Source organism: Chlorogloeopsis sp. ULAP01 (assembly GCF_030381805.1).
In the GTDB taxonomy this organism is placed as follows: domain Bacteria; phylum Cyanobacteriota; class Cyanobacteriia; order Cyanobacteriales; family Nostocaceae; genus Chlorogloeopsis.
In genome coordinates this window covers 230685-288355 of sequence record NZ_JAUDRH010000008.1, presented here as the reverse complement: position 1 = coordinate 288355, position 57671 = coordinate 230685, and the positions used below count along the sequence as shown (strand labels likewise).

The following is a 57671-nucleotide window of genomic DNA, read 5'->3' as shown; positions in this document are numbered from 1 at the left end:
CTTGGCCTTGCTGAACAGCTTTAAGTGTTTTCCAAAGGGGCTTTTGTTGTAGTTCTTCAATAGCTTTCCTATCATTATTATTGCCAGTGAATAATATGAATAGAATATCACCATCCGCATCTTTTAGGTTCTCCTCGGAAATTACATAACTACCACCAGGCACAACAACACTTTGTGTTTTCGGACGTGGCAGCCCAATATCATTCAGAATTGAACCAACGAATGAGTTTTTGGTAATTATATTTATTGGTGAACCGCTATAAACAGAAATAACAGAGATTGTTTTACTTGTATATTGATTATTTAAGGCTATTTTCAATTCTTTTATTCGTCGATAGTAGTGATTCCAAGCTTGTTGTTCAGCTTCTTCTTTTCCCAATACTTCAGCTACAAAATGAAAATATTCTCTCCACAACGGCTCACCTTGCCACTTACCCAATACCGTAGGACTAATTTGAGAAATAATAGGATAAGTTCTTTGCACTATTTCCCAACCTAAAATTAGATCGGGTTTAACTAGTAATAGCATCTCTATATTAGGCTCATATTGACTGCCTAATTGTTTTATTCCTACTATTTTATCTTTCAAATATGTAGCAAAATCTTCTTTTTGCGAGCTATTTAAACCTGTAGCGCTACCGATCGGTTTGATACCAAGTACAAGCGCATTACCTAAAGTAACATGAAAGATAGTAACAAGACGCTCAGGACTTTTGGGAACACAAGTTTTCCCCATAACGTGTTGTACGACTCGGCACTCTTCTAATGGCTGCCTCAGCCTTGTAGCATTTTGACTCATGTTCATATTACAAGCTGAAATAAAAAAGCAAGTTAATATACTTAGAAACAGCCAATAGATGAGACGGCGTAAACACATTTTGGGGTGTTCCTGACTTATCAAAACTCACACAAATTTGTACCTTTTACAGTAAATAGGTCATTTTAGTATATAGCCTCTCTGAACTAAGCAGATGAAAAACATTCCACATCAAACATATCCTTAAAATTGAGTGTAACTCGGTAAAATATTGTTATATTTTTAGAGGATAACCAATTTAAAAGCTTAGTTTAGGGAGTCTTGACCAGATATTTATATAAGTCATCAAGTATTGCCTTGACTGCCATGATGTCACCATCATGCCAATGTGAACCGTCTACAATATATGTCTTATTTTGTTGAACCGCTTTCAGTTGTCGCCACAACGGTTTTTTTTGGAGCTTTTCTAAAGCTTCTTTAGCACTCCTGCTTCCCCATGATAAAAAGAAGAGAACATCACCATCAATATCAGATAAGCGCTCTTCAGAAATATTTTCTACATAGTAAAAATCTCCCTTTTGTGATGGCGGACGTTGTAGTCCAATATCATTTATAACTGTGCCAACAGGACTTTTTTCTCCATAAGACCAAATTCCAGATAATGCATTTGTTGAGGCAACTGATACTTGCATTTGGTAACAGTGATTATTATTTTGAGACGCTGTGCCAATGTTCAAAGCTTTTTTTAGTATTTCAATATACTGCCAATATTCCTTCATTAATTTATTGAAAGTTTCTTCTTGATGTAAGATTTTGGCAATGTCTACCAAATCTTGATCCCAACGACGAGTGCCTACATCAGAATGTCCGATTATAACCGTAGGTGCAATTTTAGAGAGATGCTTGTAGTAAATATTTGGAACATAAGGATGAGCCAAAATTAGATCGGGCTTCAGGAGCAAAATCTTCTCAAGGTTTGGTTCATTTACGCTTCCAATCAATTCAATTTTATCTACTTTGTCTTGAAGATATTCTGGAAAAGGCAAACCTAAATCGTATGCTGTTGCAATTGGTTTAATCCCTAAAGCTAGTGTATTAGCCAAAAAACTTGACCATAGTGTAATAACTCTTTGCGGATTGAGAGGGACACAAGTTTCTCCCATCAAATGTTGCACATTAAGACAGTTTTCCATTGGCTGTTTTAAGTTTGTAGCACTGTCATTCAGATTTCTGCTACAAGTCAAAATAAATCCAAACGTCAAAACTCCCAATAACAGCAGGCAGGTAAAGCGACGTAAAAACATAGTACCAAGGTGTTTAGCCGAAGCCAACAAGGGAGCCAGTTAAAACTCCCAACTGATTGAGCCGATTATTGTAAAGGGATCGCCCAATTGGTTATAGAATCTTCCGAAAGAATAATTATAGTAGGTTACATCAAATAAATTACGGACATTAATAGCTGCTTTCAGGCCATCTCTACGATAATAAATTGCTGCATCTGTGCGGAAGTAGCTTGGCAATACAAACGAATTATCCAAATCACCTTGCCGATCGCCAACATAGAACAGCCCCAAACCAAACCCTAAGCCCTGCAAATTGCCTTTCTGAATTTCATAAGTTGTCCAGAGACTGGCTTGATTCTCTGGCACGTTGTTTAATCGATTACCTACTGGGGTAGCATTATCTTCAGTGACTTCTGCATCGGTATAGGCATAAGAAGCAATCACCTTCCATCCAGGCAAAATCTCACCGGCAATATCTAACTCAATCCCTCGACTCCGTTGTTCACCTACTTGTATAGAGAAAGTAGGGTTGTTGGGATCGGGGGTTGTTACATTCGACTTAGTGATTTGATAAGCGGCTAATGTTGTCGAAAGCCTTCCCTCTAGAAAATCAGCTTTAATACCAGCTTCATACTGTTTTCCTTTGGTCGGTTTGAATGCTCTACCATCTGGGTTGGCTCCAAAGGTAGGAATAAATGATTGGCTATAGCTGGCATAGAGAGAAATAGTATCACTAGGCTGATAAACCAACCCAATTCGGGGGCTAAAGGCGTTATCATTCTGCTCAACAGCAGGTTCACCCTCAACATCAAATGTTCGTTCAACCCAATCAAAGCGTCCACCAATCAGGAGCTTTAGGTTGTCTAGAAGTGTGATTTGGTCTTGCAGGTAGACCCCATAAGATTGAATAGGCTCATAGAAAGCGAAGCGAGAGTTGGGTACAAACTGGTAATCTGAAGTATCGTAGTTCGGGTTCTGAAGATCCAAATCACCTGGGCCTTCGCCAGTAATGCTCTTAAAGTTTTCAACATTGCGATTGGCATCAAAACCTACCAAAAGCTGGTGTTCAATTGCTCCTGTCTTGAACTTGCCCAGTAAATCGATTTGTCCAAAATAGTTATTGATTGGATATTCACGTTTATAAACAGTACTTTCTTGTAGGATGCGATCTTCAACCAGGTCAGAGAAAATGGTAAAGGTATCTCTAGCTGAATTAAGAACAACTGAAATATTATTGCGAAGTTGCCAATCGTCATTAAATTGATGGTTTAGGATGTAACCAAATTTGTGGACATCTTTAGTAGCGAAGTCAATATCGGGATAGCCGGCATAGAAATTTCGAGGTAAGCCAAACGTATTGTCACTGAAAACGGGAACATCTGCCTTAAAAGGCCTCAGATCAGAGTGAATGTACTCATAGTAAAGGTTTAAATTCGTGCGATCGCTTAATTTCCAAGCAATAGAGGGAGCAATTGTAATCAGTTCTGAATTAGCAAAATCGACAAAACTATCCGAAGCTCGATAACTGGCGATGAAGCGATAGAGCATATTTTGATCTGTACTCAACGGCCCAGATAAATCAATGCTGGGCTGATAAAGTCCATAATTTCCTGCCTCAAATGCAAGTTCATAATAAGGTTTACTTAGGGGTTGCTTGGTAGTAACATTGACAATTCCACCTGGTTCTACAGCCCCAAACAAAACTGAGGCTGGCCCTTTTAGCACTTCCACTTGCTCGACTGTCCCCAGTGCTGTGGGGGTGAAGGCATCTGTATCTCGAAAACCGTTGCGGAAATTTCCGTCGCTAACAAACCCTCGAATTACTCTACTTGTTACACCTACACCAAAATTTTCTCCTCCACTACTTACACCACTAACGGTTTCTACTGCTTCAGTTAAATTTGCTGGTTTGCGGTCTTCTATGACCTGTTGTGGTACAACTTGAATCGACTGGGGGATATCACGCAAGGGTGTATCTGTCCGTGTCGCCGTGCTTGCATTCGGTACGGTATAGCTATCCTGTTCCCCCGTAACAACCAATTCAATCGGCTCATCCTGCTGCGCTGCTGGTTTCTCTGGTGGTGTTTCACTCGCTGGCTTTTCTTCAGGTTGCGACCCCTCCCTCTGTCCCTCCCCTTGGTAAGGGGAGGGAAGGGTGGGGTTTTGTATCACCGTTGCCGTAGATGCTACACCAAAAACCAGCCCTGCATCATCATCAAATAACTCAACCATCGGTAAAGCTTTCTCTCCAACCACTGTTACTCGCACAGTATTCGCGTTAACATTTGTAACTGTTATCTCTGTAATTCCCTCAATGGGCTTCTCCGACTTAAACGTGAAAGCATTGCCATCAGGTAAACGCAACTGCCCACCAGTGATATCTGCAATAAAATTATTACCCGTACTGCGATTTGTAACTAGCAGTTGTTCTCCTTGGGTTGTCTCTAAAATCACTTCGACACCTTTATCTGTGGGATTTGCTTTCACACCCGTAATGGTTACAACATCCTCTTGGGAAATAGGGGAATTAGTTGATGACTGTACCAACATTCGAGCGCTAGTTGCAGGAAGTTCGATTTCGCTCAACTGGGGAATCTCTGCATCATTTTCTGGTTTTGTATCAGCCCAAACTGGTTGCGATGTAACTAATACCAAAGCTACAATCCATAACTGCCAATTTAACCGTCCAAAAGCCACTAAAAATTTTTGCATAACTCCTACACCTGTAGACAAAGATTCTCAAATACCCTAGTAGAGTTAGATTACGAGGTTTGATCTAGTTCCGTCTATCTGTAGAAGTGCTTTTTTCTATCACTTAAGTGGCTTTTTAGCAAAAATATAAAATACTGTCTTGAAAATAAGGCAGAAGGCAGACGCTAGGAGGTGAGGTAGCCCCCGTCTTGGCAGTTTCCGGCGTAGACACAAAGCGGTGAGCCAGTCTGGTGGACGGCTTCCCCGGCATAAAGGAGCCAGCGCGCCCTTGCGGCGTATCCGTTGGTAGCGACTGGCGTGAACTGGCGAACTCGGAGGGCTTCCCGTAAGGGTTGGGGGCTGCCGTAGACGCGAAGCGGCTTCTCATAGAGTACCCGTTCGGCGTTGGGCGTAGACGCAAAGCGGCTTCTCGCAGAGTAGCCCTTCCCGCAGGGTAGGGTAGGGCAGAAGGAAAGATAGTTTTCATTCTCTCTTTGTGTGATTTATGGCATGATTGTATGACTTGTGTTCTAATCATGTTGGACGAAGGTTACTTGCGTAAAAAGCGGTATAATTTTAAGAGAGTTTGCTATCCACCACAAATGACTAATCAGCAGCTTGAAGAATATTCTCAACAACTAGAAATGCGAGTTGCAATTTTAGAAAAAGAACTAGCAAAGATTAAACAAACATTAGCTGAATCCCTCAAGAGAAAAGAAACCTGGTGGTTAAAAGTTGCGGGTAGATTTGAAAACGACCCTACTTTTGATGAAACAGTTTGTCTTGGACAAGAATGGCGTAAATCAGCTAAGTAAATTTACCAAGATGAATCTAAGCTTTAAGCTTTTTGTGAGCGTGAAATTAAAGACAAAAGTAACTTCTCTCGACGACGAGGTTTAAATATGGAACATACAATAGATAAACAAGCATTACTCAAGGCAATTTATGCTGAGTTAGAAAATGCTTATGATGACACTTTACAAGAAATTTTAGAACTACTCAAAATTCGTAATCAAGAAGATAAAGAGGATGAAAGAGAATTTGAAGAAGGATTAAAAGATATAGCAGAAAACGGTACTATTCCTTGGGAAGAGATTAAACGGAATATGAAAAGAAATATTGCATGATTTATAAAGTTGAATTTTCTAAGGGTGCATTGAAGCAATTTAATAAACTTTCTCTAGAACTCTCTAGAACTGCAAGAACGCATCCAAAGGAAAATTGATAAACTTGCAAACGACCCACGTCCTAGTGGCGTTGGAAAACTTAAGAACGGCGAAAACCGCTATCGAGTTAGAGTAGGTAATTATCGTATTTTATACAATATTTGTGATGATATTTTATTAATAACTGTAGTCAGAATAGGTCATCGTAGAGAAGTTTATCGTGAAGAATAGTAAAGTAACACAATCTGCTTAAATCCTCTCATGATATTATTTAAGCGGCTTGTTACCCAATTGGAATTCTTTTGGTGAAACTCCAAATTTTTCTTTAAAAGCCTTGGCAAAATAACCCAAATGTGAATAGCCAACAGCATTCGCTACTTCTGCAACTTGCATTTTACTTTCAGCTAACATCATTTTTGCTTGCTCCATGCGATAATCGTGCAAATATCCGAATACCGTAGTTCCAAACACCTCTTGAAAACAGTAACGCAGTTTGCGAACGCCAAAACCGACTAATTTTGCTAAATCAATTAGTGAGGGTGGATTCTCGATTCGACGAATTAAAATATCTCTAGCATAATAGGTTTTTTCAATATCTACAGGTCTTAAATTTCCAACTGCTCGAATAGCTTGTTCTTGATGCAAAAACTGATTTAATTGCAGTGCCAATAATTCTAAAACTCTACTTTCTAGATACATCCGCTTCATCATTCCCTGAAAAGGGGGTTTAAGAATTTGCTGCAAAACCACAAACATTGCTGATGTAATTTTTCCAACAGTATAATGAAACCTGGGTGGAGAATTTTTCTTGATTAACGCTTGTAAGGAAGTTGGTAAATATTCAAAGCCTTGACTGAAAGTTTTAAATACATCAATATCTATATGAATAACTATCACTGATTCATACTCTCCATCTGAAAAATTATGAATTTCATCTACATTAGGTAAATAAAATAAATAGTTTCTTCCTACTGATTCAATATAATCATCAGGAATTTCTTTTATTCCCGGTGTAATTGTTCGTAAATCCCCAGAAATATGAAACTTAGAAATTAATGGATAGGATTGTTCGTGGTGAGACCAAAATTTTAACTCTTGATGATGTATTACATCTGCAATTATCAGTCTTAGTCCGGGACGTAGTTCAACTTCGTAAAATAATCCTGTAGCAAATTGATTTTCCCATTGACAAATCTCATCAAAACCATCATGATTTAGTAATCGTTTACCATTTGTTTTGATACTTTCTTCACACAACTGGTCATATTCTTCTTCTGTTAGTATATGCATTTTTAAGTTTTATCTTGATATATTTGAAGCAGCTATATGGGAGTTTTATCGCAGTGGATTTTCTGAGAATGTATTATGCCAATTCAGTTTTTGAGTGATATATGTTTAACCCCTCCAAACCTCCCCTTATCAAGGAGAGGCAGACGCTTGTGGGGGTTCCCCCCGTTGTGCAGACTAGCGTGAGGTGCCGTAGGCGATCGGGTTGTGTTACTTCCCCGATTTTTCTACAGCAACAAAGTGGTTGAGCAAATAATAATTATTTTCAATAATTATACATAATATTCTCTTGAGTCTCAATGGGTAGGTATTGGGACTTACGCACTCATATCCCCCAACCCCTTAGAAAGGGGAGCCACTATGCCCTTGCGGGTTTCCCGACTTGGGACATTGCCTTGTCAAAACCTTAGGTGAAGTCTACCTAGAACACCATCCTTACCCTGAAGATATTTTTTGGGTGATTGAATTCTCCAATGCCACTCTCAGCAAAGATTTAGGTGAGAAAAAAGAAATTTACGCTGAGGCAGACATTACTGAATATTGGGTTGTCAACCTGAAAACACCGCAACTAAAAGTATTTCGTGAACTCAAAAATGGGCAATACACAACTGAACTGACACTCACCACAGGCACTATTTTAGCCCTAGCCTTTCCTGATGTATCGATACAAGTTGAGCTCCTCATCGGTGTAGCGAAAAAATCTAAGGAACTATAATTTGAGGATATATTTTCTCATCATACCGTGATTCATAATCACAAACTTGTCAATTTTTTACTTCAATTTTTCTCAGCAAATAATCCTCGTTCTTAACCTTTTGCTAGCTAATTCTTAATATTTTTGGGGTATTTTCTTTTACTGAATACAAATTTATACCAAAAAGCATACAGCGCTCTCTGGTTAACTTCCAGCTACGGTAGTTAATTCAACTTGTCACATTCCTACGGAAGAAAAAGAGAAGCGTAACTTTGCAATTTTCGCTTTCATCCCAGCTATTTATTAGCGCTCATCAACTCATAATCAAGATGGAAACTTCTAGCACAATCCGTTTTGCTCAGTTTAATGCTTCCCTCAATCGCAATACTGAAGGTCAGTTAGTAACCGATTTATCTACGCCCGATAATGCTCAGGCAAAAGCTGTTGCCGAAATTATCCAACGTACCAACCCGGATATCTTACTGATCAACGAGTTTGACTACATCCAAGAAAATCCTTTGCAACCAGTCCAACTTTTCTTGGAAAATTATCTTGGTGTTAGTCAAAATGGTGCAACTCCCGTGAGCTACCCCTATGTTTACATTGCTCCCTCCAATACTGGTATTGCTTCGGGATTTGATTTAAACAACAACGGTGTAGTAGTAACTACTCCAGAAACACCAGGATACGGCGATGATGCCTTAGGTTTTGGCAATTTCCCCGGACAATTTGGCATGGTGCTGCTCTCCAAACATCCTATCGATACTGCCAATGTCCGCACCTTCCAAAATTTCCTCTGGAAGGATATGCCTGGATCTTTGCTATCTACCATTGCCACTCCTGGCTCTTCTGAACCTTGGTACTCGCCAGAGGAACAAAATATTTTGCGGCTTTCCTCAAAGAGTCACTGGGATGTACCCATACAGGTGAATGGAGAGACAATTCACGTCCTTGTTAGCCATCCTACACCACCAGTGTTTGATGGTCAGGAAGACCGCAACGGCAAGCGCAACCACGATGAAATTCGCTTTTGGGCAGATTACATCACTCCTGGTAAAGGAGATTACATTTATGATGATGGTGGCAAACAAGGTGGACTAGCTGCTGGCTCGCGTTTTGTGATTATGGGCGACCAAAATGCCGATCCATTTGATGGTGACAGTTATAACAACGCTATTCTGCAACTTTTGCAGAACCCCAATATCAATACTAATTTCATCCCCACCAGTCCCGGCGCTCCTCAACAGACAATTTTACAGGGTGGTGCAAACCTCAATCAAAAGGGTAATCCCAGCTTTGACACCGCAGATTTTGTTGATTCGACTCCTGGGAACCTGCGAACAGATTACGTGTTACCTTCTGTTGACTTGACAATTGCTGATTCAGGAGTATTTTGGCCCCTCAATACCGATCCTTTATTTCCCTTAGTAGGCACTTTCGATCCTAATCTTCCCGGTGGTTTTCCCAGTTCAGATCACCGTCTGGTGCGGGTAGATGTGCAGTTAGGAGCAACGGAACCAGGTAAGACTATTCCCAGCGCCGAATTTCAGGGACAAACTACTTTCCCTACAGGCTTTATTCCCCCTGGTGTCGCAGGAAGTGTAAATGGAACACCGACTGCTTTGGGTGGACTATCGGGTATTACCTACGATGCTGCTAACAACCAGTTCTATGCTATCTCAGACGATCGCTCTCAATTTGCCCCTGCCCGCTTCTATACTTTCACTGTCGATTTAGCTAACATAGCCACTGCGGGAGTAACTTTTACCAATGTTACGCCCCTCAAAGATAGTAATGGCAACTTCTTTGCACTCAACAGCCTCGATCCTGAAGGTATTGCCCTCACCAACAACGGCACGGTTTTCGTCTCTTCTGAGGGTGAAGTTAATCCTAGTGCAGGACGAGTTAGCGATCCTTTTATCAAAGAGTTTTCCGTGGTTACCGGAGAGGAAGTACGTTCTCTGCCCATACCCAAAAAGTTTTTACCAGTAGTAGAGGATACCAACGGCAATGGTGCTGTTGATGCAGGCGATACGCAGACATCTGGTGTTCGCAACAACTTAGCCTTTGAAAGCCTCACCATCACACCCAACCAGAAAACTCTATTTACAGCTACCGAAAACGCCCTCTTCCAAGACGGGGCAGTTGCCTCTACTACCACTGGCACCCGCTCTCGCATTCTGCAATACAACTTAGTTACCGGACAGCCAGAAAAGGAATACCTCTACATCACCGATCCGGTAGCTGTACCGCCAAACCCGGCAGATGGATTTAATACTAATGGGTTAGTAGATTTACTGGCAATTGACAATCGTGGGACTTTACTGGCACTGGAGCGTTCTTTCTCCTCTGGAGTTCCCGGCACAGGCAATACGAGCAAAATCTATGAAATTTCGCTTCAAGGTGCAACCGACATCAGCACCATCGACTCTCTCGATAATCTCAGCGAAACTCAACTAGCGGCAATTCAACCTGCCCAAAAGCGACTGTTATTGAATCTCGATTCCCTCAACTTGCCCACAGGTACAGATAATATCGAGGGTATAGCCTTCGGCCCCAAATTACCAGATGGCAGACAATCGATAGTTTTGGTGAGTGACAATAACTTCAGCCAAACCCAATTTACCCAAATCCTAGCTTTGGATGCAGATGTAGTTCCCACCGCTGCTCCCAGAGTTGAAACCCGTCCCGATCTACTGGACGATGAAACACTGCCCACAAGTCAACGTGCTGATGCTGACGATCCTGCTATCTATGTAAATGCGACTGATTCCGCTAAAAGCCTCGTACTAACAGCAGTTAAAAATGCCGGATTGCGGGTTTATAGCTTGTCTGGAAATCTGTTGCAGGAAATAAATCCTGGTGGTATTCGCTACAACAACATTGATTTGCAATATGGTTTTAGATTGGATGGTCAATCAATAGATATTGCCGTTGCTAGCGATCGCCAAAACGACAAACTAGCAATTTTCAAAATTAACCCGAATCCTACCACCCCCGGTCAATATTTAGAAGACATTACCGACAGCAGTATCAGCACTCTCTTCCAAGCCGCACCCTTTAGTCCTCCCTATGAGCCATCATCGCGGAGTGCTTACGGAGTTGCCATGTACCGCAGCCCCATCACCAATGATTACTACGTCTTTGCCAATCGTCGCGAAACTGGAGACATAGCACAGTTCAAACTCATAGACAAAGGTAATGGCAAAATTGGGGCTGAACGAGTGCGGGAATTTACCATACCCACAGCTGATGGAGTCGATCCGCAAACTGAAGGAATGGTTGCCGATCAAGAAACCGGCTTCCTTTATATTGGGCAGGAAAATGTGGGTATCTGGAAGTTCCAAGCAGAACCCGATGGTGGCACAACAGGTAAACTAATCGATAAAGTCAAAGCCTTGGGCGGCAATTACCTCAGCGACGATGTTGAAGGATTAACCATCTACTACGGCAAAAACGGCACAGGTTATTTACTAGCATCCAGTCAAGGAGATAACACCTTTGTAGCTTATACCCGTGAAGGCAACAACGAATACATCGGGCGCTTTGGTGTAGGTAACAACGGTGCAATTGACAGCGTGCAAGAGTCAGATGGCGCAGATGTCATAAATGTACCGCTTGGCTCCAAATTTCCATTTGGCTTATTTGTCACCCAGGATGGCTCCAATGAACCTGCCGTAACAGTTGATGATGAAAATATCAACACTAACTTTAAGCTCGTACCTTGGGAAAACATTGCCAAAACCTTCCCCGAACAACTAAATATTGACACCACTAGTTATAATCCCCGTACTCCTGTGGCACAACCAAAACTAAGTATTTACGAATTTAACAACCTGCCCAAGTTGGGAACCACCTCTTCTGGACAAGATATTTTCCTGGGCGGTTTCTCCGGGCTGTATTTCCAAGGACTTGCTGCAAATGGCAATCTCAAGTTTGTCACCCACACCGATCGCGGGCCAAATGGAGAAAGCATCGGTGCCAACAGACCATTTCCTCTGCCAGACTTTCAGCCAGAAGTAGTTAGTTTTGAACTTAACCGCACCACTGGTGAGATTACCATTACCAAGAGAACAGGATTATTTCGACAAGATGGCACAACCCCGCTCACAGGACTACCCAACCTGCAAGCTTCCACAAGCGGTACGGCTTACACTGATGAAATTCCTGTCGATCTAGCCAACAAAACCCTGCAAAACGATCCGTTGGGTGCAGACTTGGAGGGGATTGTTGTTGCCCCCAATGGCGACTTGTGGATGGTGGATGAGTACCGCCCGGCAATTTACCACTTTGATAGCAACGGTAAACTAATTGATCGCTTCATTCCCGAAGGTGATGCTACTGACGCGAGCAAAAATGGCGGCACTTTTTACGGTACACCCGCCCTACCTGCTGTTTACGCCCAAAGACGGAATAATCGTGGCTTTGAAGCTGTGGCGCTCGATGGTACAAAACTTTATGCCTTTATTCAAAGTGCAATTGATAATCCAGATGTCAGCAATGATGCAACTTCTAGAAATTCTCGCAATTTGCGAATTCTAGAATTTGATATAGTGACAAAGCAGGTAACGGGAGAGTATCTATACATCCTGGAAGGTTTACCGGGAACTGACAAAATAGGTGATGCTGTCGCTCTCGGCAATGGCAAATTCGTGGTTATAGAGCGAGACGATGAAAGTGATAACGCTGCCAACAAATTGCTCTACCAGATTGATTTGGCAGGAGCAACTAATATCAATAATCCGGAATTGTTCGGTACATTGCCTACAGGTAAAACCATTGAACAGTTAACTACTGAAGAGTTAGCCACTGCCAAAATCACCCCTGTCAACAAGAGCCTCATTGCCAATGCTGCTCAACTTGGTTATACCGGAGTTGAAAAACTAGAAGGATTAGCACTGGTAGCACCTAACACTCTGGCTCTGCTCAACGATAACGATTTTGGTGTGACAGAAACTCAAACAAATCCTGATGGCAGTACTGGCATTAAAGTTGATTCTCTTCCTTTAAAATTGGGTCTTTTGGAATTACCCAACAATTTGGAGGTGACTTCTCCACCCAAGGTTACACTGAAGGGTTTCGCCTCACTCCCAGCCGATACCTTCGCAGAAGGGCCTCCATCAGGCAGTGCAATTACAGGTAATACCAACGGACGCACTGTTCCATTTGATAAACAACCAGTGCAAGGATTTAGCGGTGTTCAATTTGCCGACGAAAATTCCTTCTGGTTCCTTTCTGACAACGGTTTTGGCGCTAAGAACAACAGTGCAGATTACCTGCTGCGGATTTATCGCATCGATCCTAGCTTCCGAGGTGCAGAGGTTGGGGGTGATGGTAGTGCCAAAGTGTTGGACTTTATCCAATTATCTGATCCCGATCGCAAAGTTCCCTTCGAGATTGTGAATGGAAATACAAGCGATCGCCTCTTAACTGGTGCAGATTTCGATGTGGAATCTATCGCGATCGCTGCTGATGGCACAATCTGGATTGGAGACGAATTTGGCCCTTATTTACTTCATTTCGATGCCACTGGCAAGCTGTTAGATGCTCCCATCCCCACACCAAATACAGTCAATTTAAATACATTGAATGGTAAACCGCCAATTGTAATTGGACATCGGGGTGCTAGCGGCGAACTACCAGAACATACTCTAGGAGCCTATAAATTAGCAATTGAGCGGGGAGCAGACTTCATCGAGCCTGACCTAGTTTCTACTAAGGACGGTGTATTAATTGCTCGCCACGAACCCAACTTAATTGCTACCACCGACGTTGCAGATCGTCCAGAGTTTAGCGATCGCAAAACAACGAAAATTGTTGATGGCAAGGCAGAAGAAGGCTTTTTTGCTTCTGACTTTACCCTGGCAGAAATCAAAACACTGCGAGCAAAGATGCCGCAAGATTTCCGTACCCAAGCGTTTAACGGCGTGTATGAAATTCCTACGTTTGAGGAAATCATCGAACTAGTTAAACAGGTTGAAACAGACACGGGACGTAAAATCGGTATCTATCCGGAAACCAAACACCCGACTTTCCACGATAACCTCGGCTTGTCTCTCGAAGAACCTCTGCTGGCAACTTTAGAAAAAACTGGATTTACAAATCCAAATCGGATATTTATCCAGTCTTTTGAAGTCAACAACCTCAAAGAACTAAATCAAAAAACCGACATCCCTCTAGTTCAACTCTTAGATGCAGTTGATGTCAGAGATGATGGAACCCTAATTGAAACGCAGCCCTACGACTTCGTTGTGAATGGTGATTCTCGCACCTACGCAGATTTACGGACACCAGAAGGCTTACAAGAAATAGCCACCTATGCTGATGGTATCGGCCCGTGGAAGCGGATGATCATCTCGGTGAAAGCTGTCGATAAAGATGGCGATGGAAAACCCGACGATATTAACGGCGACGGTGTGATTAATGATGCTGACAAAACCCTCACCGAACCAACTTCTCTAGTAGAAGATGCCCATGATACCGGGCTATTGGTACACCCCTATACCTTCCGCGATGAAGAACGTTACTTGGCATCAGATTATGACGGCGATCCTGCACAGGAATACAAGCAGTTTATTAATTTAGGTGTTGATGGCTACTTTACTGATTTTCCTGGTACGGGCGATGTAGCACGCGACCGAATTACCGCAGAGATTGTGCGATCGCCCGATCATCCCGATGTACTCAAAAAGACCGAGTTTCAAACCCTTGATGGCAATGCACCTATTGTGATTGGGCATCGGGGTGCAAGTGGTTTACGTCCAGAACACACTTTGGTAGCCTACAAATTAGCGATCGCTGATGGGGCAGATTTCATCGAGCCGGATTTGGTAGCTACAAAGGATGGGGTTTTGGTAGCCCGGCACGAAAATGCCCTGGCAATTCTCAATGCCGATGGCAGCGTGAATACCACCGACACTAGTACAGACATTTACTTGCGTCCAGAGTTTAGCGATCGCAAAACTACCAAAATTATCGATGGACGTAGTGTCACGGGTTGGTTTACCGAAGATTTGACTTTGGCAGAACTGAAAACCCTCAATGCCATTGAACGTCTACCCAATCTGCGCTCAACCAAATTTGACAACGACAACTTAAAGGTTCCTACTCTCACAGAAATCATTGATTTGGTGAAGCAGGTTGAACAAGAAACTGGCCGCAAAATAGGCATATATCCAGAAACTAAGCATCCTACCTACTTTGCAAATATCGGTATCAATTTGGGTGAGAAGTTAGTTGATACCTTAGTTGCTAACAACTTCACCGATCCAAAGCGGGTATTTATTCAGTCTTTTGAGGTAGGCAATCTCAAGGAACTGAAAAATGACTTGATGCCAAAGGCTGGCATTGATTTACCTCTGATTCAGCTATTTGGTGGCTTAACAGGCAAGCCTTATGATTTTGTTGTCAGTGGCGATTCCCGCACATATGGCGACCTCACTAGTCCCGCAGAACTGGCTAAAATTGCAGAGTATGCTACTGGAATTGGCCCTAATAAACGGTTGATTGTCCCTGCCGAAACAGTAGATCGTGATGGTGATGGTAAACCAGATGACTTGGATGGCGATGGCACAATTACTGATGCCGATAGGGTTCTGGGTACTCCCACTTCTTTGGTAAAAGATGCCCACGCCGCAGGCTTGCTGGTACATTCCTATACCTTCCGCAACGAAGGCATTTTCCTAGCATCTGATTACAACGGTGATCCGCAAAAAGAATTTGAGCAGTTTATCAATTTAGGGGTTGACGGTTACTTTACCGACTTTCCCGGTACAGGCGATCTCGTGCGCGATCGCTTTGTAGGTGAGCCAGTTGTCTCAAATCTTGCTCGTTCCAGAGGCTTTGAGGGTTTAGCAATTAGCCCAGATAAACAAACTCTGTATCCGTTGCTTGAAGGCACTGTCTTTGGCGATCCTGCTGGTTCGCTACGCATCTACGAGTTTGATGTAGCATCTGAGCAATATATGGGACTATTTGGCTACTACCAGTTGGAAAACCCCAATCATGCCATTGGTGACTTTACCGCCATCAACCACAACGAATATCTGGTGATTGAGCGAGATAACAATCAAGGTGCTGAAGCCAGATTCAAGAAAATCTTTAAAGTTGACTTATCGAAACAAGATGACAATGGCTTTGTTGCCAAAGAAGAAATCGCCGATCTGCTGAATATTCAAGATCCTAATGACTTGAATCAAGATGGCAGCAGCAGGTTTACTTTCCCCTTCCAAACTATCGAAGATGTGTTGGTACTAGATGCTAAAACGCTTTTGGTTGCCAACGATAACAATTATCCCTTTTCAGTGGGACGACCGCCCGCCATTGATAACAACGAATTTATCATCCTGGAATTAGACAAGCCACTGAATTTGCTTAATCCCACTCCGAACATCCCAGATTACGAGGACAAAAATAACTCGTTTCATCATTTAGGTAAAAGCTGGCAAGAAAAGCTAGAAAAAAAACTAATTGATTTGCGGGATGTGACACAGCAAGTGAAAGTTGAATTTGTGGTTAACACAAAAGCAGCATTCAAGAACTTTGTCGGCTTCTATCAGATAACCGATGAGATGGGTGGCATTGATATTAATAGTGATGGCACGGCAGACATTTTGCCTGGGCAAGCTGGCTATACTCAAGCTGCTGTGGGTGCACGTATTCCAGGCATTGACATAACTGTGAGCAACCAAGCCACTTATACAAGCATTTTTCAGCCTGGCAGCATCTATGCACCATTTATGATTGCGAATGGCAAACCGGAAGCAATTTTAGATGGCAATGCTAATAACGATCCAGCGGTGTACTTCCCATTCTTAGGAGCGAACCCAGACAAGATAGATCATATGCATTTGTTAGACAATAACATCTTTTGTTTTGAGGATTTACTAGGAGGCGGCGACAAAGATTACAACGATTTTGTTGTGAAAGTGAATTTGAGTATTACCTAAGAATAGCGATCGCTTGATTGCAAATTTTAGCTAATTTGATTGAGATGCATTGAGTTTACTGTTTTTGTACCCTGTGGGAAACTTCCCCAGGGACATTTATTTTTCATCTCAATGCTATTGCCATTCCCTATCTTCAAGTTCCTTTTGAGGCAACAATAAAGTTGCTTCAATTTCCTGCCTGATCGCAGCTGTCACCTCACAATTACTATTCAAGCAATCGAGCAATAACTGATTGGCATCATAGTAGCATTGCAGTACTTGCTGTTGCTGTTGGCTTGGGATGTCTTCGAGAATATTGACATCAATGTATATGTCATCGATTCCAACAGGACGGCTGATATCCAATAACTGCAAAATCCCACACTGATTTTGAATTTTTTCCTGGCGTTGCGATCGCACCTGTTGCACCAAGACATCAATATCTAAGACAGGAGCCTGGGCAAGTTCTGTGGGATCGGCAGCGATCTCGCGCCAATTCAATTCCAATATCGAACAAATTTCCACAAATATATGACGCTCAACCGGACAGAGAAAAACCGCCAAATGGGTTGTCTAGTCTTTAAGCCCGACTTCTAACGCCAAATTTTCCTGAGTCCACCCCTTGCGGGCAAACGCTCTTTTTGCCTGTTGAATTCCAATATGTGATGCTTGGAGCGATCGCCTGACCATAAGACAAAAAACTCATATGAAAATTTCTAAACTTAAATTTTTATGAACACTAAGGATTTTATACTTTTTCTTATGCTAAACATCTTTTGCTCTAGTTAAATCATACAAAAGTCAGAAAACGAGTGTAATGTCATCCAAGTATTTAAAGTTTTGTAACAAATTCAAACGCTATTCACTCATCTTATACTTCTCTAACCTTTGCCAAAACTTAATCTCAAGCACCCATCTGTCATACTGGAGGAGTACAAATTCAGAGCTTCTCTATGAACACTGGTTAGCTCTTAAGAGCGACGACAGTAGATAAAAACCTGATTACTATAACTAGAAGAGCGCAATATTACAAATATTTAAACAAAGTTTTTATAGTTTTTTATAGTAATAATTGCTATTTCCAAAAATGATTCAAGAGCTTGCATATGTTATCAAGACAAGAATATAAAATAGATATCTTAGGCAATATTCCTTTTATATCAATTCATATTAGTAGTCTATTAATTTTTTGGGTGGGTTTTAGTTGGACTGCTCTCATTACATGCCTTACACTTTGGTTCATACGAATGTTTGGGATCACAGCAGGATACCACCGTTATTTTTCACATCGCACTTATAAAACAACGCGTTGGTTTCAGTTTATTCTTGCTGTTTTAGGTAATTCCTCAGCTCAGTTAGGCCCGTTATGGTGGGCAGCGCGTCATCGTCATCACCATCGCTATGCAGATACAGAACAGGATATTCATTCCCCCATTGTTAATGGTTTCTGGTGGTCGCACGTTGGCTGGGTGATGTGTCCTAAATATTCCAAAACAGACGAAAAGCAAGTCCGAGATTTTGCACAATATCCAGAGTTGCGGTGGTTAAACCGTTTCCATATGACAGTTCCTATTGTACTAGCAATCATTTTAACTGCAATTGGTATAGTGTTGCAATTGTGCTTTCCTCAGCTAAAAACGACTGGGTTACAGATGCTTGTGTGGGGATTTTGTTTAAGTACTTTGCTACTTTATCACACGACTTTTACAATTAATTCTCTTGCCCATATCTTTGGTTATCGTCGTTTTAACACAACAGATAGTAGTCGCAATAATTGGTTTTTAGCTCTAATTACTCTCGGCGAAGGTTGGCATAATAATCATCATTATTATCCTGCTTCAGAACGGCAAGGCTTCTACTGGTGGGAGATAGATGTTACCCATTACATTCTGAAGCTACTTTCATGGCTAAGAATCGTTTGGGATTTAAGAACTCCTCCCAGAAAAATCTACGCTCATTATGTCTTCAATACTCACAACTCAAACGTCTCAAATTATCAAAATTGATGATAGTAATGCCCCATTAAAGAACAACCTTCTCCCTCTCATTTACGCTTTCTTTATAAAGTCGTTCGTATTGCCCTACGGCACCGCCTCTACCCTCGTTATTGTTTAGGCATTAGCGCGACGCCCGGCTGAAACGTGGATTGCTGTGTTTATTGTATTTGCTGGAATTTCTCTTTCCGAGCTTTCTAAACGAGCATGGAGACGAGAAGCACAGCCATTGACTAACTCTCAAGAAACTGTTATGACACAGACAAACATCACCTCTTCAATGAACGATAAGCGCAATGCTTGGCTTTGGGGATTAACACCTCAGACTGAACTAGTCAATCCTCTGAGTTCGAGACGCTTGTTTTAACTTTTATGCCGTAGTTAATCAAATAAGCCCAGAAATGAAACAACACCCTGTAATGCTGAAGGAGAGAAAATACTAAATCATCATCCTATGGTTTGCTAAGTTCTCCAGGGGGTTATCGTTTTTTTGCACTCGTTACAACGGTGATTGTGCTAGCAGCCACGAATCGTTCTGAAGTCTTAGATCCTGCTCTATTGCGTCTTGCTCGATTTAACCGTCAAGTGTTAGCGATCGCCGGGAACTGTCGGGGCGAGAAGCAATTTTCAAAATTTATACTCAGAAAGTAAAGCTGGGTAAGGATGTGCAATCTTAAAGTGATCGCGACTCAACTCTTAGAGATGAAAGTGAGTGAGGGTGAGAAAGTGTACTGTTTGCGGAGCCAGGTTCAAACTGCAAACAATTTCACCGTTTCAGATAAACCTAATTTAACTTCAGGAGTTCGTTAATGTTGGTTTTCACGAATGATTTAGGACTGCCATAGCGTCTTTTTGATGTCCTAAATTAGGATACACCTCATACCATTTAACTTTTTGAGTGATTCATATTCAACCCCTCCCAACCTCCCCTTACTAAGGGGAGGTGCCGTAGGCGGTGGGGTACATCCATATCAACCTTTTCGTGAAATAGTATCACAAGCATAAATATGGCTTGAGTAGACTGTGTACAATTCCAAACGCACATATTGAGCCTGAATGCAATTCACTTTTTTTAACCTGAGTTTAACCTTCTGTGACTAATTAGTTTGAGAAAATCTACTACTATCGCAATTCCTTTGAAAAGTTTTATGTCTCCAGTTCTGCAAGTAGGCGATCGCACACTGACAGCCACAGAAGTTTTACCACTGCTAGCAGAATACCAACTGCTACCACAGCTAGTAAAAGAGATAGTCATCAGCCAAGCAATAGCAGAAATTGAGTGTACGCAACAGGAGACTAAGCTTGCTTGTCAACAATTGGCTCAACAATATCAACTCACTTCTGATGCTATGCTTCAGCTTTGGTTGCAGCAAAATAACATGAGTGCCAAGCAATTTGAAGCGCTGGCTGTTCGACAATTAAAACTAGAAAAATTCAAACAAAATAACTGGGGAAAAGATTTAGATGCTTATTTTATTCAACGCAAACCCTTATTAGATCGCGTTGTTTATTCTCTGATAAGAACTACTGATCTAGGTATTGCCCAAGAAATTTACTTTCGCATCAAAGAAGGAGAGCAGTCTTTTATCCAACTAGCACGAGAATTTGCACAAGGCCCAGAAAAGGAAACAGATGGTTTAATAGGGCCAGTAGAATTACAAGCACTTCATCCAGTTTTAGCGAAATTATTATTATCCTGTCAACCACAGCAATTATTACCACCTACCCAAGTAGGCGATTGGATTGTGATTGTTCGTCTAGAAAAATTGCTAACAGCTAAGTTAGAAGCTTCGATGCGTCAACGATTAATCAATGAACGTTTTCATCAATGGCTACAAATGCAAATTTCAGCACAGAATTGGCAGATTCATCAATCTGAATTAATTGCTACTACTAATCGTTAATAGTTAATAACTAATAGCTAATAGCTAATAGCTAATTGATAATGGTAATTAACTATTAGCAAAAACTCTATATTAATCTTAAAACATTTACAAAAACTTCATTTTTTTATTCTTTCTCTTTGTGTACTTTGTGGTTTCTTATTCTCGGCATTTTTGAAATCAGATAGAACTGCTATAATTTACAATTATCATGACTTATATTCAAAGCTCTTTTCAGGAATTTATTTCTACTATCAAAGGTTTTGACAAATTACCAACTGCATTAGTCACAAATTTCTCACAAAAATTACAACCTTGGCGCTATCGCATCGGTCAAAAGATTCTTGACAAAGAAAGAATTCCCGACCGCATAGCAATTCTTTATGAAGGTAAAATACGATTGTTGGCATATGACCCCCGCACCCAAATGCCAACTACGATAAAATTGCTAGAACCAGGAGCAATTATTGGCGAAATTAGTTTACTGAGAAACGTAGCTTGTGAAACAGCGATCGCTTCAACTGAAGTTATATGTTTAACAATCAGTTCCATAGACTATTCGCGTTTGCTTGATGAGTATTCAACTTTTGGCGATGCTCGTCAAAATCAGTGTCATTTAATCGAAATATTTGATATTTTAGGTGCGCAACAACAAGTACAAGCTCAAGCGAATATTAATATTAAAGAACTTGCTCAAACAGCATTGCCAGAAGCAAAGGTACATCACCTCCCACCAGGTAAAACTTCATTTCACCAGTTAGATAGAGAATACATTTGGTTTGTCAGTGGCGGTGGAGTAATAACTGAATTTCCTGTTGGTTCTCGTTTGGAATCGAGCGTTGAACAAGATGTACTTGAGGTGAAGGGGAAAAATTCAGCGCGTTTAGTTGGGTTAAGTAGCTCAACTTTATTACCTCATAGTTATCAGATACAAACTCAGATACAACAGAGTCAATTAAATCATACAGACAATCTTGATATTCCTTACGCACCAGAGGAAGAATCGCCACCAGATTTTACTACTGCCAAGACAGAGCAGAAAATCAAAAAGTATCCATTTGTACATGGCAGGGGAGAATTAAAGAGTGCGATCGCCTGCTTTCAAATGTTGTGCCAATATCTACAAATACCGTTTCGACGGGAAGTTGTTCGCCGCGTCTTAAATGAGCAACTCAAACGTACTGGGAACATATCTTTTCCTGTTTGTGCCTACTTAGCAGAATTAATCGGACTTAGGGCGCAATTAGTAGATATACCTGTTGCTAGTGTCACGCGCATCCCAACACCAGCGCTGATTTCCTACGGTGATAGTTATGCAGTTGTTTATGAAGCAAGCTCGCGCATTGTTGTTTTAGGTGTACCAGAACAAGGAATTCTGCGTTGCAAACCGGCTGAAGTAGTTACCCAATTGAATGCAGAAGAAAACAGCTATCCATCACAAGCAAAGGTATTGCTACTTTCTCCCAGCAAAACGACACCCCAGGAACGTTTCGGTTTACAATGGTTTCTTCCCTATTTATCACGCTACCGCCGTGTACTGTTAGAAGTTTTTATTGCTTCATTTTTTGTACAATTGGCAGCCCTAGCTAACCCACTAGTTATTCAGTTAATTATCGATAAAGTCATTGCTCAAAACAGTATAAATACCTTGCATATTTTAGGTGTTTTACTGTTAGTAGTAAGCTTATTTGAAGCTGTACTTAGTACACTGCGAACTTACTTATTTGTCGATACTACTAATCGTATCGATATGGGTTTGGGTTCAGAAATTATTGACCACTTGCTACGTCTACCATTACGCTATTTTGAACGTCGTCCAGTTGGAGAACTTTCCACCCGCATCAACGAGTTAGAAAATATTCGCTCTTTTCTCACTGGCACTGCTTTAACAGTGGGTTTAGATGCTCTATTTTCAGTGGTTTATATCATCGTCATGCTCATTTACAGCTGGCAACTAACGCTAGTTGGTTTAGCAACAATTCCAGTATTTATAATTATCACTTTGATTGCTTCTCCCACAGTTAGTAAACAACTACGTAGCAAAGCAGAACGCAATGCCCAAACTCAATCTTACCTGGTTGAGGTTATGTCTGGTATTCAAACCGTAAAAGCGCAAAATATCGAAATGCGATCGCGCTTTTCATGGCAAGAGCGTTATGCTCGTTATGTTGCTGCTGGATTTAAAACTGTAGTTACTTCCACTCTCGCTAATTCTACTAGCAATTTTCTCAATAAATTAAGTAGCCTGCTGGTGCTTTGGTTGGGTGCTTATTTAGTGTTGCAAGGAGAATTAACTTTAGGAGAATTAATTGCCTTTAGAATTATCTCTGGTTATGTCACTAGTCCGATATTACGTTTGGCACAACTTTGGCAAAGCTTCCAAGAAACAGCCTTGTCTTTGGAACGTTTAAGCGATATTGTTGATACACCACAAGAAGCAGAATCAGACCGTTACAATATTCCCTTACCTGCAATTATAGGAGCGGTAAAATATGAAAATATCTCTTTCCGCTTTAATACAGGTAGTGCGCTACAACTTGACAATGTCAGCCTAGATTTTCCTGTCGGTAAATTTGTGGGAATTGTTGGCAAAAGTGGTGCAGGTAAAAGTACTTTAATGAAATTATTAATCCGGTTGTATGAGCCAGAATCCGGCAGGATTTTAGTTGATGGTTATGATATAGCCAAAGTAGAACTTTATTCTCTGCGCCGACAAATTGGTGTTGTTCCTCAAGATACGCTGTTATTTGATGGTACAGTCCAAGAAAATATAGCTCTCACCAATCCTGATGCCACAACAGAAGAAATTATCGAAGCTGCCAAAATTGCAGTCGCTCACGAATTTATTATGAACTTACCTAACGGTTACAATACGCGAGTCGGCGAGAGGGGTACTGCACTTTCCGGTGGGCAAAGACAAAGAATAGCGATCGCGCGTTCAGTTTTGCAAAAACCAAAATTATTAGTTCTAGACGAAGCAACCAGCGCCTTAGATTATCCTACAGAACGGCAAGTCTGCCTCAACTTAGCACAAGCATTCAAAGGAACAACAGTATTTTTCATTACTCATCGTCTCAACACTGTCAGAAATGCAGATATCATTGTCGTCATGGATGGTGGTAGAGTCATCGAACAAGGAAGTCATGCCCAATTAATGGCTTTAAGAAATCATTATTTTTATTTATTTCAACAACAAGAAGTGAATTTGTAAATGTTTAAGAATTAGTAGGGGTGGGTTTTGTTGATTATATAAACGATTAAAACCAACAATTGATTTTCTAAACTCGCCCGTACAGTGGGTGATACTAATATCTACTAATAATTCAAACTTAAAATCATTATGAATGGTAATCACGCTAACAGCAGTTCTAACGGTAACCATAAAAATGGAGCAACATTAGAAGATAAGCAGGTATTAACTCTTGCAGATTCTAAAGCTTCTAAACCTTCTGCTTCAAAAGACTATCAAGAAACTTCATTTGAGCAATCAGTTGTGCTACGCCAATCTCCTGTATGGTCACGCGCAATTATGGTAAGTTTGATAGGTTTAGCTTGTTTTGGAATAGCTTGGACGTATTTTGCCAAAATTGAGCAAGTAGTTCCCGCTACCGGGCAATTAAAGCCAGAAGGAACTGTTAAGGAAATTCAAGCTCCAGTCAATGGAGTAGTAAAAGCTATTTATGTTAAAGATGGGAAAAAGGTAAAACCTGGTGACTTATTACTAGATTTCGATCCAACTGCCAATGATGCCGAATTAAATTCTTTAAATAAAATTCGGACTTCTTTAATTCAAGAAATACAAATATATCGGAATTTATTTGCTTCCACTTCTCCTGTCGCTGCCGATGTAGAACTTTTGCGTGGCAATTTACCGAAAGAAGCTGCTTTCCTGTTGAAGAATCGTGCTGCTTTAGTTGCCGAAAATGAATTGTTGCGAAAAGAATTGAAGAATTCTCCTACAGATAAAAACATGGGTGTTGATGAAAAACAACGCCTAGAGGCTGCTAAAAGAGAGTTAGATTCTCGTTCTACAGCAGCCCAGATGGAAATTGAGCAAATCAAGAAAAGACTCTCTCAAAATCAGATTCAAATATCTGATGCTCAAGCTAGTTTAGCTATTGAATCAAAAATTTTAGATAAAATGAAAACACTATCTGAAGAAGGAGCGATCGCTCAACTTCAGTACCTCCAACAGCAACAAAAAGTACAAAATAATAGCGCACAAGTAGCGCAATTAATTGAGGAAAATAAACGTCTTGAATTTGACATCGAACAAGGAAAAGAAGAATTAAAAAATACAGTATCTGCTTCTGAGAAAAGTGTTTTAGAGAAAATAAGTGATAACAAAAATAAAATTGCTGATATTGATAGTCAGCTAACTAGAATTTTGTTAGAAAATGAGAAGCAGTTAGCTGAAGTTAATAGCAAAATCTCACAAACACGATTGAACACTAAATATCAAAGTCTTCGTGCGCCTGTAGCGGGAACTGTATTCGATTTACAAGCTAATAACCCTGGATTTGTAGCAAATGCCAGCCAGGAACTACTAAAAATTGTACCAAATGATAATTATATTGCTGAAGTTTTAATTACAAATAAAGATATTGGTTTTGTTCGCGAAGATATGAAAGTTGATGTCCGAATTGATTCTTTCCCTTTTAGTGAATTTGGTGATATTAAGGGAACAGTCACTTGGATTGGCTCGGATGCTTTACCACCAGAACAAACCCATCCCTACTATCGCTTTCCAGCCAAAATTAATTTGCATCAACAGTCTTTAAACATTAAAGGTAAAACTATTCCTCTGCAATCGGGAATGTCTATTAGTGCTAACATTAAAGTTCGTGAAGAAAGAACTGTGATGAGTCTATTTACAGAGCTGTTCACTAAGCAAATTGAAAGTCTCAAAGAAGTACGTTAGTCAAAGAAAACTCACCATACAGGTACTGCTCAATAAAGAAGTAGCTAAACGTCCAGTTGTAAAGATGTTGGCATTGTTGGGTGTTGCGGTAAATCCTGGTAAATTAGTCTAGGAGTAGGAATTAGTGGTGGGTGTGCTAATGGCTTTAATACGGGTCGAACGCAAGCTAATTTCCTCCTGCTAAACTTTTAATTAAAAGGAACTGAGTATTAATAAAAAAGGCACGAGGAAAGGTTCAATGAATACTGTTGTCCTCAATCTGGAACCGATCGTTCATTTAAGTGATGAGCAATTTTATCAATTGTGTCTTGCCAATCGTGATTTAAGCCTGGAAATGAATGCAGCAGGAGAATTAATTATTGTGCCACCAGTAGGAGGAGAAAGCGGAAATCAAGAAGCTAGACTGATCGCTGATTTAGAAATCTGGAATCGTCAAGCTAAATTAGGCAAAGTCTTTAGTTCTTCGACTATCTTTATCCTGCCGAATGGTGCCAAACGTTCCCCTGATGCGGCTTGGGTAAAATTGGAACGATGGGAAGCTTTAACGCCAGAACAAAGAAAAAAAATTCCGCCACTGGTACCCGATTTTGTGATTGAACTGCGTTCTGAGACAGATCGGCTGCAACGTATCCAAGAGAAAATGCAGGAATACATAGAAAATGGTTTGCGTTTGGGATGGCTAATTAATCCCCAAGATGCAAGAGTGGAAATTTACCGCACTGGAAAAGCTGTAGAAGTTATACAAATGCCAGCGATTCTTTCTGGAGAAGATGTATTACCTGGGTTTGAGTTGCAAGTGTAGGTAGGCGATCGCTTGCACCTATTCCCCGTATCTATTCAACGTTTTGCATAAATTCTTGATGTTCAGTGCTAGCTAAAACTGCTTGCAAAACTGATAGCACTGTTGCCATCTCTCCTGACAGTAAAGCTAATCGCCTTCTGACATAGATATACCAACCCAAGCATTACCTCATGTAAAAGTCAGTAGAGTGGGCGATCACAAATTTCCAGATGATTTCTCGAAGTTATCGAAGAATGGCCTTATTAAATTTTAGGGAAGCAATTAATTTTTCCCATTAAAAATTTTGGGCGTTGCAGAATAAAAATATGAATGAGTGCGATCGCTATGCAATGTCCAAGGTGTACATCAACTCACATTCGTAAGAGCGGGAAACATTGAAGATGCAGATGGAGATTTGATCTTTCTGCAACAGCATCCACAAGCAGATAACTATCAACACTATCAACATATTACTAACCATCCTTTGTGGCTCCAATTGAATGCAGTTCAGCCAGGCAAAGTCCACGAGGTAAGTGATGATTATTGGCATCGTGGCAGCTATATTGCTGCCAATCGAATTCTTGATGACTTGTTTAAATACTTTGTAGACAAACAGTAACATTTATGTCTTTAGAGCTAATGGGGCTAAAAGCTATGTGATGCAACCCTTCTACAATATTGTGCAAGGATGATTGCCTATCTTTTATAAAACAGGCTTTGCCAGTAGATTCTTTAAGCTACAACTAACGGCATCTTGACTTTAGGAACTGCGATCGCTTTTTAGTCTATATTAAAAAATATTAAAATTTATTCAGATCTGTTAGTAAAAACTCTTCCTCATCCCCAGTCACTAGTCCCCATTCCCCTTTACAATCTCAGAAGATGGTAAAACCTCAACGCATCGATCCCGCCCCCGGACAAGAATCAGTTTGGGACTATCCCCGCCCTCCTCGCCTGGAGGATACAAACAAGCATATCCAAGTCATATTTAATGATGTCATCATTGCAGATACCCATCGTGCCAAGCGTGTTTTAGAAACCAGTCATCCACCTGTTTACTACATTCCTCCAGAAGATATCAAAATGGAGTACCTGATTCAGGTACCGCAATCAAGCTTTTGTGAGTGGAAAGGAGGCGCTGGTTACTACACTATCCGCGTGAATCAAAAAGAAGTACAAAATGCTGCTTGGTTCTATCCCAAACCCACACCAGCCTTTGCAACAATAAAAAACTATGTAGCTTTTTATGCCCATCTCATGGATGCCTGTTACGTCAATGAGGAAAAGGTGCAACCCCAACCAGGCAATTTCTATGGTGGCTGGATAACTAGCGATATTGTCGGGCCTTTTAAAGGTATTCCTGGTAGTTGGGGATGGTAATATAGGAATCCGATTTGATTACTGAATTACTCGTAGAAATAGGGAACAGGGAACAGAAGGTAACTAGAGGTGTACTGATTTTTTCAAAAATCAAATATGAGTCTCATAGTGCCTGAAGTATTTTTTTGAAAATCTGTTTGCAGGTAGATTCTACTCTTTAGGGAAATTAAGGGATGATTTGGTGTGGCCTACAGTTCCCCTAATTCTAATTCTTTATGGCTAGTCAACTGTCTATTGCAGCTACTTTCATCGCATTTCTTGCCTTAATTGTCTTTGTCGGAATCTACTCTGCAAACCACAAGCAAAATACAACAGCCGATTACTTGCTAGCTAGCCGAGGGGTAAATCCTTGGCTGACAGCACTATCAGCAATGTCAACCGGACAGAGTGGTTTGTTATTTTTGGGTCAGGTTGGCTTTGCCTATAAAATAGGAATCTCTTCTATTTGGTTGGTGATTGGCTGGGCAATAGGAGATTACATTGCCTGGTGGTTTTTTTTCAAACGGTTAAGACAAGTGTCTGAGGAAACTTCATCTGATACAGTCTCTGCCTTTCTTGCTCATAATACCTCAGGTGCTCGTTGGATTTCTATTGTTTCAGGTGTAATAATTATCGCTTTTCTTGGTTCCTATGCAGCCTCACAACTTGTTGCCGGCAGCAAGGCACTGAATGTGGTGTTTGGTTGGGATTACTACCTGGGAATTGTACTTGGAACTATCATTGTCATCATTTATTGTTTTTCTGGAGGTGTGCGCGCCGAAATTTGGACAGATGCAGCCCAAGGGATCATCATGATTGGTTCGTTACTGCTGTTATTGACGGTTGCGATCGCTAACGGTGGTGGAGTTGCACAACTGTGGACAAAACTAGCAGCTATTGATCCAAAACTAGTTAGCCTGAGTCCCACAAATCTTCCTCTAGGCTTTATACCCTTTTTGTTTGGTTGGATTGTAGCTGGGTTTGGTGTGGTAGGACAACCTCATATCCTGACACGAGCAATGGCGATTGACTCACCTGACAATGTGAATCAAGCTCTTTATATCAAAACTATTTGCGGTTTAGTAAATTCTTTTTCTGCGATCGGTGTAGGTTTAGCAGCACGAGTTCTTTTACCTGAGTTGATGGAGGGGGGAGATCCAGAGTTAGCTTTGCCCTATCTAGCACAGGAGTTGTTGCCCTCTATCTTTGTTGGGCTTATGCTAGCAGGAGTATTTGCTGCTACTATGTCTACCGCCGATTCACAAATTCTTTGTTGTTCAGCAGCACTCACCCAAGACATTTTTCCTAACTTTGCTAACTCTTATAAATTAGTCAAGCTCGGAACCTTGACTGTAGCAATGATTGTATTAAGTATTGCTCTAGCTGGTGATAATAATGTATTCCTTTTGGTTACATTTTCTTGGTCAGCTTTAGCTTCCGCTCTAGGCCCATTACTAATCTTACGTGTTTGGCAATTACCTGTAAGTACATTTGTAGCACTGTTGATGATGGCTGTTGGCATTACTGCCGCCATGATTTGGAGTTTAGTATTCAAATGGTCAAATATTGTCTACGAAGTGCTTCCAGGGATGGCTGCCAGTACTTTGGTTTACTTGGTTGCCCGGCTTGTGAATGCCAATCCATTCCTAGAGAGAAAAAGATAGATTAGGTGTGATTGGATCTCGCATTTGTTAATACTACAAGAGCGATCGCCTAACTCAGCTTCAAAACTAATCTTCAAAAATTGCTCCTTGTTGCTTCAGCTGTTGTTTCATCTCAACAGACAGCCCTGAATTCCTAACAAATCGGGCATTTTCTAATATCGCCCCTTTAAATTTAACACCACTCAAATCAGCATTTCTAAAGTCGGTATCCTGAAGATTGGCATCCTGAAAATCGGCATTTTTAATATCTTTACCCTCAAGCCCCTGATTGACAATCTCCCAAACTAAACGCCATTTCCGATCCAATTTTGTTGCCTGATTAATTTTGACATTTTTTAAGTTAGCACCATTTAGATTGGCTCCAGTCAGATTAGCGCCTTCCAAGTTAGCATTCTCTAGGTTTGCATCGGTAAGATCCGCATGATTAAAGCTAACACCTACTAACTGAGCAAAACTGATGTCAGCATTCTTCAACTTGGCATTCTTCAACTTGGCATTGCTGAGTTGAGCATTCTTGAGAACTGCATTACTAAGATTGGCATTATTTAACTTGGCATTACTCAGATAAGCGCTACTAAGGTTGGCATCTGCTAGTTGAGCATTGTTTAGGTTCCCATTCCATAAATAAACACCATTAAGATTGGCATTTTTGAAATTTGCATATACTAACTGAGCATTGCTGAGGTTAGCACCACTAACATTGGCTCCAACTAACTGAGCATTACTAAGGTTGGCATTCCCAAGGTTCGCATCTGTTAATTCGGCATTGCTGAGGTTGGCACCTATTAATCGGGCATTATTGAGGTTAGCACTGACTAAATGAATACCCTCAAGCCGAGCGTCTTCAAGATTAGCATTGCTGAGATTAGCACCTCTCAAATTAGCATTTCTCAAATTAGCATTTTTTAGGTTTGTACCACTAAGATAAACACCATCAAGATTTATTTCTGCCAACTGAGCATCACTCAAGTCTGCAAGAAAGAAAGTCGCACTGCTATTAATTTGGTTCTCTGCTTTTTGGTTAAGAATTTTTTGGAGAGAATTCTGAGTTATATTAAATTCTTTTGTTTGGTTACTTTCTATATTTTTAAGACTATTAATATCTAGAGCAAAATCTGTCAATAGAATTTTAGCATGAGACTTTGATATTTCTGTTTCTTTTTGAAATTCTTTTTTACTCTGCTGTCGCTGCTGATTCCAAAAAATAAATAAAACACTTAAGCAATAAATAAAAATTAGTAAAATTGCTGAAATTATATCTTTTATTATTAGTAAAATAACTATTAAACCTAAGCTAATTAAACAGATTTGTTGAAGTAAAAAACTCAGTCTTTCATATATATTAATATCTTTACGCTTGGCTACAGTCATTCCAAAATCTCCACTCACATTACTAAAACTACTCAGATATATCTATGAACTTGTCTTAATTGCACATATCAATAGCAATCAAAGTAAATTAATCTTGCTACAGTTCATCTATTAATTATGATTCAAAAATTTATGAATTATTCAGAGCTAAATAAATGATATAAACAGTTAGCAAATTTATCCATCAAATTATTATTACGCAAAATTTATAAACTTAGTTTCACTAAAATTACTTTTTACTTGCTTCTCAATATTGTTGGTAAAAGGCTATTTTAATTTTTAATAAAAATTAAAATATATTTTCAAGATATAAATTTGTTTTTTAGACAGGATTATCATAATTAGTCAAACACTAGTGATTAACGTATCACAAAATATGAAGAAAGTAAAACTTAGTATAAAAAGCTACGTATTATAGGATTTAAGAATTTGTGCGATCGCACTCGTGGCAGGTGCAGTGGGGCAAAACAAAAAAATTGAAAATTTTTCTGCTGGCGGTGAGGTAGTCAGAGCGGAGCCAGAGACTCCAAAGCTCTAGTCTGGGACGCCACATTCTACTCAAAGAGCGTTGTGATTGGCGTGTTCTTGGTAAGTCGCGGGCGAATTTGCCGTCACCGCAGTAACATTGCCATACGCCACAGTGGAAATAAAAAGCTCTAGAGTCTAGTGTTCAAACTTGGAGTTGCCTCAAAAATATTAAAGGTAAAAGCTCCTTGGTACTCTGTGGCAACAGTTGATCAGGAAAACTACTAAGCTGGTAAATAGCACCTTAAATTCTCAACCAAATTTCTGAGCGACATACCAGTCGCCACCCAAAGGGGAAGAAACTTTAGCTGGCTAACTACCTGTAAACAAATTTAATCATTATGTTTGATGCACTTGCTGACCGTTTAGAATCTGCCTGGAAAAAACTGCGGGGACAGGACAAAATTTCCCAATCCAATATTCAAGATGCCTTGCGGGAAGTTCGCCGTGCCTTGTTGGAGGCAGATGTCAATCTCCAGGTAGTCAAAGAATTTATTGGCGAGATTGAAGCCAAAGCACAGGGAGCCGAGGTAATTGCTGGAGTACGCCCCGATCAACAGTTCATCAAAATTGTATACGATGAGTTGGTACAGGTAATGGGGGAAACAAATGTACCCCTAGCGCAAGCAGAAAATAAACCTACGGTTGTGCTGATGGCTGGGTTGCAGGGTACAGGAAAAACCACTGCTACTGCTAAGTTAGCGCTACATTTACGGAAATTAGATCGCAGCTGCTTAATGGTAGCAACAGACGTATATCGTCCAGCAGCGATCGACCAACTCGTCACCTTGGGTAAGCAAATCGAAGTTCCAGTTTTTGAAATGGGAAGCGATGCCGATCCCGTTGAGATTGCCCGGCAGGGTGTAGAGTGTGGCAAAGCAGAAGGAGTTGATACCGTAATCATTGATACTGCCGGACGTCTGCAAATTGACGCAGATATGATGGCAGAGTTAATTCGCATTAAACAAACAGTTCAGCCTGATGAAACTCTGTTGGTGGTTGATGCAATGACCGGGCAAGAAGCAGCAAATCTTACCCGCACATTCCACGAACAGGTTGGTATTACTGGCGCAATTCTTACCAAGCTCGATGGTGATAGTCGTGGCGGTGCAGCACTATCTGTACGACGGATTTCCGGAGCGCCGATTAAATTTGTTGGTGTCGGAGAAAAAGTTGAAGCTCTGCAACCGTTTTATCCCGATCGCATGGCATCGCGAATTCTCGGTATGGGCGATGTCCTCACTCTGGTAGAAAAAGCCCAAGAAGAAATTGATCTTGCTGATGCCGAAAAAATGCAGGAGAAAATCCTGGCAGCAAAGTTCGATTTTACAGACTTTCTCAAACAGTTGCGCTTGCTGAAAAATATGGGTTCCCTGGGAGGCATTATTAAGATGATCCCCGGAATGAACAAGCTCACAGACGATCAGCTCCAAAAAGGCGAAACTCAGCTCAAACGCTGCGAAGCGATGATTAATTCTATGACTCCTCAAGAGCGCAAAAACCCAGATTTATTAGCAAGTTCGCCCAGTCGGCGGCGACGGGTTGCAGCCGGGAGTGGCTATAAAGAGCCGGATGTCAGCAAGTTGGTAAGTGACTTCCAAAAAATGCGTTCTATGATGCAGCAAATGGGGCAAGGACGCTTTCCTGGTATGCCGGGAATGTTTGGCGGTGGTATGGGAGGCGATCCTTACGCTGCTGCTGGCAATCGTCCGGCTGCCCCAGGATGGCGGGGTTATGGTGGTGCTGCCAGCACAAAAAAGAAGCCCAAGAAGGACAAAAAGAAAAAAGGCTTTGGTACTTTATAATCATTAGCTTCCAAGCAAGTCAATCAAGCCCGGTTTGGGCGTAACCAAGCATGAAAATCTTACCCCTTCTGCCATCCGCCACGGCAGTCGACGCCAGGTGCTTCAAGTCGGCAAAGCCGCCCAACGCACTGGCTCCTTTATGCCGGGAAACCCGTCCACCCTCCGGCTTCAGCAGTCCCCCAACCCTTACGGGAAGCCCTACCCTTCCGGAACGTCTTCGACGAACAGGTTCGGGGGTTCGCAATCGTGACGGGAACCGCCAAGACTGCGGCCCCTCACCGCTTTGCGTCTACGCCGGGAACCGCCTTTGGTGGTGGGCTGCTTCACCGTGCTGCCTCCTCTGCCCTCTGTCTTATTTTCAAGCAAGGACAAAGGACAAATAATGTGAGCAAGTGCTAAAATTAGCATTTCCGCATTATTAAGTTATGATCCTTTAAAAAGAGGAACTAACACGAAACTAATGAACTATTGCTTGGGTAAAAATAACCTTACAGCAATTGCTCCTTAGAAGCCAACTAACTAACTACAAACTCATCACCAACGATTAGGAGAACAATCTCTCAACCATGATTAAACTGCGCTTGAAACGATACGGCAAAAAGCGGGAAGCAAGCTATCGTATAGTCGCTATTAACAGCCTCGCTCGCCGCGATGGTCGTCCACTAGAAGAACTAGGATTCTACAACCCTAGAACTGACGAAGTACGACTAGATGTTCCCGGCATCGTCAAGCGACTACAACAAGGTGCTCAACCGACTGACACCGTGCGTCGCATCCTACAAAAAGCTAATGTTTTTGAACAGGTCAGTGCAAAAGCCGCTTCTTAAAGTCGCAACAAAATCCCCAACGATAAGTCCTGACTACGTTGGGCTAATACGGTTTTTAATCCAACCGTTTTTAGAATCGCCAGATTCTTTGAGCGTCGATTGTGAAATGTATCACACCCGCAAGCGGGCTTGGATTCGCATCGCTTTTGAAAGCACAGATAAGGGAAAAGTGTTTGGTCGGGGAGGACGCAATATCCAGGCTATTCGTACAGTCATTGCCGCAGCTGCTGAAGCCGCTGGTCACTCAGTATATTTAGATATTTATGGCAGCAATGATATTGGTCGAGAGGGCGTTTCTTTTGAACAAGAAGGGGAAGAGCGATTACCGCAGCCCAGATCTAAAGAACGACGTGGAAATGGAACTCGCCCTATTGTTAAATCCCGTTCTCTGTAAGTTTAAATTAGAGAACACACAGGAGTAGAAATCAACAAGTTTATTGTGTCTTTTCTAACTCCCTGACAAATGACCAAATTTGGTACACTGGCATCGATAGGGTGAGTATACTCTCATGAGTAAACGCTAGCAAACGCTTAGGTTAACGAGTACTCATGCATCAAACTTTCTTTCTGAACTATCAGATGGAAGTTTGCAAACACCAAAAGCCAGCGATGAAACGCTTGTGGTAAACAAGTGGAGTTAAGTGACTCAGATGATCTCTGTAAGGAGGTGAAACCAGGGAGTGGCTGAAGTCCGTTTGGGTGAGAACGAGTCGATTGACTCGGCACTAAGACGTTTTAAAAAGAAAATTCAAAAAGCTGGGATTTTATCCGAAGTCAAGCGGCGAGAAAGGTATGAAAAACCCAGTCTACGCCGTAAGCGGAAAGCGGAAACCGTACGAAAAGGTATCCGCTAGTAGATGAAAACCATGTTTTGGTGAAGGTAATTAGCCAAAGTCATTGGTACAACAAAGGGTTTGAGCGCAGTTGTAACTCAAACCAACAACAGTAGAGACGTGGAGGCTTTGCTTCGGATTAAGAGGCTGCTCGCGCCTCTACTTTTTATCCATAGGTGTTTGTAGTTTTACCACTTAGGCAGTAGTTAATTCAAATATAGTATTGTGCTTTACCCTCCTAATTTGAATATTAAATTTTGTCAAATCTGTCAAAAAAAGTTTTCACAAATCAGTAAATACTATGGCAGAAGCCTTTACCATTGAACTGCCGAATGTCACAAGTGCGATCGCTTTAGCAGGACAAGGAGAAGAAAATCTCAAAATTCTCTCTAGGCAAACAGGAGCAACACTAGTACTGCGCGGACAAGAACTCCTGATTTCCGGCACAGACAAGCAAATTGATTTAGCTAGTCGCTTAGTGCGATCGCTCGAAGACTTGTGGAGCAAAGGCAATTTTGTTTCCAGCGCCGATATTCTCACCGCCCGACAAGCCCTCGACACCCAGCGAGAAGGAGAACTACAAGATTTACAGCGAGATATTCTCGCTAAAACTCGTCGAGGCGAAGAAATCCGTGCCAAAACTTTCCGACAAAGACAATATATCCAGGCTCTACGCAAACACGACTTAATTTTCTGCACAGGGCCAGCTGGTACTGGTAAGACTTTTCTTGCTGTTGTGGTAGCAGTACAAGCACTCCTTGCGAACCAGTTTGACAAACTAATTTTAACTCGTCCCGCCGTCGAAGCAGGTGAAAGACTCGGTTTTTTACCAGGCGACTTGCAGCAGAAGGTTAATCCTTATCTCCGTCCACTCTACGACGCCATCAATGAATTTATCGACCCAGAAAAAGTTCCATCTTTGATGGAAAGAGGTGTGATTGAAGTTGCTCCTTTAGCTTATATGCGAGGACGCACGCTCAATAACGCTTTTGTAATTGTCGATGAAGCTCAAAATACCACACCATCGCAGATCAAAATGGTTCTGACTCGCTTAGGTTTTAATTCTCGGATGGTGGTAACAGGTGATATGACACAAACCGACTTAGCAGCACACCAAGAGTCTGGATTAGCAGTGGCTTTACAAATTTTAAAACACGTAGAAGGCATTTACTTCTCCGAATTTACCCAAAAAGATGTTGTGCGCCATCCCCTAGTTCAACGTATTGTAAATGCATACGAACAGTATGAAAAATAGATATTGGTTAGTGGTTAAGTAGATAGTGGTTAGTATTTTTACTACTAACTACTAACTACTAACAAAGGACAAAGGACATTATGACAGCAACTTTAAAAGAATTTTTGGAAGCTTGCGAAACTTTAGGAACTTTGCGCTTAATTGTCACTAGTAGCGCCGCAGTATTAGAAGCACGTGGCAAGATCCAGAAACTGTTTTATGCAGAACTGCCTAAAGGTAAATATGCAAATATGCATACAGAAGGTTTTGAATTTCACTTGAATATGGATAAAATTACGGAAGTGAAATTTGAAACAGGCGAAGCCAAACGAGGCAATTTTACTACCTATGCCATCCGATTGTTAGATGAAAAACAGGAGTCTGCTTTAAGTTTATTTTTACAGTGGGGTAAGCCGGGAGAATATGAACCAGGACAGGTAGAAGCTTGGCAGGCTCTGCGAGAACAGTATGGACAAGTGTGGCAACCCGCACCTGTGCTAGAGATCTGATGATTGTTATGAGGGTGATTTGGAGTTTTTGCTTGATATTTTTATTCCTGCTGGGAACAGCAGAAGCAACGGCAGGAGAATTAACCGAGCATTTAGAGAATTTCCCGAAATGGGAGAAAATATCTTCAGTTCAACCAGCAGTAGGAGATTTAGTTTATCCTGATTGGATGGCGGGTGATTGGCTGTTAAAAAGCACACTTGTAGATTTAGTTGCACCCCTAGCTCCTGATATTGTTACACCCGGATTTGAGGGTAATCGTCAATATCTCCAAGTACCTATTAGTTTTCCAGTACGATTTGTGCAGGAAAAAAAGCTGATTTCTGGGTTAAAAATTCTCCCTCGTCCAAGCAAAAAAGCAGCAATCGTGGCAGATAGGGTATTTAATGGCTTAAATTTGGCACGAGCTTATTTAGGCGACACAACAGTTTTATCAGTCAAAGTCGATCCAGATTCGCCCAATCGTCAAATTACTTTTTTAAGGGGCGAGTGCGCTAGGCGCACGCTTTGCGAACGCCAATTAGTTTCTATTGTTTCTGCACGGGCTACAGAAACAACATCTGATGGTAGATTTATTGCGACAGAAGTGTTTCAACAAATATTTAAAGGTGGTGTAAGTCCCTATTTCAATTCTGTAGAATCCACAACAGCCTACCGCAAATTACCAACATCAAACCCAGCCATTGAGGCAGATCAAGTTACCGCCGTCTATCTTTCACCACAAGATCCAGATTACTTTCAAGCTGGTTCTCGTCCAGTTGCTCTTTATCGATATCGCTTGGAATTTTTTCCAATAGGGGTTTAAGGATGAATGGAGAAATTTTAGCTAACGACTAAAACGTAAGGCGATGGTGCGAGCGGGGATAGCGGCAGCAGCTTCGCTGCCGTGGCGGCAAATCCGCCCGCGACTTATCAAGAACGCGCCAATCACAACGCCGCCAGCAGAAAAATTGAAAATTTTTCTGCCCCCGCCGCACCCGCCAGAGGCGATCGCATACAGCACCCATTGCAACCAGTTACGATGCTGCACTCTAGTGATATGAAATGCAGTTAAAAACCATCCGTTGTCACGTTTGACGGCAACAAATGTCTCAATCGACTCTCGCATTGATGAAACCTCTGTTCGCCAGGAATCGACTATTCCGTAATTTGCGTGTACCAAAGCTATTTCGGAACTTAAAAACCGCATACTCTTGATCTCACCCTTGAGATACGCCCCCTCAAGAACGTATCAAAAAGTTGCTGATGGGAAGAAGCAATCTCCTGACGTCCTTTGAAGTGTGTACCATTAAGGCGATGTAATCTGCATCTTCGGTAAATACAGCAGCATAGGCAGCACCATCACCCCTCTTCCAAGCATCAATCATTTGCTGCATAACTGCAAGAATAGCAGCCTCGTCAACCGGATTTGAGGTGAGTATTGGAGATGTTTGTAAACTCATCGCCTATTCCTCATCTATCTTTTCTGTGTGAGTCCTTGAATGTCAATCACAAAGCCGAAATCGTCTCCTTCGGTTTTTTGCACCGGAGCATTGTGAAATGCTACAATCTCCCACTTGCCTTGCTGTTTCTGCATCACGGTGGTGATAATATTGTTCGCTCTTTTGTCTGGCTGACTCTTGAGATAGGATTGGCTTTCAATATGGGCTACTGCTACCTGGGGAGTCAAAAAGCGGATTTTAGTAACATTTAGCTTTACACCTACTTCTCCAAGATTTCCACCTAGAGAACTTGTGCGATCGCCATCGTAGAGCGTCTGGTGGGCGCGAGCATTCGCTTCCCGTGTTTGATTCGGCAAGAATGTACCGTCGATGACAATGTAATCATGTTCTTTGGCAAATGCAGAGGCGAACATCTGCCCATTTTTAGAATTTTGCCCATCCTGCATTTTCTGCACGACTTGCCGAATCGCAGTTTCGTCTACTTTTTGAGTAGATGTTGTGCGTACCAAAGCCTCATCTGCAAAAGCTACCTTAGCAGATACTAGGAGCGTAGATGGAAGCAAAGTTCCTGCCACCAGCAATAGACTGACAAATCGGGTAATTCTCAGTGTCATAAATTTCTCTTCCTCTTTTAGTGATATAATCTCAATGCCTAATGTTCTTAGGTAATTTATATCTTATCTCAAAAACATCTTATTAACTAAAATAATTATTAACTAATACTAATTTGAACAATGATTGCGACACAAGGAAATCTAAAACGCTCATAAATATAGATGTTTCACAATCACGCTACTTGCTACAACACAGCGTAGTCGGAGACGTTTCCGTTAGCTCCTCTTAATCTCCAAGGGCGCAATGGCTGCAAAATCTAAAATCCAAAATCTAAAATCTAAAATGGTATGAGCGGAGATGTGAGGTAATGCCAAGCGAGCAATCAAAACGTGCTGAGTTAGCCGAGGCGCTGAATTGGGCAGGGCGGGAACTTAGTGCAGCAACAGTGCTGTTCCATACAGCGATCGCAGAAAGACTCGGACTGAATACCACCGATCACAAATGTGCAGATATTCTTGCTCAAACAGGAGCAATCACCGCAGGCGAACTTGCCGAGCGAACAGGATTAACTACTGGGGCGATTACGGGTGTTGTTGATCGGCTCGAAAAGGCTGGCTTTGTGCGGCGTGAGAGAGATCCAAGCGATCGGCGGCAAGTTATCATCCAGCCAATCCAAGAAGAGATGGAGCGCCAGATTGCCCCGTTGTTCGCTTCAATGGGACAAGCAATGGTTGAGTTGTACTCAAACTACAGCGATCAAGAACTCGCACTCATTCTAGATTTTATGACTAAAAGTACTAAAGTCCTTCAAAAGGAAGCCACCAAACTGCGGGAGGAGATTAATTAGTACAACATTCCCTCCTGCCTCCTGCCACGGCAGTCGACGCCAGGTGCTTCAAGTCGGCAAAGCCGCCCAACGCACTGGCTCCTTTATGCCGGGAAACCAGTCCACCCTCCGGGTACCCGGAGGGAACGCCAAGGGCGTATAGCAGTCCCCCAACCCTTACGGGAACGTCTTCGACGAACAGGTTCGGGGGTTCGCAATCGTGACGGGAACCGCCAAGACTGCGACCCCCTCACCGCTTTGCGTCTACGCCGGGAACCGCCTTTGGTGGTGGGCTGCTTCACCGCGCTGCCTCCTCTGCCTTCTTCACCCAGAAAACCAACCTGCCTCCTTCAAAAGGATGATTTACTCATTTGCCTCTTGACCACAATGTAATATACTTGTAGTATAAAAATTCCAGAGTCACAGGCTCACGCTCTTGGATAGTGTGCATCATGGCAAACTTTCGAGATATTCTCAATTATTTTCGTCCTTACTGGAAGCTGAGTATTTTTAGTATTGCAGCAACCAGTGCTTACGAGATTATCGATTTGGTTGTACCTTATGCGATCGGGCAAATTTTAAATATTTTGTCCAATCAACCGTTAGACAAACCACTTCAAGGAGCGATCGCCACAATTGCAGAAACTATAAATTACCCAGTAGGTAAACCTTTAGCATTAGGTGTATTACTGGGTTTAATCTTCATTGTCACCGTATTGAGAGCGCCGACACAGCCTTGGTTAACCAGTTGGTTTCACTGGGATATTGCCTTGAGAGCGCGTCGAGATCAAAATCAAAAAGCGATCGAGAAAGTTCTGACTTTACCACTAGAATTTTATGACGAAAATAACCCCGGACGTATATCCGGACGAGTAGCCAGAGGTGTTGCTAACCACACGTGGACTTATCCCGAAATAGCCGGACAGATGATTCCGAAGCTTTTTCGAGTATTAGGTATTTTTGTATTTATTTGGTTTGTGGAGTGGCGAATAGCAATTTTATATCTAATTTCTTTTGTGGTTATCCTTGGCTTTACCTTGAAAAAATTAAAGCGGCTAATTTGGCACGATAACCGCCTAGATAAATACATGGAAAATACTGAAAGCCGTACTTCAGAAATCATCAGTAATATCAAAACAGTAAAAGCATTTGCAACAGAAGCCAAAGAACGACAACGGCAAAAACTACGTTTAGAACGCGAACTAACTGTAGTTGATAATCGCATCCACAAAGGTTATGTCAGACTACAAACTTGGCAGCGCACTATCATTCAGTTTTGCGTATTTATAATCTTGGGTTTAACACTAGCGGCGACAGTAAACGGACAGATTACTCTCGGCCACTTTATCATGACCTTAACTCTGTCGAGTATGGCTTATGCAGAGTTAGAACCGATTAGTACTTTGGCAGAGATTTTTGCTCGTCGTTACACCTCTATGGTGCGATTTCATGAATTTCTCCAAGAGCCATCGGGAGTTGATGCAGTTAGTCTTTTGGAAGAACGACACGAAACTGCTGAATCACCTTATAAATTCACCGGTAAAGTCGAATTCTCGCACGTTAGTTTTGGTTACGAACCTAGCCGCCGAGTTTTAGAAGATATCAACTTCTTGATTGAGCCATACCAAACAGTTGCATTAGTCGGGCGATCAGGTTCGGGTAAATCAACATTAGTGAAGCTGCTATTGCGGTATTTTGAACCAAATCAAGGCCAAATTTTGATTGACGGACAAGATATTCGCAACTTGGATGTAGGAAATTATCGACGTCGGCTAGCGATCGTTCACCAAGAAGTAGATGTTTTTAACGGTACTCTCTTGGATAACTTAACCTATGGCAGAACTGATGCCACTTTTGAGCAGGTAGAGGAAGCCTGTAGAATCGCCAGACTTGATGAAGTCATCCAGCACCTACCCCAAGGTTACTACACGGTGGTAGGAGAGAGGGGTGTAAGATTATCTGGTGGACAAAGACAACGTTTGGGAATTGCTAGAGCATTGCTGGTAGAACCAGACGTACTCATCTTTGACGAAGCGACTTCCAGTCTAGACTACGAATCTGAGCGTTCCATTCAATTGGCAATGCGATCGCTGCAAGGAACTCGTACCACAATTATTATTGCCCACCGTCTGAGTACAGTCAGAGAGGCAGATCAAATTGTGGTTTTGGATCGAGGCAAAATTGTCGAAGTCGGTAGCCACCAAGAACTGTTACGTCACGGTGGAATATACCATCGCTTGCACGCACTCCAAGAGACTGGGGAATTGTTGAGCTAGAAAACGCGTATGATCATGTCTGCTTAAAGACTTATCATTAAGGCAGACGTAGGGAATGAAGAGGACATGGGGAGGACAGTCGTGTGCGGAGATTCCCCGGAGCTTTCGGAGTCTCCGGCTCCGCTCCGTTGAGCGAACTGTCCGTTGACGCGGGGACAAGGAGAAGAATTCTTCCCTATCTTCCCCTCTCCCACTCCTCTTATTTGCTCCCAGTCCCCAGTCCCTAATCACCAGTACCCAATCCCCCTTTTTTTGAAAAAATACTTGAGTTTCTAAAACATTGTGCTAAGATAATTAATCGTGGGTCTCACGGGTCGGTGTCCGAGTGGTTAATGGAGACGGACTGTAAATCCGTTGGCTAGCGCCTACGCTGGTTCGAATCCAGCCCGGCCCACCTCTAAAAAGTTAAAAATTAAAAATGTAAAATTAAAAATTGGTTTTATATCTTTAATTTTTAATTAAAATTTGCCCGTGTAGCTCAGTGGTAGAGCACACCCTTGGTAAGGGTGAGGTCACGAGTTCAATCCTCGTCACGGGCTTTTTGTATTAACGTAAAATCATAGTTTTAGCCGAAGATACCCAAGGAAGTATTGTTTCTAGTTATCTTGTGTTGTTTTTTGGGTATCAGATGGGTATCATAAGACTAGAGTACAGAAATTGATACCCAAACATTTATACCCAAAGTGATACCCAAATGGAAGGCGGCACAACTTTTAAGAAAGCTAGTAAAGGTACTGTAGTAGTAGAGAACTTTAGAAACAAGTTGAGATTACGTTGGAGGTTCAATAGAGAAAGGTATAGTTTAACCTTAGGACTAGAAGATACAGCAGAAAATAGAAAGCTAGCTGAAGCTAAGGCAAAACAGATTGAATCAGATATCGCTTACGAGAGATTTGATGCAACACTGGCTAAATACAAACCTCAAGTTACAACTAAATATGCAAGCGTTTATGAATCCAGACCGACACAACCCAGAATGACGGTTAATCAGCTATTTGCGGCATTCATAGAACATAAAACTAAAACTGTATCGGTACGAACAATCAAACAGAAGTATGAAGTTGTTGGTAAATATCTTGCTTCTTACTTTGATAGTAACAAAACAGCAGAATTTGTCAATTTGGAGAATGCAGAAGAGTTTGTAGCATCCCTTCAGCAATCCATGTCTGCAAGTACTATAAAAATCTATCTGTGTTTACTTAATGCTTGTTGGGAATGGGGTAAAACAAAGCAAGTAACCCAATACAATCCTTGGAAAGAACTACAACAACAAGTTAAAGTCGCTCCCAAACAACCGCCTAAACCATTTAATAAGGATGAAATTAAGGCAATTATAGAAGCATTCAAAAAAGATCCGCACTATAGGCACTATGCCAATTACGTACAGTTCCTATTGGCTACGGGGGTGCGTACTGGAGAAGCTATCGGGTTACAGTGGAAACATATATCAGATGATTTTTCTTCCATTTGGATTGGAGAAAGTTTTACAAGAGGGGTACGCAAATCCACAAAAACTAATAAAGCACGTACTATACCTGTAAATAAAAAACTTGAAGAACTACTAAAATTGATAAAACCAACAAATGCACAACCAGATGATTTAGTATTTCCTAGTCCAGAAGGTAAAGCTATAGATGACCACAATTTCTGTAATCGTGCTTGGAGGAGAATTTTAGAAAAAGCTGGTGTAGAATATCGTAAACCTTATAATACTCGTCATACTTTCATTTCTCATTGTTTAGAACAAGGTATGAATCCTGTAACTGTAGCGAGTATTACAGGTCATGATATAGAAACACTATATGAAAACTATACTGGTGTTGTAAATTCAAAACCATTATTACCTGAAATATTTTAACGGCAATTAAAAACAGAAGATAACTAGTTGAATGGCATAACATTGTTGGTAATTCATCAGACAAACTTGTAGATAGCTCTGATAGTTGTTGCTCCATTAACGTCACTGTTTTTTATTCCCTTTTAGGTCATTTAAAGGGCGATCGCACCGCCAAGTCACCAAGTTTTGCTTATGGGTCAATAACGCTCTTTTGTTCTTCATAAATATTGTGTTCTCTGGCAATAAATATGTCAGACAATGCTTGATAAGCTTCTGTCCAAGCTACCATCACTTCGTCGGTAACTACTTCACCTAATACATCCTGCATCGCTTGTAGTAAACTTGAGCCGACAATCGAATATTCCTCTGGTAAAACATGAGTTTGCACATGGCGATGGGCAATCCTTTCAACCATTGGCTTTAAAGCAGATAAATTATCAATTTTACTGGCATAATTATATATTGCAGATGCTAACCTTGCAGGTTGAGAACCATCCGCTTGAGCAGACATATCAAATTTTTCTTTTACCTCTGGATGGTTAGAAAACATAATTTCATACATCTTATTAGTAATTTGTAAACCATACTGTTTTAATATTGGTGCTGTAGATTTGACTATATCTATAGATTTTTGACTCAGCATATCTCACTCCTTAGTAAACTTCTAATTTAGGAAATAAGCTAAAAAATTAGAGTAATTAGAGCTTGGAAATGATTTCAATTCATTTGATTTATCCCTATCTTAGAAAGCATTGCCGATTGCTTCTATGAGATAGCTCATACTACAAATGATTTGCTCGATGAGTGCATCAGTTGTAACTGCTTGGCACGGTTTTACTAAAGCACGCTACAAGCTATTTATAAAATGTGTAAATTATAAAATTATGGATTCTAATCTAGAACTGTGCGCAGTTATAGCCGATCGCATCACTACCAATCCCCACAAGCGAATCAGTTTCGCCGAGTACATGGATATGGTGTTATACCATCCCGAATACGGTTATTATTCCACTCAGGCAGTAAATATTGGCAAGCAGGGTGATTTTTTTACTTCTGTTCACCTTGGCTCAGACTTTGGCGAATTGCTGGCTGAACAATTTCTCCAGATGTGGGAAATTCTGGGGCAACCTGTACTATTTTCTCTGGTTGAAATGGGTGCAGGGCAAGGGCATTTGGCATTAGATATTTTAAAGTATATACAGCAGCACTATCCAGATTTTTTTGCAGCGCTGGAGTACGTAATTGTGGAAAAGTCACCAGCTTTAAGGCAAGTACAACAGGAACGCTTGCAAGATTTTAAATTACGTTGGTGTAGTTTAGAAGACATACCAAATAACTCAATTACAGGTTGCTTTTTTTCAAACGAGTTGCTAGATGCTTTGCCAGTGCATCAGTTTATTTTAGAAGAGGGGAAACTGCGAGAAATTTATGTAACGACAGAGAAAGAAGGCAGGAGGAATTCGGGACAAGGGGAAAGAGGACACCCAGACGCGGGGACACGGGGACACGGGGACACGGGGAATGTTTTTGATAGATTCTCCCCATCTCCCACTTCACCATTCGTGGAAGTGACGGGTGAACTTTCTACACCAAAATTGGCTGAATATTTTGATTTGGTTGGCATTCAGTTTACAGAAAATTTTTATCCAGAAGGCTATCGCAGTGAGGTAAATTTAGCGGCTTTGGATTGGTTAGGTGTAGTAGCAGACCGTTTGCAGCGTGGGTATGTGTTAACTGTAGATTATGGCTATCCTGCTAGTCGCTACTACAATCCCAGGCGATCGCAAGGCACATTACAATGCTACTGGCATCATCAACGCCATCACAATCCCTATATCAATGTTGGACGACAAGATATCACGGCTCATGTTGACTTTACTGCTTTGGAAAGATGGGGTGAGGGCTGCGGATTAAATAAAGTTAGTTTTACGCGACAAGAACTATTTTTGATGATGCTGGGTTTGGGCGATCGCATTGCTTCACTCTCTCACACAGAAAAGTCCATCTCCGAAGTGCTACGTCGCCGCGATGCACTACACCAGCTTGTAGATCCTTTGGGGCTAGGCGGGTTTGGTGTTTTACTCCAAAGTAAAGGACTCAGGCAAACAGAAAGTTCCCAACCACTCAAGGGATTTACTATGCTAGAACAAGGGCCAATTTGATAAGTTAAAACTCTATTAAAGCAGTTGAGTAATAGTTAATTTAGCATCACACTAATGAAAGTGAAAAAAGAGACAATTAAAAGGTAAAAATTATGACCACTCATGACTTGTTAACGCTAATTGTGCTACTTATACCCGGTATTTTACTTTCCGTGATGATTATGGTTACTTTTGCCGCAGGAGGCTAAGAAGGGACTAGGGACTAGGGGCTAGGGTAAATCAATTCAAAACTAAAAATGCAAAATTAAAATTTTTACTTTTTAATTTACTAGCTCCTAGCCTCTAATTTCTAGCCCCTAAATTTAATTTTTAGAAAGAAAAGCGATCGCTCAACCGAAGGAATGTAGAAGATGAAGGTAGCATTTCTGGGGACTGGATTAATGGGATTGCCGATGGCGCAGAAGTTGTTAGAGGCAAACGTGGAAGTAATTGCCTACAACCGCACCCCAGAAAAGTTGGAACCCTTAAAAGCAGCTGGTGCAGAAGTTGTCACAAAGCCCTATCAAGCAATTCGTGCTGCCGATTGTGTAATTTTGATGCTCACTAACGCTGCGGCTATATATAGCGTGTTACTTTCAGATCGGTCGTCGCAGGCTGTGGCGGGGCGCAGTATCATTCAAATGGGAACTATTACCCCCACAGAAAGTAGAGAAATTAGAGATGCAGTAGTTGCCGCAGGTGGGGAGTATTTAGAAGCACCAGTTCTTGGTAGCATCCCCGAAGCAAAAGCTGGCAATTTAATTGTCATGGTAGGCGCACGTCAAGAACAATATCAGCGCTATTTAGAGCTATTTAAATATTTTGGCCCAGAACCTTTACTTGTGGGGCCTGTGGGAACTGCGGCAGCACTTAAACTGGGGTTAAATCAACTCATTGCTTCCCAGACAGCAGCTTTCGCCCTTAGCCTTAGTTTTGTTCAACGTTATGGTATTGATGTAGATGCCTTAATGTACGTTTTGCGTCAGAGTGCTCTTTACGCGCCCACTTTTGATAAAAAATTGGCAAGAATGCTAGATGGCAATTATGCCAATCCCAATTTTCCGACAAAACATTTGATGAAAGATATTGATTTCTTTATCGATGAAGCAAAAACAGTTGGTTTAAATGTCAGCAGTATAGAAGGTGTACGGAAAGTTTTGGATATGGCAATGAAAATGTCATTTGCTCACGAAGATTATTCTTCTATATTTTCTGCGATTAAATCAGGGGAAAATTAAGAATATATATTATTAATAATTATTAATAAAAATTTGGCTCAGTAGCAACGCGATCGCGCTTTTGTTTATGACAACAGCACTTCCTCCGTCACTCACGCTTGAAGAATTCCTAAAGCAGCCAGAAACCAAGCCTGCTAGTGAATTTATCGACGGTAAGATTTACCAAAAGCCTATGTCTCAAGGGAAACATTCAAGACTGCTACTCAAGTTTTGTGATGCTGTTAATCAAGTTGCAGAAAAGCCAAAAATTGCCCTTGCCTTCCCAGAATTGCGCTGTACTTACCCTGGGGGAAGCCGCTCTTCGAGCGTCTATGGCAACCGCTCGATTGTGCCTGACGCTAGTGTTTTCCTTTGGGAACGAATTCCTTTTGAAGCAGATGGCGAAGTCCCCAATGTGTTTAATATTTATCCTGATTGGACAGTAGAAATTCTCTCACCCGAACAGAGAGTTACCAAAGTTATTAGTAATATTTTGCACTGTCTTAAACACGGCACTCAGCTAGGATGGTTAATCGATCCAGATGAGCGGTTAATTTTGGCATTTATTCTAGGACAGGAACCGATAGAGTTAAAAGCTAGCGATCGCCTGCCCATGCCAAAATTTTTAACACTAAATTTGACAGTAGAGCAGGTTTTTGGGTGGCTAAAAGTTAGTCAATGAAATTGTGATCGCCTTATTAACAGTTTTAATCTCCTTGCACGATCGGTGCTTTATTAGAAATTTTACGGAAATAAGCCCAAACGAATCCATAGTTGTCTTGCAATTATTTGTGGCTGACTGTTCATTTCTAAACAAACTATTGTTGCTCTGCCAATGGCTGTACCAACCTCAATATCCACACGGAAATGTTCATTCCATGTATCTTGCCTTGGGTGAAACAGAGGAACTTCAGTTTTGGATTCAGGATCTACTGCACTGATGCGGGTTCCCTTGCGAAGATTGCAGGAGCGACAGGCAAGAGCCAGATTGAATTCGGCATCAGCACCGCCTCGGTACATAGGGACAATGTGCTCGACTTCAAATGGAAAGTTGAAGACTAGTTCAGGTGCGTGGCAATATTCGCAGCGATGATTGGCACGGTTAGCTACCAGAGGATAAAAAGGGTTCATTGGTTCAGTTGCTGCAACAAGATTGCTGTTCTAGCTGTGGCAGCTTTCAATTCAACCTCAACAAGACTATCTAGCTCTATTTGCTGTTCGGGCGGGAGTGTTTGTCCTTGATCGCGGGCGGCTCGCCAGAGACTCATTAACTCAGATAAACGCTTTTGCTGCTCGACACTAAAAAACCAGTCAGGAAGAAAGTTTTGGATCACTAGTAATGCATTGAATTCGTCACCTTCTAACTGAGCCGTCAAAGCATCCAATGCTTCACCTGCGGTTCTACCAGTTGATTGCTTATCTCCTGCGATCGCTCGATAAATTCTCTCGCCATTTGCATCAGATATTGGCAAGATAGAAACTGTCGTCATGTTCTTCCCTGAGAGCTTCTTGCTTATTAATTATAGTTGGGTTATTCAGACAAGGGTTTTGAAAATTAATGCTTGCGTAGACGCGCAGCAACTTGTCATCAAACATCGCTTGAATGATAATCATCCATTTTGGATACAAAAATAAATGTATTAGAGTGTATAACTGCAATATAGTTAGGCTATATCTATTACTAAATTGCAGAAGTGCCTTGAATAAATAGGTAGACTTGCATCTGTGCTCTTGTCCGCCAAGAAATAAATTTCAAAGGCTACAAAGCTAAAGTCTGCTCAAGCAGACTAAGTAAGATTTTCAGTCAGTTAAAACTGACTTGAGCTATAAGCCTGGAAACTTCAATTCCAGGCGTTTTAAGGCCGAGATGCAAAATATGAAATTAGGCATCTTCAAGTCTTAATTATTTATAAAAAATTTATGCCGATTCATGACCCAATTTCTTGGTAAACAACAATTCTTAGAGATAGAGCAATGAGTGATGAGACGCAGAATGAGAAAAAGGAAAATGGTCGAGAAGCGAATAATGCCCAACAGAAGCCTGACTATGCTAAGTGGTTCGGTATAGTTGCTACATTTTTGTCCATCTTCCTAACATTTCTAACTTATAAATTGGATGTAGAGCGCAGAAATGCAGAAACACAACTTCAGAAAATAAAGAACCGCCAAGATGAACTTAGTGCTAACTTGGAGGAGATTAGAGGGAGGATAGACATTGACTTCAACTCTTATTTTGAAGGAGCAGCAACAACTCCTAAAAAGTTTATGGAGAGCAACAGTTTAAATAGTATGTTTCCCAATGAGGTGTATAACCAAATTGTGAGTCAGATGAAAAGGGGAAGATGGGATAGCTTGAACAATTTGATGAGATGTGTATATGGCATTTACAATGATAAACCTAATTTTGGAATCATAAACTCCCGCCAAATACTGTATTTCGAGATATTTTATAATCCTTCATCAGATAGTAAGAAGTCACCAGCGGAACAACTGGAAATTACTTATCGATTTAAAGATTTTCCTTCCATTCCTATAAGTGGCTCTTTAACTCGACAGTATAGTTTCAAAGAGTTAGAGTCAGATGTGAATAATTGGCAAACAAAAACTGTAGAAGTTGGTCAATTGAAAGCTGGAAAGAAGATAACTATTCCTGTTGCCCATATGGTGGGGCCATACGTATATAGTGAAAGTGTAGTCATACCTATGAAAATTCATTGGTATAATCCTCTCTTAAAAAAGAGTGAGGAAAAATCTTTAAATTTGAAAAGTATGTTATCTGAATTAGATGCAAAATCCCAAGGCTCTCTTCTCGGTAATATAGGTAAATCATGTCAATAGAGATACATAAATACTGCTAACACAAAGCTTCAAATTACCGTCCTCATAACAAGCAGAAATTAAAAATGATATATTTAAAAGCATAGACAACTCGTGGTTAGATCTCGATAAGCTGTGGTTATCACACAAGTTGTTGTGGTTAGATCGCCGTGTCAGCAGACTAACGCACCTTCAAATTAGCAAAGCGATCGCATTGAACTAATTTTTAAACCCATTGTACAGGATCTACTTGATAGTAGCGTTGCAGTAACGTATATAGTGCCGGATGCAGATTTAGTAATTGCTGTGGTTTCTCAAAAAATGTCTCCGTCGCTACGGCAAAAAATTCTGCGGGATTAGTCGCACCATAGCTATCCATCACAGTTTTTACGCCTCGTTGAACATCATTACAAAGTAGCTGATATTCTTCTGTCATCACCTGCGCCCAAAGGGGATAGTCTGATTTTCTTTGCAAAATCGGAACACCCTCAGCTTTACCATCCTCTTGATCCAACTGATGGGCAAATTCATGCAGCACAACGTTATGCCCATCGCTCCAGTTACTGATGTCTTGTTGCACCTGTTCCCAAGACAGCACTACTTGATCTCGACTCCACGATTCCCCCAATCTTGCCACGCGCCTTTCTTCGACAACATAATCTCCGCTCGCAACAGTTTCCTTAACCACATAAGTGCTGGGATAAATTAAAATCGAACGAAGTTTAGAAAAATATTCTCCCCGTTCATTGAAAAGAAGCAAACAAGCAACAGCAGCAACAGTCACTTTCATTTCTTCTGTTACCTGCAATCCTTTACAGCCAATGAATTGTTTTTCTGCTAAGAAAACTTGAATATGTCCATGCAACTGTCTGCGTTCAGCAGCAGAAAGACGGAGGTAAATAGGAAGATTATTCTCAATAATGGCATTCCACAGTGGCGGGAAAGGGCGATGTTTAAGACGGTTGCGTCGCTGTTTATTTAAGAGAGGATAAATTAAAATTCCTGTGATAATTAGCCCAATAACCAGAAAAAAAATAATTATTCTAAGCATTGTATTTTAGCGCTTGCCGCTGGCTGATTCACTGATAGAGCTTTTCGATCACCTCCAATTGCTAAGAAGCGATCGCTTTGTTGTCTTTCTTTAGCTTACTCAAGCTACATCAGTTCAGCCTTAGAGACTGGAGTTCACACAGCTTTGATGCGATGAGTGACAACAGCCCAATAGTTATATCCTTCATCATTCCAAGAAATTTTATCCGGTTGAGTATTGCCACTAGAATCGATTGCACGAGCACGCAAACCATAGCTTCCTGGGCGCACATTCCACTCTAGATCCCATCGCACCCATGCTTTGGCAATATTCGGTTCTCGCAGTCTGACACTCCGCCAAGTTTTACCATCATCTAAACTAACCTCTACTTTAGTAATTTTTCCTTCACCTGACCAAGAACGCCCACGAATAAGCTGTTTTCCAGCCTTAATTTCTCTATCCCAAGGTAATTCAAAGGCACTTTTGACTTTTTGCGTGGTTAAAATTTGCCCCGTGACTCCTTGTACTTTCAGATCTTCTGAAACGGGATAATCTTCTCCAATTAAGACATACCTTTTAGTGTTGTATGTGGAAAACAGAGGTGTTTGTGAAACTTGAATGCTGCCAACCCATTTGATATGAGCAATACCCACCCAACCCGGAACCAAAACTCGCAGGGGAAACCCATGATCGATAGGCAGGATATCTCCATTTATGGCATAAATTAACAAGGTATCTTCTTCTAATGCCTTCTCAATCGAAAAAGGACGTTGAATTTTTTTTCATCCAGACTGATAGGCATGACGTCAGACGCGCAGCGGCTACTTGCAGAAGTCGCTTTGCGCCTACCGCAGGTAGGCAGAAGGAAAAGGTTTCTTTCATCCGTTGCGGCGTGTAATCGTATGCCTTGGGCGCTGATATCTTACACCAAGCGACTGGAATTCATAGCTACACAAGCAAAGGTTGAATTGCCATACAATATTGCCCAATTAGCCGTAAACTTGCATACTCAAGATGTATCAAAACATAAATTTGAATATTTACCAACCAAGCTATGCTCCAGGATTTCTTCGGTAAAAATCTGCGTGGGCGCTCCTTCAAAGGTCAAAGCCTTGCAGGTGCAAACTTTAGTTATGCAGATATCCAAGGAGCAGATTTTAGTAAAGCTAACTTGAGAGGGGCAAACTTCACTAGTGCAAAGGCAGGATTGAGATTGTATTGGATATTTGTCTTATTAGCACTGTCTTTGGCAATATCTAGTCTGTCAGGATTTACCTCTGCAATTATTCTCAATTTTAATGTCTACTTTTGGGTTTCAAAAAAGCTTTCTCCAGTTGTGATTATTCCATATGGAATTATTTTTATTAGTATAGTTCGTGGTTTATTAAATAACTTTTTTGAGCCTTTCGCGGTGACTTTAAATGTTTATCTGTCTGTAGCAGTTATTTTAGCGATCACTTTTTTTGGTGCTCCAGCCGCAGCGGTAGATGAACCGGAAGCAAAACTTGGAGGAATGGCTTTAACGACTTTTGTTGGTATGGCTTTTCTGATAGTAGTTATTTTTAGTCAAATGGGTGGATTCGCCGAAAGAATTATTATCAACACAGCAGGTATTAGAGAACTACAAATTATTCAGGAATTTGATCAGGGACAATGGCTTGGAGGAGTAGTTGGCGGAATTTTTGGTGGCATTTGGGGTTATTTTTTTAGTCATGCAGCAATAGAAGGAGATAAAAAATTTTCTTGGCTTTGGAAAATGTTTGTTAAGTTTGCTGCTATGGGAGGCACTAGTTTTTATCATGCCGATCTAACAGATGCCAACTTTAATAAAGCAATAATTAAAAGTTCTGATTTTAAAAATGCAATTCTGATCCATATATGCTGGAAAGCATCTAAATACTTAGAACTAGCTCGTTTCAGTAAAAGCTATCTTCAAGATGCACAAGTACGGCAATTACTAATTACAGGAGAAGGACAAGGAAAAATTTTTGACAGAATGGACTTACGAGGTGTCAATTTGAAAGGAGCCAACCTGGTTGATGCCAGCTTTATTGGTGCAGACTTAAGCGAAGCTAACTTGCAGGATGCAGACTTATCCAGAGCAAAGCTAGTGCAGACTCAACTAGACGAAACTGACTTTACAGGGGCTACTCTCACCGGAGCCTTCATAGAAGATTGGGGCATTACTACTGACACTAAATTTGATGGTGTAAAGTGCGAATACGTTTATATGCGCCTGCCCACGAAAGATAACCCAGATCCTCACCGCAAACCAGACAATCGACAGGAAGTTTTTGCAGACGGAGAGTTTGGGGATTTTATCAAACCAATATTTGACACCCTAGATTTGTACCACAACCAAAATGTCGATCCTCGTGCCATAGCGATCGCCTTCAAGCAACTTGCTGAAAATAATCCAGATGCACAGTTACGAGTTGTGGGAATGGAGGTGCGAGGAGAAGATAAGTTTCTGCTCCGTGCCAAAACAGCACCTACGACTGATAAATCGGAATTAAGTGCTAAATATTTTGATACTTATAATTGCATCAAAGTCTTACCAGAACGTGAAGTAAAGTTACTTTTAGCAGAAAAAGAAAACCAAATCCGTAGATTAGAAAATATGGTACTGACGGCGCTAGAGCGTCCTAGTTTTTATTCAAAAGTTGAGCAAGTAGGTAATATGACTAACAACAGTAGTGGAATCTCTCAAAATATGAGCGGTGGTACAATACACGGCGGGATGCAGGCAGCGCAGGGCGATCAAAACCAACTTGCAATGGAAACTAACGTAACTGCATCCGATCAAAAACAATTAACCAAAGAAGATGTAATTCGGATGCTAGCGCAGATTCAACAGATGATTAGCAGTGCAGAATTACCACCAGATACTAAAGAAGAAGCAACTCTATACTTAGGCGCTGCTAAAAAAGCAACTGAAAAAGAGCCACCGAACAAAGAGGCAGCACAAGTTAACCTCAAAAGTATGGCTGATACTTTAGAAACAGCTTCCAAGACAGTCACATCAACCAAAAGCCTTTGGGAAAATGTCAAACCAATTCTCAAAGAATTACCAGGGTGGTTTGGTGTTGCCAAAAGTTTCTTTGGATTTTAGTCTTAGACTCAGGCTAAATCAATATAAGTGCTCAAAAATATTAATTGGTTGGTCATATCCTCAACAGAATTTTCTGCTGCCAGTTTCAGCAACCCTCGTAACTGTTGACCTATGGAGAAGTGTTGTTGAAATGCAAGAATAATCCCAGCATGACTTTTTGCCTGAACAATAAAGTCATGATGCAATCGGCAAAAGTCTCCTATGTTGAAGCTGTAAATTACTCGTGCTTGCTCTTTTGCCCAAATAAGTTGCTCTTCGTCAGAATATCCTAATCTGCCAACATCCGCAACTGTGATAATATCTAGATCCGCATTTCGTAAGGCTTTTACAAGTGCAGCCTTGATAGTATCTTCATCCAAGTACAGGCGAATTTTACTCAAGATAATTAGTTAGCTTTTCTGTATTCAACTTCAAGGTGACGACATTCTTCGTTATAGGCTGCAAATTCAGTATCTAGTGCTTCTTTATTGGCGTAGTAATAGGCTAAAGCCGTATAGATGCTTGCAAGTGTTAAGTAAGGCTTATCTTCCAGAATTTCTTCAGGTGTTATACCTGATTTTATCTCATTGACAACGTACTGAACCGTAATGCGGCTACCGTCAATTCGAGGACGTCCACCACAGATTCCCGGTGTGCAGACAATCAGCTTGCCAATATCTGTGACTGCTTGCATATACTAATTTCTAAATTTTACTTAGATCATAACTTAGTAAAGTAAGAATAGTTCGTTTCCACAAAACAGGTACACAACTGGCGTAAAATTGTACTTTATCTGGCATCTATCAATTTGTTAACACCCATGCTCTGCGATTATTTGGTACAAATTCTGACTGCCCGCGTGTACGATGTTGCCCTGGAAACACCACTAGAAATTGCTCCAAACCTTTCGGCAAGACTCAATAATAAACTCCTGCTCAAGCGTGAGGATATGCAGTCAGTATTTTCCTTTAAGCTGCGGGGTGCTTATAACAAAATGGTGAACCTGCCACCAGACTTGCTAGCACAAGGTGTAATTGCTGCCTCTGCTGGAAACCATGCTCAGGGAGTAGCTCTTGGTGCTCGTCGCCTGGGAACGCGGGCAATTATTGTTATGCCAGTAACTACGCCCCAAGTGAAGGTAGATGCAGTTAAAGCACGTGGAGGCGAGGTGGTTTTGCATGGGGATACTTACGACGATGCCTATGCCTATGCTCGAAAATTAGAGGCAGAAAAGGGCTTGACGTTTATTCACCCCTTTGACGATCCATACGTAATTGCCGGGCAGGGAACAATTGGGATGGAAATTTTGCGGCAATATCAAAAACCCATCCATGCAATTTTTGTAGCGATTGGGGGTGGCGGATTAATTTCTGGGATTGCGGCATACGTGAAACGGTTGCGCCCGGAAATCAAGATTATTGGGGTTGAGCCAGTAGATGCCGATGCCATGCATCAATCCCTCAAAGCTGGAAAACGAGTGCGCTTGTCTCAGGTGGGTTTATTTGCCGATGGTGTGGCAGTGCGTGAGGTGGGTGAAGAAACTTTTCATCTGTGTCAGGAATATGTGGATGACATTATTCTGGTCGATACGGATGACACTTGTGCGGCAATTAAAGACGTTTTTGAAGATACGCGATCGATTGTAGAGCCTGCGGGAGCATTGGCGATCGCTGGTGCAAAAGCCTACGTAGAACGAGAACAAATCGAGGGACAAACTTTAGTTGCGATCGCTTGCGGTGCTAACATGAATTTCGATCGCCTGCGTTTTGTTGCAGAACGAGCAGAGTTGGGCGAACGCCGCGAAGCCATCTTTGCAGTCACAATTCCGGAAGAGGCGGGTAGTCTGCGTAAGTTTTGCCAATGCATAGGCAAGCGCAATCTAACTGAGTTTAACTATCGCATCGCCGATGAGAAAGAGGCACATATTTTTGTAGGCGTGCAAATTGAAAAGCGTGCCGATAGGGCAAAGATGGTTGCAAATTTTGAAGAGTGCGGTTTCAAAACCATTGATTTAACCGATGACGAACTCACCAAACTGCACCTGCGGCACATGGTAGGTGGACGTTCTCCCCTTGCTCATAATGAATTACTATATCGTTTCGAGTTTCCCGAACGCCCTGGTGCATTAATGAAGTTTGTGGATTCCATGAGTCCTAACTGGAATATTAGTATGTTCCACTACCGCAACAATGGAGCAGATTACGGGCGAATTGTTGTCGGTATTCAAGTGCCTCCCCATGAGATGGAAGAATGGCAAGCATTTCTCGATACCTTGGGCTATCGTTACTGGGATGAGAATAAGAATCCGGCATATAAGTTGTTTTTAGGGTAGGGGAAGTAGTAATTAAGACGTTGTTTTTCTTTGTTAACCCAGCCTATTCAAGTTAGTATAGCTTTGGGTAAAATCGTAGCGACCTTAGAGGATGTTTTAAAAGTTCTATCGTTGGGGTCATATTGGTTACTTAATAATATACCTAAAAATTGCCCATTAGCAGCGTAATAACTGAGTAGCACCATTAATAGCAGCAAGAAATTCAATAATTGTCATTTTTTCCTATTCATTATTTTCGTGTATTTTTTTGTCTAACTTCACCCGATACACCAAAATTTACCTCGGAGATTATGACCAATTATTCGCTGCAAGTAATAAAGATAGTGTAAACAAAGCTTGGAGTAAGCGTAAGATAGCGTTTGTGTATGCATTAGTTTGAGGCGGGAACACAAGACATTATTCTCCGCGTCCCCGCGTCTCACACACTCTGCGTCTTTCACACACCCCGTTTTTGAATAATCTCCTTATATGCGATCGCTGCGGCAGTAGGCAGGCGTTTTAATTCTGGATCTTTGTCAAGATCTACGTGATACAATCCAAAATCACTTGCCGGGCCGAATTTCAGTCCCCACTCCCGGTTAGAGGTGGCACTCCAGCAAATATAACCTGCTACTTTTACGCCATCGTTATAAGCTCGCTGCACTTCCGCTAAGTGGCGGCGGATATACTCTTCTCGCTTCACACCATCTGCTATTTCAACGCAACCATTCTCAACAATCAAAATTTCTTTACCGGGGAACAGCTGGGCGTGGAACTTGAGCATATCATAAAGCACGCCAGACCAGACAGGCGCATTATTAAAACGTCCAAAGGCTGCATCCATTAACTGCTTAACGCGGTTAATTCGCAAATTGCTAATACCCCAGTAATAATCAAAACCGACAAAATCCTGCTGATCGACGCAATCTTTGGGACAGAGAAATTCTGGTAATTTCCCTGCCATGCCTAGATGCCACCAGTTACTAGTTAGGGAGGTTGACAGGATGCTAAAAATCTTTTGCAAGGGATCGAAGATGCTGATAATAGAGCGCAGCAACGGTAGGCGTTCCGCAGTCTTGACGGGACGAAACTGAATTTTATTGCGATCGCCAAAAATTTCTTCTGCTACTGCCCGCGCTAAATCAATTTCTAAACCGCTGAACTCACCCGTCTTCGGATCGCGGTAGCCAAATCCAGGTACGTTGTCTTTTACGGCAACAATTAAATAACCCCTGTCTTGAATGCGACGCAACGGTGTTCCCGGTTCGGCAAGTGGGAGAAAAGTAGTGGCAAAAGAATTCTCCGCGTCCCCGTGTCTCCGCGTCCCCGCGTCTCCTTGTCTCCTTGTCTCCTTGTCTGTGTCTCTGCCGCTGATATCACCAAGAGTAGAACGTCGTCCCATCCGAGGTAGTTCTGGTAAAGGTTCACCGGGGAAGTAACGAGCAAAACTTTCTGCCCAAGCTCCAGATTCTTTGAAACGCCGCACTGCTACATCTACAGCATTGAGCAAGAAGCGATCGCCTTTGACTACAGCGGCAGCGTAGGGTTCTTCTGTCAAGCGATGGTTTACAAATCGATACTGTTTCGGATGCTGCTGCATTATTCCTAACAAAATTATG

General features: G+C 41.5%; 48 protein-coding genes, 2 tRNA genes and 2 pseudogenes (2 of these 52 cut by a window edge). 33 read left to right on the top strand and 19 right to left on the bottom strand.

The window, feature by feature from the left end; all coding sequences use genetic code 11:
- The 3 genes from QUB80_RS18090 to QUB80_RS18080 all read right to left on the bottom strand — a co-directional run.
- A protein-coding gene (locus QUB80_RS18090; protein WP_289790897.1) for an iron-siderophore ABC transporter substrate-binding protein crosses the window boundary here: on the bottom strand, nucleotides 1-805 show its 5' portion. The gene continues 98 nt to the left of window position 1, outside the view; 805 of the gene's 903 nt are visible here — the first part of the coding sequence; its start codon is at nucleotides 803-805; its stop codon lies beyond the left edge, outside the window.
- Between the two features lie 263 nt (nucleotides 806-1068).
- The gene (locus QUB80_RS18085) at nucleotides 1069-2061 is read right to left on the bottom strand and encodes an iron-siderophore ABC transporter substrate-binding protein (protein ID WP_289790896.1); all 993 of its coding nucleotides are present in this window, start codon (nucleotides 2059-2061) and stop codon (nucleotides 1069-1071) included.
- 39 nt (nucleotides 2062-2100) lie between these two features.
- The gene (locus QUB80_RS18080; RefSeq protein WP_289790895.1) at nucleotides 2101-4752 is read right to left on the bottom strand and encodes a TonB-dependent siderophore receptor; all 2652 of its coding nucleotides are present in this window, start codon (nucleotides 4750-4752) and stop codon (nucleotides 2101-2103) included.
- Nucleotides 4753-5333: 581 nt separating this feature from the next.
- Here QUB80_RS18080 and QUB80_RS18075 point away from each other — a divergent pair.
- The 3 genes from QUB80_RS18075 to QUB80_RS18065 all read left to right on the top strand — a co-directional run bounded on the left by QUB80_RS18075 (nucleotide 5334) and on the right by QUB80_RS18065 (nucleotide 6128).
- Nucleotides 5334-5546 (top strand): hypothetical protein, encoded by a 213-nt coding sequence (locus QUB80_RS18075; RefSeq protein WP_289790894.1) that lies wholly within the window; start codon nucleotides 5334-5336, stop codon nucleotides 5544-5546.
- 87 nt (nucleotides 5547-5633) lie between these two features.
- Nucleotides 5634-5858: a hypothetical protein gene (locus tag QUB80_RS18070; RefSeq protein WP_289790893.1), complete on the top strand. Its 225-nt coding sequence runs from the start codon at nucleotides 5634-5636 to the stop codon at nucleotides 5856-5858.
- A gap of 69 nt (nucleotides 5859-5927) precedes the next feature.
- Nucleotides 5928-6128, top strand: a complete 201-nt coding sequence (locus QUB80_RS18065; RefSeq protein ID WP_336622327.1) for a type II toxin-antitoxin system RelE family toxin — start codon at nucleotides 5928-5930, stop codon at nucleotides 6126-6128.
- A gap of 36 nt (nucleotides 6129-6164) precedes the next feature.
- Here the strand turns inward: QUB80_RS18065 and QUB80_RS18060 are convergent, their stop codons facing one another.
- Nucleotides 6165-7187, bottom strand: a complete 1023-nt coding sequence (locus QUB80_RS18060; protein WP_289790892.1) for a helix-turn-helix transcriptional regulator — start codon at nucleotides 7185-7187, stop codon at nucleotides 6165-6167.
- Nucleotides 7188-7581: 394 nt separating this feature from the next.
- On the opposite strand from QUB80_RS18060, the pseudogene QUB80_RS18055 reads away from it, so the two are divergent.
- Both QUB80_RS18055 and QUB80_RS18050 read left to right on the top strand, forming a co-directional pair.
- Nucleotides 7582-7899 (top strand): annotated as a pseudogene (locus QUB80_RS18055) (Uma2 family endonuclease); the annotation flags it as partial.
- Between the two features lie 308 nt (nucleotides 7900-8207).
- The gene (locus QUB80_RS18050; protein ID WP_289790891.1) at nucleotides 8208-16826 is read left to right on the top strand and encodes a phytase; all 8619 of its coding nucleotides are present in this window, start codon (nucleotides 8208-8210) and stop codon (nucleotides 16824-16826) included.
- A gap of 114 nt (nucleotides 16827-16940) precedes the next feature.
- Here the strand turns inward: QUB80_RS18050 and QUB80_RS18045 are convergent.
- Nucleotides 16941-17495: pseudogene (locus QUB80_RS18045) on the bottom strand (NACHT C-terminal helical domain 2-containing protein).
- A gap of 557 nt (nucleotides 17496-18052) precedes the next feature.
- Here QUB80_RS18045 and QUB80_RS18040 point away from each other — a divergent pair.
- From QUB80_RS18040 to QUB80_RS18010, 7 genes are all read left to right on the top strand, one after another.
- Nucleotides 18053-18811, top strand: a complete 759-nt coding sequence (locus QUB80_RS18040; RefSeq protein WP_289790889.1) for an acyl-CoA desaturase — start codon at nucleotides 18053-18055, stop codon at nucleotides 18809-18811.
- 145 nt (nucleotides 18812-18956) lie between these two features.
- Nucleotides 18957-19166: a hypothetical protein gene (locus tag QUB80_RS18035; RefSeq protein ID WP_289790888.1), complete on the top strand. Its 210-nt coding sequence runs from the start codon at nucleotides 18957-18959 to the stop codon at nucleotides 19164-19166.
- A gap of 92 nt (nucleotides 19167-19258) precedes the next feature.
- Nucleotides 19259-19450, top strand: coding sequence for an AAA family ATPase (locus tag QUB80_RS18030; protein ID WP_289790887.1), 192 nt, complete (start codon nucleotides 19259-19261; stop codon nucleotides 19448-19450).
- A gap of 497 nt (nucleotides 19451-19947) precedes the next feature.
- Nucleotides 19948-20703: a peptidylprolyl isomerase gene (locus QUB80_RS18025; RefSeq protein ID WP_289790886.1), complete on the top strand. Its 756-nt coding sequence runs from the start codon at nucleotides 19948-19950 to the stop codon at nucleotides 20701-20703.
- Nucleotides 20704-20893: 190 nt separating this feature from the next.
- Nucleotides 20894-23893: a peptidase domain-containing ABC transporter gene (locus QUB80_RS18020; protein WP_289790885.1), complete on the top strand. Its 3000-nt coding sequence runs from the start codon at nucleotides 20894-20896 to the stop codon at nucleotides 23891-23893.
- 129 nt (nucleotides 23894-24022) lie between these two features.
- Nucleotides 24023-25603 carry a beta-barrel domain-containing protein gene (locus QUB80_RS18015; RefSeq protein ID WP_289790884.1) on the top strand — a complete coding sequence of 527 codons (1581 nt, stop codon included), beginning with the start codon at nucleotides 24023-24025 and terminating at the stop codon, nucleotides 25601-25603.
- A gap of 238 nt (nucleotides 25604-25841) precedes the next feature.
- Entirely contained in the window at nucleotides 25842-26405 is a 564-nt protein-coding gene (locus QUB80_RS18010) for a Uma2 family endonuclease (RefSeq protein ID WP_289790883.1), read from the top strand.
- 31 nt (nucleotides 26406-26436) lie between these two features.
- Here QUB80_RS18010 and QUB80_RS18005 read toward each other — a convergent pair whose 3' ends face one another.
- Nucleotides 26437-26565 carry a hypothetical protein gene (locus tag QUB80_RS18005; RefSeq protein WP_289790882.1) on the bottom strand — a complete coding sequence of 43 codons (129 nt, stop codon included), beginning with the start codon at nucleotides 26563-26565 and terminating at the stop codon, nucleotides 26437-26439.
- A 153-nt stretch (nucleotides 26566-26718) separates the two neighbouring features.
- On the opposite strand from QUB80_RS18005, the gene QUB80_RS18000 reads away from it, so the two are divergent.
- The 3 genes from QUB80_RS18000 (at nucleotide 26719) to QUB80_RS17990 (ending at nucleotide 29407) form a co-directional block, all read left to right on the top strand.
- A complete protein-coding gene (locus tag QUB80_RS18000; protein ID WP_289790881.1) occupies nucleotides 26719-27003 on the top strand; it encodes a TroA family protein in 285 nt (94 codons plus the stop codon).
- A gap of 263 nt (nucleotides 27004-27266) precedes the next feature.
- Nucleotides 27267-27764, top strand: coding sequence for a DUF427 domain-containing protein (locus QUB80_RS17995; RefSeq protein WP_289790880.1), 498 nt, complete (start codon nucleotides 27267-27269; stop codon nucleotides 27762-27764).
- Between the two features lie 215 nt (nucleotides 27765-27979).
- Nucleotides 27980-29407 carry a sodium/proline symporter gene (locus tag QUB80_RS17990; RefSeq protein WP_289790879.1) on the top strand — a complete coding sequence of 476 codons (1428 nt, stop codon included), beginning with the start codon at nucleotides 27980-27982 and terminating at the stop codon, nucleotides 29405-29407.
- Between the two features lie 66 nt (nucleotides 29408-29473).
- On the opposite strand, the gene QUB80_RS17985 is transcribed toward QUB80_RS17990, so the two are convergent.
- The gene (locus QUB80_RS17985; RefSeq protein ID WP_289790878.1) at nucleotides 29474-30778 is read right to left on the bottom strand and encodes a pentapeptide repeat-containing protein; all 1305 of its coding nucleotides are present in this window, start codon (nucleotides 30776-30778) and stop codon (nucleotides 29474-29476) included.
- Between the two features lie 866 nt (nucleotides 30779-31644).
- Here QUB80_RS17985 and ffh point away from each other — a divergent pair.
- The 7 genes from ffh (at nucleotide 31645) to QUB80_RS17950 (ending at nucleotide 37314) form a co-directional block, all read left to right on the top strand.
- Nucleotides 31645-33108 carry a signal recognition particle protein gene (gene ffh, locus QUB80_RS17980; protein WP_289790877.1) on the top strand — a complete coding sequence of 488 codons (1464 nt, stop codon included), beginning with the start codon at nucleotides 31645-31647 and terminating at the stop codon, nucleotides 33106-33108.
- 566 nt (nucleotides 33109-33674) lie between these two features.
- Nucleotides 33675-33935 (top strand): 30S ribosomal protein S16, encoded by a 261-nt coding sequence (gene rpsP / locus QUB80_RS17975; protein ID WP_289790876.1) that lies wholly within the window; start codon nucleotides 33675-33677, stop codon nucleotides 33933-33935.
- Complete coding sequence (locus QUB80_RS17970) at nucleotides 33916-34329, top strand: KH domain-containing protein (RefSeq protein ID WP_289790875.1); 414 nt, start codon at nucleotides 33916-33918, stop codon at nucleotides 34327-34329. The genes rpsP and QUB80_RS17970 overlap by 20 nt, the downstream gene beginning before the upstream one ends.
- Before the next feature lie 286 nt (nucleotides 34330-34615).
- A complete protein-coding gene (rpsU, locus tag QUB80_RS17965; RefSeq protein ID WP_289790874.1) occupies nucleotides 34616-34789 on the top strand; it encodes a 30S ribosomal protein S21 in 174 nt (57 codons plus the stop codon).
- Between the two features lie 280 nt (nucleotides 34790-35069).
- Nucleotides 35070-36023, top strand: coding sequence for a PhoH family protein (locus QUB80_RS17960; RefSeq protein WP_289790873.1), 954 nt, complete (start codon nucleotides 35070-35072; stop codon nucleotides 36021-36023).
- 80 nt (nucleotides 36024-36103) lie between these two features.
- A complete protein-coding gene (locus tag QUB80_RS17955; protein WP_289790872.1) occupies nucleotides 36104-36511 on the top strand; it encodes a ChuX/HutX family heme-like substrate-binding protein in 408 nt (135 codons plus the stop codon).
- Between the two features lie 8 nt (nucleotides 36512-36519).
- Nucleotides 36520-37314 carry a DUF6816 family protein gene (locus tag QUB80_RS17950; protein WP_289790981.1) on the top strand — a complete coding sequence of 265 codons (795 nt, stop codon included), beginning with the start codon at nucleotides 36520-36522 and terminating at the stop codon, nucleotides 37312-37314.
- A 21-nt stretch (nucleotides 37315-37335) separates the two neighbouring features.
- Here QUB80_RS17950 and QUB80_RS17945 read toward each other — a convergent pair whose 3' ends face one another.
- The 3 genes from QUB80_RS17945 to QUB80_RS17935 are packed head-to-tail and all read right to left on the bottom strand — an operon-like array spanning nucleotide 37336 to nucleotide 38565.
- Nucleotides 37336-37698 carry a nuclear transport factor 2 family protein gene (locus QUB80_RS17945; protein WP_289790871.1) on the bottom strand — a complete coding sequence of 121 codons (363 nt, stop codon included), beginning with the start codon at nucleotides 37696-37698 and terminating at the stop codon, nucleotides 37336-37338.
- Between the two features lie 31 nt (nucleotides 37699-37729).
- On the bottom strand, nucleotides 37730-37951 hold the full coding sequence (locus tag QUB80_RS17940) for an SgcJ/EcaC family oxidoreductase (RefSeq protein WP_289790870.1): 222 nt from the start codon (nucleotides 37949-37951) through the stop codon (nucleotides 37730-37732).
- Nucleotides 37952-37965: 14 nt separating this feature from the next.
- Nucleotides 37966-38565, bottom strand: a complete 600-nt coding sequence (locus QUB80_RS17935; RefSeq protein WP_289790869.1) for an SgcJ/EcaC family oxidoreductase — start codon at nucleotides 38563-38565, stop codon at nucleotides 37966-37968.
- 308 nt (nucleotides 38566-38873) lie between these two features.
- Here QUB80_RS17935 and QUB80_RS17930 point away from each other — a divergent pair, with 308 nt between their 5' ends.
- Nucleotides 38874-39353, top strand: coding sequence for a MarR family transcriptional regulator (locus QUB80_RS17930; protein WP_289790868.1), 480 nt, complete (start codon nucleotides 38874-38876; stop codon nucleotides 39351-39353).
- A gap of 83 nt (nucleotides 39354-39436) precedes the next feature.
- On the opposite strand, the gene QUB80_RS17925 is transcribed toward QUB80_RS17930, so the two are convergent.
- The gene (locus QUB80_RS17925) at nucleotides 39437-39634 is read right to left on the bottom strand and encodes a hypothetical protein (protein WP_289790867.1); all 198 of its coding nucleotides are present in this window, start codon (nucleotides 39632-39634) and stop codon (nucleotides 39437-39439) included.
- 150 nt (nucleotides 39635-39784) lie between these two features.
- Between QUB80_RS17925 and QUB80_RS17920 the strand changes: the two genes are divergently transcribed.
- The 4 genes from QUB80_RS17920 to QUB80_RS17905 all read left to right on the top strand — a co-directional run bounded on the left by QUB80_RS17920 (nucleotide 39785) and on the right by QUB80_RS17905 (nucleotide 43466).
- On the top strand, nucleotides 39785-41608 hold the full coding sequence (locus QUB80_RS17920; protein ID WP_289790866.1) for an ABC transporter ATP-binding protein: 1824 nt from the start codon (nucleotides 39785-39787) through the stop codon (nucleotides 41606-41608).
- A gap of 311 nt (nucleotides 41609-41919) precedes the next feature.
- Nucleotides 41920-42002, top strand: a tRNA-Tyr gene (locus QUB80_RS17915).
- A 73-nt stretch (nucleotides 42003-42075) separates the two neighbouring features.
- Nucleotides 42076-42147: transfer RNA gene (locus QUB80_RS17910), tRNA-Thr, on the top strand.
- Between the two features lie 155 nt (nucleotides 42148-42302).
- A complete protein-coding gene (locus tag QUB80_RS17905) occupies nucleotides 42303-43466 on the top strand; it encodes a tyrosine-type recombinase/integrase (RefSeq protein ID WP_289790865.1) in 1164 nt (387 codons plus the stop codon).
- A 169-nt stretch (nucleotides 43467-43635) separates the two neighbouring features.
- Here the strand turns inward: QUB80_RS17905 and QUB80_RS17900 are convergent, their stop codons facing one another.
- Complete coding sequence (locus QUB80_RS17900; protein ID WP_289790864.1) at nucleotides 43636-44088, bottom strand: globin domain-containing protein; 453 nt, start codon at nucleotides 44086-44088, stop codon at nucleotides 43636-43638.
- A 241-nt stretch (nucleotides 44089-44329) separates the two neighbouring features.
- Here QUB80_RS17900 and QUB80_RS17895 point away from each other — a divergent pair, with 241 nt between their 5' ends.
- From QUB80_RS17895 to QUB80_RS17885, 3 genes are all read left to right on the top strand, one after another.
- The gene (locus QUB80_RS17895; protein WP_289790863.1) at nucleotides 44330-45607 is read left to right on the top strand and encodes a class I SAM-dependent methyltransferase; all 1278 of its coding nucleotides are present in this window, start codon (nucleotides 44330-44332) and stop codon (nucleotides 45605-45607) included.
- A 350-nt stretch (nucleotides 45608-45957) separates the two neighbouring features.
- A complete protein-coding gene (locus QUB80_RS17890) occupies nucleotides 45958-46824 on the top strand; it encodes an NAD(P)-dependent oxidoreductase (protein ID WP_289790862.1) in 867 nt (288 codons plus the stop codon).
- A gap of 67 nt (nucleotides 46825-46891) precedes the next feature.
- On the top strand, nucleotides 46892-47485 hold the full coding sequence (locus QUB80_RS17885; RefSeq protein WP_289790861.1) for a Uma2 family endonuclease: 594 nt from the start codon (nucleotides 46892-46894) through the stop codon (nucleotides 47483-47485).
- 62 nt (nucleotides 47486-47547) lie between these two features.
- Here QUB80_RS17885 and QUB80_RS17880 read toward each other — a convergent pair whose 3' ends face one another.
- The gene (locus QUB80_RS17880) at nucleotides 47548-47934 is read right to left on the bottom strand and encodes an HNH endonuclease (protein ID WP_289790860.1); all 387 of its coding nucleotides are present in this window, start codon (nucleotides 47932-47934) and stop codon (nucleotides 47548-47550) included.
- Complete coding sequence (locus QUB80_RS17875; protein WP_289790859.1) at nucleotides 47931-48293, bottom strand: hypothetical protein; 363 nt, start codon at nucleotides 48291-48293, stop codon at nucleotides 47931-47933. The genes QUB80_RS17880 and QUB80_RS17875 overlap by 4 nt, the downstream gene beginning before the upstream one ends.
- 484 nt (nucleotides 48294-48777) lie before the next feature.
- Between QUB80_RS17875 and QUB80_RS17870 the strand changes: the two genes are divergently transcribed.
- On the top strand, nucleotides 48778-49641 hold the full coding sequence (locus QUB80_RS17870) for a hypothetical protein (RefSeq protein WP_289790858.1): 864 nt from the start codon (nucleotides 48778-48780) through the stop codon (nucleotides 49639-49641).
- 205 nt (nucleotides 49642-49846) lie between these two features.
- Here the strand turns inward: QUB80_RS17870 and QUB80_RS17865 are convergent, their stop codons facing one another.
- Together QUB80_RS17865 and QUB80_RS17860 are read right to left on the bottom strand one after the other, a co-directional pair.
- Nucleotides 49847-50671 carry a M90 family metallopeptidase gene (locus QUB80_RS17865; protein WP_289790857.1) on the bottom strand — a complete coding sequence of 275 codons (825 nt, stop codon included), beginning with the start codon at nucleotides 50669-50671 and terminating at the stop codon, nucleotides 49847-49849.
- Between the two features lie 134 nt (nucleotides 50672-50805).
- On the bottom strand, nucleotides 50806-51426 hold the full coding sequence (locus tag QUB80_RS17860) for a molybdopterin-dependent oxidoreductase (protein ID WP_289790980.1): 621 nt from the start codon (nucleotides 51424-51426) through the stop codon (nucleotides 50806-50808).
- A 278-nt stretch (nucleotides 51427-51704) separates the two neighbouring features.
- Between QUB80_RS17860 and QUB80_RS17855 the strand changes: the two genes are divergently transcribed.
- Nucleotides 51705-53762 carry a pentapeptide repeat-containing protein gene (locus QUB80_RS17855; RefSeq protein WP_289790856.1) on the top strand — a complete coding sequence of 686 codons (2058 nt, stop codon included), beginning with the start codon at nucleotides 51705-51707 and terminating at the stop codon, nucleotides 53760-53762.
- An 8-nt stretch (nucleotides 53763-53770) separates the two neighbouring features.
- Here the strand turns inward: QUB80_RS17855 and QUB80_RS17850 are convergent, their stop codons facing one another.
- Both QUB80_RS17850 and QUB80_RS17845 read right to left on the bottom strand, forming a co-directional pair.
- Nucleotides 53771-54142, bottom strand: a complete 372-nt coding sequence (locus QUB80_RS17850; protein ID WP_289790855.1) for a DUF5615 family PIN-like protein — start codon at nucleotides 54140-54142, stop codon at nucleotides 53771-53773.
- 5 nt (nucleotides 54143-54147) lie between these two features.
- Complete coding sequence (locus QUB80_RS17845; protein ID WP_289790854.1) at nucleotides 54148-54435, bottom strand: DUF433 domain-containing protein; 288 nt, start codon at nucleotides 54433-54435, stop codon at nucleotides 54148-54150.
- 126 nt (nucleotides 54436-54561) lie between these two features.
- On the opposite strand from QUB80_RS17845, the gene ilvA reads away from it, so the two are divergent.
- Nucleotides 54562-56073 carry a threonine ammonia-lyase, biosynthetic gene (gene ilvA, locus QUB80_RS17840; RefSeq protein WP_289790853.1) on the top strand — a complete coding sequence of 504 codons (1512 nt, stop codon included), beginning with the start codon at nucleotides 54562-54564 and terminating at the stop codon, nucleotides 56071-56073.
- Between the two features lie 436 nt (nucleotides 56074-56509).
- On the opposite strand, the gene QUB80_RS17835 is transcribed toward ilvA, so the two are convergent.
- Nucleotides 56510-57671, bottom strand: partial view of a family 1 glycosylhydrolase gene (locus tag QUB80_RS17835; RefSeq protein ID WP_289790852.1) — the 3' portion only. 1097 nt of this gene lie beyond the right edge of the window; the window shows 1162 of its 2259 coding nt (coding positions 1098-2259); its start codon lies off the right edge, out of view; it ends in the stop codon at nucleotides 56510-56512.

Coding starts and splice junctions, on each gene's coding strand:
- QUB80_RS18080 (WP_289790895.1), bottom strand. CDS start 4,752: ATGCAAAAATTTTTAGTGGCTTTTGGACGGTTAAATTGGCAGTTATGG.
- QUB80_RS17870 (WP_289790858.1), top strand. CDS start 48,778: ATGAGTGATGAGACGCAGAATGAGAAAAAGGAAAATGGTCGAGAAGCG.
- QUB80_RS17950 (WP_289790981.1), top strand. CDS start 36,520: ATGAGGGTGATTTGGAGTTTTTGCTTGATATTTTTATTCCTGCTGGGA.
- ilvA (WP_289790853.1), top strand. CDS start 54,562: ATGCTCTGCGATTATTTGGTACAAATTCTGACTGCCCGCGTGTACGAT.
- rpsP (WP_289790876.1), top strand. CDS start 33,675: ATGATTAAACTGCGCTTGAAACGATACGGCAAAAAGCGGGAAGCAAGC.
- QUB80_RS17985 (WP_289790878.1), bottom strand. CDS start 30,778: ATGACTGTAGCCAAGCGTAAAGATATTAATATATATGAAAGACTGAGT.
- QUB80_RS17880 (WP_289790860.1), bottom strand. CDS start 47,934: ATGAACCCTTTTTATCCTCTGGTAGCTAACCGTGCCAATCATCGCTGC.
- QUB80_RS17865 (WP_289790857.1), bottom strand. CDS start 50,671: ATGCTTAGAATAATTATTTTTTTTCTGGTTATTGGGCTAATTATCACA.
- QUB80_RS17895 (WP_289790863.1), top strand. CDS start 44,330: ATGGATTCTAATCTAGAACTGTGCGCAGTTATAGCCGATCGCATCACT.
- ffh (WP_289790877.1), top strand. CDS start 31,645: ATGTTTGATGCACTTGCTGACCGTTTAGAATCTGCCTGGAAAAAACTG.
- QUB80_RS17920 (WP_289790866.1), top strand. CDS start 39,785: ATGGCAAACTTTCGAGATATTCTCAATTATTTTCGTCCTTACTGGAAG.
- QUB80_RS17890 (WP_289790862.1), top strand. CDS start 45,958: ATGAAGGTAGCATTTCTGGGGACTGGATTAATGGGATTGCCGATGGCG.
- QUB80_RS18050 (WP_289790891.1), top strand. CDS start 8,208: ATGGAAACTTCTAGCACAATCCGTTTTGCTCAGTTTAATGCTTCCCTC.
- QUB80_RS17990 (WP_289790879.1), top strand. CDS start 27,980: ATGGCTAGTCAACTGTCTATTGCAGCTACTTTCATCGCATTTCTTGCC.
- QUB80_RS18025 (WP_289790886.1), top strand. CDS start 19,948: ATGTCTCCAGTTCTGCAAGTAGGCGATCGCACACTGACAGCCACAGAA.
- QUB80_RS18020 (WP_289790885.1), top strand. CDS start 20,894: ATGACTTATATTCAAAGCTCTTTTCAGGAATTTATTTCTACTATCAAA.
- QUB80_RS18070 (WP_289790893.1), top strand. CDS start 5,634: ATGGAACATACAATAGATAAACAAGCATTACTCAAGGCAATTTATGCT.
- QUB80_RS18075 (WP_289790894.1), top strand. CDS start 5,334: ATGACTAATCAGCAGCTTGAAGAATATTCTCAACAACTAGAAATGCGA.
- QUB80_RS17995 (WP_289790880.1), top strand. CDS start 27,267: ATGGTAAAACCTCAACGCATCGATCCCGCCCCCGGACAAGAATCAGTT.
- QUB80_RS18015 (WP_289790884.1), top strand. CDS start 24,023: ATGAATGGTAATCACGCTAACAGCAGTTCTAACGGTAACCATAAAAAT.
- QUB80_RS17855 (WP_289790856.1), top strand. CDS start 51,705: ATGCTCCAGGATTTCTTCGGTAAAAATCTGCGTGGGCGCTCCTTCAAA.
- QUB80_RS17955 (WP_289790872.1), top strand. CDS start 36,104: ATGACAGCAACTTTAAAAGAATTTTTGGAAGCTTGCGAAACTTTAGGA.
- QUB80_RS17845 (WP_289790854.1), bottom strand. CDS start 54,435: ATGCAAGCAGTCACAGATATTGGCAAGCTGATTGTCTGCACACCGGGA.
- QUB80_RS18010 (WP_289790883.1), top strand. CDS start 25,842: ATGAATACTGTTGTCCTCAATCTGGAACCGATCGTTCATTTAAGTGAT.
- QUB80_RS17885 (WP_289790861.1), top strand. CDS start 46,892: ATGACAACAGCACTTCCTCCGTCACTCACGCTTGAAGAATTCCTAAAG.
- QUB80_RS17905 (WP_289790865.1), top strand. CDS start 42,303: ATGGAAGGCGGCACAACTTTTAAGAAAGCTAGTAAAGGTACTGTAGTA.
- QUB80_RS17935 (WP_289790869.1), bottom strand. CDS start 38,565: ATGACACTGAGAATTACCCGATTTGTCAGTCTATTGCTGGTGGCAGGA.
- QUB80_RS18040 (WP_289790889.1), top strand. CDS start 18,053: ATGTTTGGGATCACAGCAGGATACCACCGTTATTTTTCACATCGCACT.
- QUB80_RS17940 (WP_289790870.1), bottom strand. CDS start 37,951: ATGAGTTTACAAACATCTCCAATACTCACCTCAAATCCGGTTGACGAG.
- QUB80_RS17930 (WP_289790868.1), top strand. CDS start 38,874: ATGCCAAGCGAGCAATCAAAACGTGCTGAGTTAGCCGAGGCGCTGAAT.
- QUB80_RS17875 (WP_289790859.1), bottom strand. CDS start 48,293: ATGACGACAGTTTCTATCTTGCCAATATCTGATGCAAATGGCGAGAGA.
- QUB80_RS17945 (WP_289790871.1), bottom strand. CDS start 37,698: ATGCGGTTTTTAAGTTCCGAAATAGCTTTGGTACACGCAAATTACGGA.
- QUB80_RS18060 (WP_289790892.1), bottom strand. CDS start 7,187: ATGCATATACTAACAGAAGAAGAATATGACCAGTTGTGTGAAGAAAGT.
- QUB80_RS18085 (WP_289790896.1), bottom strand. CDS start 2,061: ATGTTTTTACGTCGCTTTACCTGCCTGCTGTTATTGGGAGTTTTGACG.
- QUB80_RS17900 (WP_289790864.1), bottom strand. CDS start 44,088: ATGCTGAGTCAAAAATCTATAGATATAGTCAAATCTACAGCACCAATA.
- QUB80_RS17960 (WP_289790873.1), top strand. CDS start 35,070: ATGGCAGAAGCCTTTACCATTGAACTGCCGAATGTCACAAGTGCGATC.